This is a genomic window from Streptomyces sp. NPDC058246, assembly GCF_042881985.1.
In the GTDB taxonomy this organism is placed as follows: Bacteria; Actinomycetota; Actinomycetes; order Streptomycetales; family Streptomycetaceae; genus Streptomyces.
Genome location: NZ_JBHVWZ010000019.1, coordinates 1 through 56,695, shown reverse-complemented (window position 1 = coordinate 56,695; position 56,695 = coordinate 1). Strand labels below are relative to the sequence as shown.

General features: G+C 71.5%; 50 protein-coding genes, 1 pseudogene and 1 riboswitch (1 of these 52 cut by a window edge). Of the genes and pseudogenes, 8 read left to right on the top strand and 43 right to left on the bottom strand.

Features of this window, described 5'->3' with window-relative positions:
- From ribH to ACFVXA_RS25660, 5 genes are all read right to left on the bottom strand, one after another.
- Nucleotides 1-429, bottom strand: partial view of a 6,7-dimethyl-8-ribityllumazine synthase gene (gene ribH / locus ACFVXA_RS25680; protein ID WP_362025837.1) — the 5' portion only. 57 nt of this gene lie to the left of the window's left edge; only the first 429 of its 486 coding nucleotides appear in the window; its start codon is at nt 427-429; the stop codon falls past the left edge of the window.
- 20 nt (nt 430-449) lie between these two features.
- Nucleotides 450-1,739, bottom strand: a complete 1,290-nt coding sequence (locus ACFVXA_RS25675; RefSeq protein ID WP_390026845.1) for a bifunctional 3,4-dihydroxy-2-butanone-4-phosphate synthase/GTP cyclohydrolase II — start codon at nt 1,737-1,739, stop codon at nt 450-452.
- The gene (locus tag ACFVXA_RS25670; protein WP_383741586.1) at nt 1,736-2,374 is read right to left on the bottom strand and encodes a nicotinamide riboside transporter PnuC; all 639 of its coding nucleotides are present in this window, start codon (nt 2,372-2,374) and stop codon (nt 1,736-1,738) included. The genes ACFVXA_RS25675 and ACFVXA_RS25670 overlap by 4 nt, the downstream gene beginning before the upstream one ends.
- A complete protein-coding gene (locus ACFVXA_RS25665) occupies nt 2,371-3,006 on the bottom strand; it encodes a riboflavin synthase (protein WP_383741584.1) in 636 nt (211 codons plus the stop codon). Before ACFVXA_RS25665 ends, ACFVXA_RS25670 begins: the two co-directional genes overlap by 4 nt.
- A 152-nt stretch (nt 3,007-3,158) precedes the next feature.
- Nucleotides 3,159-3,289, bottom strand: a riboswitch (FMN riboswitch).
- 479 nt (nt 3,290-3,768) lie between these two features.
- Complete coding sequence (locus tag ACFVXA_RS25660) at nt 3,769-4,956, bottom strand: ROK family transcriptional regulator (RefSeq protein WP_390026843.1); 1,188 nt, start codon at nt 4,954-4,956, stop codon at nt 3,769-3,771.
- Between the two features lie 135 nt (nt 4,957-5,091).
- On the opposite strand from ACFVXA_RS25660, the gene ACFVXA_RS25655 reads away from it, so the two are divergent.
- Nucleotides 5,092-6,303, top strand: a complete 1,212-nt coding sequence (locus ACFVXA_RS25655; protein ID WP_362025824.1) for an MFS transporter — start codon at nt 5,092-5,094, stop codon at nt 6,301-6,303.
- On the opposite strand, the pseudogene ACFVXA_RS25650 reads toward ACFVXA_RS25655, so the two are convergent.
- Nucleotides 6,263-6,726, bottom strand: a pseudogene (locus tag ACFVXA_RS25650) (acyl-CoA thioesterase). The gene ACFVXA_RS25655 and the pseudogene ACFVXA_RS25650 sit on opposite strands and share 41 nt — an antisense overlap.
- A 120-nt stretch (nt 6,727-6,846) precedes the next feature.
- Nucleotides 6,847-8,112, bottom strand: a complete 1,266-nt coding sequence (locus ACFVXA_RS25645; protein ID WP_390026841.1) for an alginate lyase family protein — start codon at nt 8,110-8,112, stop codon at nt 6,847-6,849.
- A 121-nt stretch (nt 8,113-8,233) separates the two neighbouring features.
- On the opposite strand from ACFVXA_RS25645, the gene ACFVXA_RS25640 reads away from it, so the two are divergent.
- Complete coding sequence (locus ACFVXA_RS25640; RefSeq protein WP_362025815.1) at nt 8,234-9,625, top strand: solute carrier family 23 protein; 1,392 nt, start codon at nt 8,234-8,236, stop codon at nt 9,623-9,625.
- On the opposite strand, the gene ACFVXA_RS25635 is transcribed toward ACFVXA_RS25640, so the two are convergent.
- On the bottom strand, nt 9,607-10,716 hold the full coding sequence (locus ACFVXA_RS25635; RefSeq protein ID WP_390026886.1) for a glycoside hydrolase family 6 protein: 1,110 nt from the start codon (nt 10,714-10,716) through the stop codon (nt 9,607-9,609). The two genes, ACFVXA_RS25640 and ACFVXA_RS25635, sit on opposite strands and share 19 nt — an antisense overlap.
- 170 nt (nt 10,717-10,886) lie before the next feature.
- Here ACFVXA_RS25635 and ACFVXA_RS25630 point away from each other — a divergent pair, with 170 nt between their 5' ends.
- Both ACFVXA_RS25630 and ACFVXA_RS25625 read left to right on the top strand, forming a co-directional pair.
- Nucleotides 10,887-11,561 (top strand): DUF5995 family protein, encoded by a 675-nt coding sequence (locus tag ACFVXA_RS25630; RefSeq protein WP_383910098.1) that lies wholly within the window; start codon nt 10,887-10,889, stop codon nt 11,559-11,561.
- Nucleotides 11,562-11,771: 210 nt separating this feature from the next.
- Nucleotides 11,772-12,701 (top strand): LLM class F420-dependent oxidoreductase, encoded by a 930-nt coding sequence (locus ACFVXA_RS25625; protein WP_390026838.1) that lies wholly within the window; start codon nt 11,772-11,774, stop codon nt 12,699-12,701.
- Nucleotides 12,702-12,726: 25 nt separating this feature from the next.
- Here the strand turns inward: ACFVXA_RS25625 and ACFVXA_RS25620 are convergent, their stop codons facing one another.
- On the bottom strand, nt 12,727-14,421 hold the full coding sequence (locus ACFVXA_RS25620) for an NAD(P)/FAD-dependent oxidoreductase (RefSeq protein WP_362025806.1): 1,695 nt from the start codon (nt 14,419-14,421) through the stop codon (nt 12,727-12,729).
- Between the two features lie 60 nt (nt 14,422-14,481).
- A complete protein-coding gene (locus ACFVXA_RS25615; RefSeq protein ID WP_383741566.1) occupies nt 14,482-15,270 on the bottom strand; it encodes a carbon-nitrogen hydrolase family protein in 789 nt (262 codons plus the stop codon).
- Between the two features lie 296 nt (nt 15,271-15,566).
- Between ACFVXA_RS25615 and ACFVXA_RS25610 the strand changes: the two genes are divergently transcribed.
- Nucleotides 15,567-16,118, top strand: a complete 552-nt coding sequence (locus tag ACFVXA_RS25610; protein ID WP_362025800.1) for a Repetin — start codon at nt 15,567-15,569, stop codon at nt 16,116-16,118.
- A gap of 153 nt (nt 16,119-16,271) precedes the next feature.
- On the opposite strand, the gene ACFVXA_RS25605 is transcribed toward ACFVXA_RS25610, so the two are convergent.
- From ACFVXA_RS25605 to ACFVXA_RS25570, 8 genes are all read right to left on the bottom strand, one after another.
- Complete coding sequence (locus tag ACFVXA_RS25605) at nt 16,272-16,655, bottom strand: DUF742 domain-containing protein (protein ID WP_383910086.1); 384 nt, start codon at nt 16,653-16,655, stop codon at nt 16,272-16,274.
- Between the two features lie 7 nt (nt 16,656-16,662).
- Nucleotides 16,663-17,175, bottom strand: a complete 513-nt coding sequence (locus tag ACFVXA_RS25600) for a roadblock/LC7 domain-containing protein (RefSeq protein WP_390026835.1) — start codon at nt 17,173-17,175, stop codon at nt 16,663-16,665.
- The gene (locus ACFVXA_RS25595) at nt 17,165-19,516 is read right to left on the bottom strand and encodes a nitrate- and nitrite sensing domain-containing protein (RefSeq protein WP_390026833.1); all 2,352 of its coding nucleotides are present in this window, start codon (nt 19,514-19,516) and stop codon (nt 17,165-17,167) included. The genes ACFVXA_RS25600 and ACFVXA_RS25595 overlap by 11 nt, the downstream gene beginning before the upstream one ends.
- Before the next feature lie 180 nt (nt 19,517-19,696).
- A complete protein-coding gene (locus tag ACFVXA_RS25590; protein ID WP_384020524.1) occupies nt 19,697-21,184 on the bottom strand; it encodes an HAD-IA family hydrolase in 1,488 nt (495 codons plus the stop codon).
- A 399-nt stretch (nt 21,185-21,583) separates the two neighbouring features.
- Nucleotides 21,584-22,660: an ABC transporter ATP-binding protein gene (locus ACFVXA_RS25585; protein ID WP_383741553.1), complete on the bottom strand. Its 1,077-nt coding sequence runs from the start codon at nt 22,658-22,660 to the stop codon at nt 21,584-21,586.
- A gap of 4 nt (nt 22,661-22,664) precedes the next feature.
- Nucleotides 22,665-23,477: an ABC transporter permease gene (locus tag ACFVXA_RS25580; RefSeq protein WP_383741550.1), complete on the bottom strand. Its 813-nt coding sequence runs from the start codon at nt 23,475-23,477 to the stop codon at nt 22,665-22,667.
- Nucleotides 23,465-24,373, bottom strand: a complete 909-nt coding sequence (locus tag ACFVXA_RS25575) for an ABC transporter permease subunit (protein WP_362025777.1) — start codon at nt 24,371-24,373, stop codon at nt 23,465-23,467. The genes ACFVXA_RS25580 and ACFVXA_RS25575 overlap by 13 nt, the downstream gene beginning before the upstream one ends.
- Complete coding sequence (locus tag ACFVXA_RS25570; RefSeq protein ID WP_362025774.1) at nt 24,370-25,527, bottom strand: extracellular solute-binding protein; 1,158 nt, start codon at nt 25,525-25,527, stop codon at nt 24,370-24,372. Before ACFVXA_RS25570 ends, ACFVXA_RS25575 begins: the two co-directional genes overlap by 4 nt.
- A 211-nt stretch (nt 25,528-25,738) precedes the next feature.
- Here ACFVXA_RS25570 and ACFVXA_RS25565 point away from each other — a divergent pair, with 211 nt between their 5' ends.
- Nucleotides 25,739-26,479 (top strand): GntR family transcriptional regulator, encoded by a 741-nt coding sequence (locus tag ACFVXA_RS25565; RefSeq protein WP_389746918.1) that lies wholly within the window; start codon nt 25,739-25,741, stop codon nt 26,477-26,479.
- Between the two features lie 105 nt (nt 26,480-26,584).
- On the opposite strand, the gene ACFVXA_RS25560 is transcribed toward ACFVXA_RS25565, so the two are convergent.
- From ACFVXA_RS25560 to fmt, 11 genes are all read right to left on the bottom strand, one after another.
- Nucleotides 26,585-27,037, bottom strand: coding sequence for an Lrp/AsnC family transcriptional regulator (locus ACFVXA_RS25560; protein WP_015661832.1), 453 nt, complete (start codon nt 27,035-27,037; stop codon nt 26,585-26,587).
- A gap of 10 nt (nt 27,038-27,047) precedes the next feature.
- Complete coding sequence (locus ACFVXA_RS25555) at nt 27,048-28,556, bottom strand: amino acid permease (protein ID WP_384020519.1); 1,509 nt, start codon at nt 28,554-28,556, stop codon at nt 27,048-27,050.
- Between the two features lie 592 nt (nt 28,557-29,148).
- The gene (locus ACFVXA_RS25550; RefSeq protein WP_390026831.1) at nt 29,149-29,310 is read right to left on the bottom strand and encodes a hypothetical protein; all 162 of its coding nucleotides are present in this window, start codon (nt 29,308-29,310) and stop codon (nt 29,149-29,151) included.
- 78 nt (nt 29,311-29,388) lie between these two features.
- Complete coding sequence (locus ACFVXA_RS25545; protein WP_362026041.1) at nt 29,389-30,831, bottom strand: GuaB1 family IMP dehydrogenase-related protein; 1,443 nt, start codon at nt 30,829-30,831, stop codon at nt 29,389-29,391.
- A gap of 107 nt (nt 30,832-30,938) precedes the next feature.
- Nucleotides 30,939-31,316: a barstar family protein gene (locus tag ACFVXA_RS25540; RefSeq protein ID WP_362025764.1), complete on the bottom strand. Its 378-nt coding sequence runs from the start codon at nt 31,314-31,316 to the stop codon at nt 30,939-30,941.
- Nucleotides 31,313-31,729 carry a ribonuclease domain-containing protein gene (locus ACFVXA_RS25535; protein ID WP_384020516.1) on the bottom strand — a complete coding sequence of 139 codons (417 nt, stop codon included), beginning with the start codon at nt 31,727-31,729 and terminating at the stop codon, nt 31,313-31,315. Before ACFVXA_RS25535 ends, ACFVXA_RS25540 begins: the two co-directional genes overlap by 4 nt.
- Before the next feature lie 85 nt (nt 31,730-31,814).
- On the bottom strand, nt 31,815-32,858 hold the full coding sequence (locus ACFVXA_RS25530; protein ID WP_362025758.1) for a sugar-binding domain-containing protein: 1,044 nt from the start codon (nt 32,856-32,858) through the stop codon (nt 31,815-31,817).
- 78 nt (nt 32,859-32,936) lie between these two features.
- A complete protein-coding gene (rpe, locus tag ACFVXA_RS25525; RefSeq protein WP_384020513.1) occupies nt 32,937-33,623 on the bottom strand; it encodes a ribulose-phosphate 3-epimerase in 687 nt (228 codons plus the stop codon).
- A gap of 236 nt (nt 33,624-33,859) precedes the next feature.
- Nucleotides 33,860-34,285 carry a DUF3592 domain-containing protein gene (locus ACFVXA_RS25520; RefSeq protein ID WP_383741539.1) on the bottom strand — a complete coding sequence of 142 codons (426 nt, stop codon included), beginning with the start codon at nt 34,283-34,285 and terminating at the stop codon, nt 33,860-33,862.
- Nucleotides 34,286-34,526: 241 nt separating this feature from the next.
- The gene (locus ACFVXA_RS25515; protein WP_390026829.1) at nt 34,527-35,960 is read right to left on the bottom strand and encodes an RsmB/NOP family class I SAM-dependent RNA methyltransferase; all 1,434 of its coding nucleotides are present in this window, start codon (nt 35,958-35,960) and stop codon (nt 34,527-34,529) included.
- Between the two features lie 994 nt (nt 35,961-36,954).
- A complete protein-coding gene (gene fmt / locus ACFVXA_RS25510; RefSeq protein ID WP_362033837.1) occupies nt 36,955-37,887 on the bottom strand; it encodes a methionyl-tRNA formyltransferase in 933 nt (310 codons plus the stop codon).
- A gap of 292 nt (nt 37,888-38,179) precedes the next feature.
- Here fmt and ACFVXA_RS25505 point away from each other — a divergent pair, with 292 nt between their 5' ends.
- On the top strand, nt 38,180-38,821 hold the full coding sequence (locus ACFVXA_RS25505; RefSeq protein WP_383741535.1) for a hypothetical protein: 642 nt from the start codon (nt 38,180-38,182) through the stop codon (nt 38,819-38,821).
- Nucleotides 38,822-38,988: 167 nt separating this feature from the next.
- Here the strand turns inward: ACFVXA_RS25505 and ACFVXA_RS25500 are convergent, their stop codons facing one another.
- From ACFVXA_RS25500 to pyrR, 14 genes are all read right to left on the bottom strand, one after another.
- Nucleotides 38,989-41,136, bottom strand: a complete 2,148-nt coding sequence (locus ACFVXA_RS25500; RefSeq protein WP_390026884.1) for a primosomal protein N' — start codon at nt 41,134-41,136, stop codon at nt 38,989-38,991.
- Nucleotides 41,137-41,571: 435 nt separating this feature from the next.
- A complete protein-coding gene (metK, locus tag ACFVXA_RS25495) occupies nt 41,572-42,780 on the bottom strand; it encodes a methionine adenosyltransferase (protein WP_362033834.1) in 1,209 nt (402 codons plus the stop codon).
- 239 nt (nt 42,781-43,019) lie between these two features.
- Nucleotides 43,020-44,222 (bottom strand): bifunctional phosphopantothenoylcysteine decarboxylase/phosphopantothenate--cysteine ligase CoaBC, encoded by a 1,203-nt coding sequence (gene coaBC / locus ACFVXA_RS25490; RefSeq protein ID WP_362033832.1) that lies wholly within the window; start codon nt 44,220-44,222, stop codon nt 43,020-43,022.
- Between the two features lie 103 nt (nt 44,223-44,325).
- Nucleotides 44,326-44,598 carry a DNA-directed RNA polymerase subunit omega gene (gene rpoZ, locus ACFVXA_RS25485; protein WP_003982715.1) on the bottom strand — a complete coding sequence of 91 codons (273 nt, stop codon included), beginning with the start codon at nt 44,596-44,598 and terminating at the stop codon, nt 44,326-44,328.
- Between the two features lie 37 nt (nt 44,599-44,635).
- Entirely contained in the window at nt 44,636-45,193 is a 558-nt protein-coding gene (gmk, locus tag ACFVXA_RS25480; RefSeq protein WP_383741523.1) for a guanylate kinase, read from the bottom strand.
- A gap of 37 nt (nt 45,194-45,230) precedes the next feature.
- Nucleotides 45,231-45,554 (bottom strand): integration host factor, encoded by a 324-nt coding sequence (locus ACFVXA_RS25475; protein ID WP_016638838.1) that lies wholly within the window; start codon nt 45,552-45,554, stop codon nt 45,231-45,233.
- 308 nt (nt 45,555-45,862) lie between these two features.
- Nucleotides 45,863-46,708 (bottom strand): orotidine-5'-phosphate decarboxylase, encoded by an 846-nt coding sequence (pyrF, locus tag ACFVXA_RS25470; protein ID WP_390026826.1) that lies wholly within the window; start codon nt 46,706-46,708, stop codon nt 45,863-45,865.
- Nucleotides 46,705-47,811, bottom strand: coding sequence for a quinone-dependent dihydroorotate dehydrogenase (locus tag ACFVXA_RS25465; protein ID WP_362033822.1), 1,107 nt, complete (start codon nt 47,809-47,811; stop codon nt 46,705-46,707). Before ACFVXA_RS25465 ends, pyrF begins: the two co-directional genes overlap by 4 nt.
- Nucleotides 47,812-47,886: 75 nt before the next feature.
- Nucleotides 47,887-51,195 (bottom strand): carbamoyl-phosphate synthase large subunit, encoded by a 3,309-nt coding sequence (gene carB / locus ACFVXA_RS25460; RefSeq protein WP_362033819.1) that lies wholly within the window; start codon nt 51,193-51,195, stop codon nt 47,887-47,889.
- Nucleotides 51,188-52,345: a glutamine-hydrolyzing carbamoyl-phosphate synthase small subunit gene (gene carA / locus ACFVXA_RS25455; RefSeq protein ID WP_362033816.1), complete on the bottom strand. Its 1,158-nt coding sequence runs from the start codon at nt 52,343-52,345 to the stop codon at nt 51,188-51,190. Before carA ends, carB begins: the two co-directional genes overlap by 8 nt.
- Nucleotides 52,342-52,908 carry a hypothetical protein gene (locus tag ACFVXA_RS25450; RefSeq protein ID WP_362033839.1) on the bottom strand — a complete coding sequence of 189 codons (567 nt, stop codon included), beginning with the start codon at nt 52,906-52,908 and terminating at the stop codon, nt 52,342-52,344. Before ACFVXA_RS25450 ends, carA begins: the two co-directional genes overlap by 4 nt.
- A 14-nt stretch (nt 52,909-52,922) precedes the next feature.
- The gene (locus ACFVXA_RS25445; RefSeq protein ID WP_362033813.1) at nt 52,923-54,209 is read right to left on the bottom strand and encodes a dihydroorotase; all 1,287 of its coding nucleotides are present in this window, start codon (nt 54,207-54,209) and stop codon (nt 52,923-52,925) included.
- Between the two features lie 4 nt (nt 54,210-54,213).
- Entirely contained in the window at nt 54,214-55,191 is a 978-nt protein-coding gene (locus ACFVXA_RS25440) for an aspartate carbamoyltransferase catalytic subunit (protein WP_362033810.1), read from the bottom strand.
- A gap of 99 nt (nt 55,192-55,290) precedes the next feature.
- The gene (pyrR, locus tag ACFVXA_RS25435) at nt 55,291-55,881 is read right to left on the bottom strand and encodes a bifunctional pyr operon transcriptional regulator/uracil phosphoribosyltransferase PyrR (protein WP_390026823.1); all 591 of its coding nucleotides are present in this window, start codon (nt 55,879-55,881) and stop codon (nt 55,291-55,293) included.
- Nucleotides 55,882-56,134: 253 nt separating this feature from the next.
- Here pyrR and bldD point away from each other — a divergent pair, with 253 nt between their 5' ends.
- Nucleotides 56,135-56,635 (top strand): transcriptional regulator BldD, encoded by a 501-nt coding sequence (gene bldD, locus ACFVXA_RS25430; protein WP_067366005.1) that lies wholly within the window; start codon nt 56,135-56,137, stop codon nt 56,633-56,635.
- The last annotated feature ends 60 nt before the right edge of the window (nt 56,636-56,695 follow it).

The following is a 56,695-nucleotide window of genomic DNA, read 5'->3' as shown; positions in this document are numbered from 1 at the left end:
CACCGCCTCGTGTCCCTTGTCCTCGTTGGAGCCCTCGATGCCGGCCCGGTCCAGGGCCTGTTCCTCGGTGTCGCAGGTGAGCACGCCGAAGCCGACGGGTACGCCGGTGTCGATGGAGACCTGGGTCAGGCCCTGTGTGACGCCCTGGCACACGTACTCGAAGTGCGGGGTCCCGCCGCGGATGACGACGCCGAGGGCGACGATCGCGTCGTAGCCGCGGCCCGCGAGGACCTTGGCGACGACCGGCAGCTCGAAGCTGCCGGGGACCCGGAGCAGGGTCGGCTCGTCGATTCCCAGCTCGTGCAACGCGCGCAGCGCGCCGTCGACGAGGCCGTCCATCACCTTTTCGTGCCACTGTGCCGCGATGACCGCGACGCGCAGGTCGCCGCAGTTGCGTACGGACAGTTCAGGTGCACCCTTGCCGCTCACGTCTCTCCTAAGTGACTTGCTTACTGGTTGCCGCAGGCCGACACGGTGGCCGTGTCCAGCCAGGGCAGGTCGTGCCCCATCCGGTCCCGCTTGGTGCGCAGGTAGCGGAGGTTGTGCTCGCCCGCCTGTACGGGCATCGGCTCCCGCTCGGTGACCTTGAGGCCGTGCCGGACGAGTGCGTCGGTCTTGTCGGGGTTGTTGGTCATCAGGCGCAGGCTGTGGACGCCGAGGTCCTCCAGGATCTGCGCGCTCGCGCCGTAGTCACGGGCATCGGCGGGCAGGCCGAGCTCCAGGTTGGCGTCGAGGGTGTCCCGGCCGCGCTCCTGGAGCTCGTACGCCCGGAGCTTGGACAGCAGGCCGATGCCACGGCCCTCGTGCCCGCGCAGGTAGACCACGATGCCCCGCCCCTCAGCCTGGATGCGCTCCATGGCCGTCTGGAGCTGGGGGCCGCAGTCGCAGCGCAGCGAGCCGAAGACGTCGCCGGTCAGGCACTCGGAGTGGACGCGGACCAGGACGTCCTCGCCGGCGCCGATCTCGCCGTGCACGAGGGCGACGTGCTCGACCCCGTCAACGGTGGAGCGGTAGCCGTACGCCGTGAACTCGCCGAAGGCGGTGGGCAGGTGGACCTCGGCCTCGCGGCGGACCGTCGGCTCGGCGGTGCGGCGGTAGGCGATCAGGTCCTCGATGGAGATGATCGTCAGGCCGTGCTTGCGGGCGAAGGGGATCAGCTCGGGCAGGCGGAGCATCCGGCCGTCCTCGCCCGCGATCTCCACGATCGCGCCCGCGGGGCGCAGGCCCGCGAGGCGGGCGAGGTCGACGGCGGCCTCGGTGTGGCCGTTGCGGACCAGGACGCCGCCGGGCCTGGCACGCAGCGGGAAGATGTGGCCGGGCCGCACGAAGTCGTCCGCCTGGGCGGCGCCGTCGGCGAGCAGCTGGAGCGTGGTGGCACGGTCGGATGCCGAGATGCCGGTGGTCACACCGTGAACGGCGGAGGCGTCCACGGACACGGTGAACGCGGTCTTCATCGACTCGGTGTTGTCGTCGACCATCTGCGGGAGCCGGAGCCGGTCCAGCTCCTCGCCCTCCATGGGCGCGCAGATCAGGCCGCGGCACTCGCTCATCATGAACGCGACAATCTCGGGGGTCGCCTTCTCGGCGGCGATGACGAGGTCGCCCTCGTTCTCCCGGTCCTCGTCGTCGACGACCACGACCGGGCGGCCGGCCGCGATGTCGGCGATGGCCTTCTCGACGGGGTCGAGCGCGAAGTCCTCGATGTTGTCGGTGCTGTACCAGACGGGGGCGGCGGTCATGCCGGTGCTCCTTCCAGGACGGGCTGCCCGGCCTCGCGGGAGCGCAGCCACCAGTCGCGCATGCCCCACAGGACGAGCGCGCCGTACAGGACGTAGACGAAACCGGAGAAGGCGAAGCCGGCTGCGAAGTTGAGCGGCACGCCCACCAGGTCGACGAGCAGCCAGGCGAACCAGAACTCGACCATGCCGCGCGCCTGGGCGTACATGGCGACGACCGTGCCGACGAAGATGTACGCGTCCGGCCAGGGGTCCCAGGACAGGGACGGGTAGGCGAGGAAGAGACCGGCGACCGCGACGGTGCCGAGGGCGGCGGCCCCGGCCAGCGCGGCGCGCTCGCGCCAGGTGGCGAACCGCACCGCGATGGAGCCGTCCTGGCCCTTCCCGCGGTTCCACTGCCACCAGCCGTACACCGCGACGACCATCACGACGACCTGCTTGCCGGCGCTGCCGGAGAGGTGGGCGGTGGCGAAGGCGGCGAAGAGGATGACGCCGGAGAGGAACTGGACGGGCCAGCTCCATATGGAGCGCCGCCAGCCGAAGGCCAGGCCGATCAGACCGATCACGTTGCCGATCATGTCGGACCACTTGATGTGCTGGCCGAGCAGCGTGAAGGCCTCGGAGTTCAGCCAGTTCACTGCGCGCTCCCCAGGGTGTCCGGCAGCGCGACCGGCTGCTCGCCCCGCGCGCCGAGCAGCCGCTCGACGTACTTGGCGATGACGTCGACCTCGAGGTTGACCGGGTCGCCGGCCTGCTTGAGGCCGAGCGTGGTCAGCGCGAGGGTGGTCGGGATGAGGCTGACGGTGAAGTAGTCGGAGCCCGCCTCGACCACGGTCAGGCTGATGCCGTCGACGGTGATGGAGCCCTTCTCGACCACGTAGCGGGAGAGGTCCGCGGGGAGCGAGATCTTCACGATCTCCCAGTTCTCGGACGGCTCGCGCCCGATGACCGTGCCCGTGCCGTCGACATGTCCCTGCACGATGTGCCCGCCGAGGCGCTCGCCCACGGCCATCGGCCGTTCCAGGTTGACGCGGGAGCCCACGGCCAGCGCGCCGAGGCTGGAGCGGTCCAAGGTCTCCGCCATGACGTCGGCGGTGAATTCGTCGCCCTCGTGGTCGACCACGGTGAGACAGACGCCGTTGACGGCGATGGAGTCGCCGTGCTGCGCGCCCTGTGTGACGACGGGGCCACGCAGGCGGAAACGCGAGGCGTCGTCGAGGTTCTCGACGGCGGTGACCTCACCCAGCTCTTCGACGATTCCGGTGAACACTTCCCGGGTCCTCCTGCCTCATAGGGCACGGACTCCGGGGCCTGTCGATGACGACAGCATGAGCGGACGACGACACCGGGAGCGACGCCGAGAGGGACTCGTCCCGTCAGGACAAGCCACAACAAACGGCAGCGCGCACGAATGCCCGCCCGCCGCGCACTGCCTCCCATCCGGACTTTAACCGTCGGTCCAGGAATTTCACCTGGTCAACCGGCCGCTGGAAGCGACCGGGTCGCGGACTGTAACCGCCGGTTCGGAATTTCACCGACCCCGGAGTGCGCTGCTTCTGGTACAGGGCCAGTGTGCCACGCCTGATCGACAGCCATGCGGGCGAATGTCTGTGGGGTGGCTCACAGACCATCGGGGTGGACTTCTCCGGCAGTGCCCGGTTGCCCAACTCCCGCCTCGCCAGGAGCCCTTACTGTTGGTCCATACCTATTGACGCTATGGTCTAGTCCTCTTAGGGTCGGCGATCACCGCCTCACTTCGTTGAGCCCGCCCCCAGAGCGGCTCCATGAATCCGCCCCCAGAGCGACTCATCGAGTCCGCCCCCAGATCGGCCCGGCGGCGGTGACGGAGGGCCCTTGCCCCGCCGCCGGGTCCCACCACGGCTTCCGCGAGCGGCAGCCCCAGGGACGATGGCGGTCCCCCTGCTCGAGCGAAGCCGAGAGCTTGGGGAGGGCAGGGGCGGCGGGGGCCGAGCGGGCCGAGGGGTCCGTGGGGGCCGAGGGGGCGAAACCTTCGGGGCCGCACCCCACGGGGCTACCGCGACGGCGGTGCGAAGAGTTCGTCCTGCGCCCCGTCCCGCGCCGTCAGCAGTGCGCCGCGCAGTACCGCGCCCCCGCCCAGGGTGCTCGCGCGCACCTCGGTCGGCAGGGGCGACATCCGGACGAGCCGTTCCGCGACCCGCGCGGCGAGTACGTCGCCGCCCGCCCGACCGACTTCGCCGCCCAGGACGACACAGCCGGGGTCGAGCACCGCGATGACGGACGCGGCGCCGATCGCCAGGCGGTCGGCGAGGGCGTCGAGGAAGCGGACCGAGCCGGGGTCGTCGGGGGCCGCTGCCGCCGATCTGACCAGCGCCGCGGCATGCGGTTCGTGCGGGACGGGCTCCGACACGACGCCGTACCGCCCCGCGAGCCCGGCGACAGCCGCCGCCCCCGCCAGCGAGTGGAACCCGCCCTCGCAGTCCGTCGCCGAGGGGAGGGTGGAGGTGCCCGGCACGGGCAGGAAGCCGATCTCGCCGGTGCCGCCGGAGGCCCCGCGCCGGAGCCGCCCGTCGAGGACCACGGCGGCGCCGGTCCCGTGCCCCAGCCACAGCAGCACGAACGTGTCGCGGTCGCGCGCGGCGCCGTCGCGCTGTTCGGCCAGGGCGGCGAGGTTCGTCTCGTTCTCGACCAGCACACGGGCGGGCAGACGTTCCTGGAGGGCGGCGACCAGCCGGCGGTGCCACTCGGGCAGGCCCGAGGAGTCGCGGAGTTCGCCGGTGGCCGGGTCGATGAGGCCGGGGGCCCCGATGCCGACGGTGTGCAGTCGCTCCGCCCCCGCCTCCTTGGCCGTCCGTTCCACCAGGGTGACCGCCTGCTCGACGGCGGACCCCGTCCCGGTGTCGTCCGCGATGGGCACCGACGCCCGCGCGAGCTCCGCGCCGAGCAGGTCGGCGACGACGACGGAGACGCTCTCGGTGCGCACGTCGAGGGCGGCCAGCTGGGCCCGGTCGGCGACGATCCCGTACAACCGCGCGTTCGGGCCGCGCCGCTGCTCCCCCGACTCCCCCACCACCGCGATCAGACCGGCGGCCGTGAGGCGTTCGACGAGGTCGGCGACCGTGGGCCGGGACAGGCCGGTGAGCTGCTTCAACTGCCCGGCCGTCAACGGGCCTTCCTGCTGGAGCAGGCGCAGGGCGAGCCGGTCGTTGATGGCCCGGGCGGTGCTCGGTGATGCGGGCATGCCGGGATCCTCCCAGATCAGCAGGGGCGATCGGCCCTCGGTGTCCCGGCCTCAATTCCGCTATTTATCAGGCAGGGTTCCTGATAGTTTACGGCGGCAGTACGGGCAGGGACGTCCGGGAGGGGAAACGGCACCATGGGTGAAGTGGTCTACGACATGCGCGGATTGAGGCGCGCACGGTACGCCGTGGCCGCCGTGTTCGCGGTGCACGGCGCGGTCACCGGGTCCTTCGCGACCCGCGTGCCCTGGATCCAGGACCACGCGTCGGTGGGGGCGGGGCAGCTCGGTATCGCGCTCGCGTTCCCGGCGATCGGCGCGTCCGTCGCGATGCCGCTCGCGGGCCGGATCAGCCACACCTTCGGCGCCCGCACGGCGCTGCGCGGTCTGATGTCGCTGTGGACCCTGGCCCTGATCCTGCCGTCGCTGGCGCCCAACCTGTACACGCTGTGCCTGGCGCTCTTCACCTACGGCGCCACGGCGGGCATGGCGGACGTGGCGATGAACGCCCTGGGTGTGGAGGTGGAGAACCGCCTCGACAAGTCGATCATGTCGGGGCTGCACGGCATGTGGAGCGCGGGCGCGCTGATCGGCTCGGCGGCCGGCACCCTCGCCGCGCATCTGGGCTCGGACGCCCGCCTGCACCACGCGCTGGCGGCGGCGGTGCTGACCGTCCTCGGTCTGGTCGCCTGCCAGTGGGTGCTGGACATCAGGCCGACCGAGGACGAGGAGCCGCCGCCGCGCTTCACCCTGCCGCCACGGTCGGCGCTGCTCATCGGCGCGGTCGGGTTCTGCGCGGTGTTCGCGGAGGGCGCGAGCCTGGACTGGTCCGCGGTCTATCTGCGCGACCGGCTGACCGCGTCGGCGGGTCTCGCGGCGGCGTGCACGACGGGCTTCACGCTCACCATGGCCCTCGCGCGGATCGCGGGCGACCGGATCGTGGACCGCTTCGGCGCCGTACGCACCGTACGCGTCGGCGGCTTCTGCGCGGCGCTCGGCGGACTGCTCGTGGTGGTGGCCGGGAACGCGGCGACGGCCATGGGCGGGTTCGCGCTGATGGGGCTCGGCATCGCGGTCGTCGTGCCGCTCTGCTTCGCCGCCGCCGGCCGCAGCGGCCCCAACCCGAGTCAGGCGATCGCGGGCGTCGCCACCATCACGTACACCTCGGGTCTGGTCGCGCCGGGCGCGATCGGCACACTGGCCCAGGCGACGAGTCTGATGGTGTCGTTCGGCCTTGTCACGGTCCTGGCGTGCGGGCTGGTCGCGTTCGCCGGCGTGCTGCGCGCGGGTGACCGCAACCGGCCGAAGGTCAGCCCCGCGAACGCAGCAGTTCCCGACCCAAGGCCCTGAACCCCTCGCTCCACGGCGTGGGGCGCAGTGTCCCGGCGTCGAGCCGGACCAGCACCCGGGTGCCGTGCGCGTACGTCACGAGGCCATCGGCCGAGCAGAAGCGGAAGCCGTACGTCAGTCCGGTGTTCCCGAGCCGCTCCAGCCAGAGGTGGACGGCGTACGCGCCCGGGCGGTCGACCGGAGCCTCGTAGCTGATCCGCAGCTCCTTCACGGCGTTGCAGAAGTCGCCGGCCGCCTCCCAGTCGCCCTCGAAGCCGCCGAAGCCGCGCTCGTTCCACAGTGCGGTCCAGGCGCGCTCGACCATCACGGGGTAGCGGGCGTTGTGCAGCAGCCCGAGGGCGTCCAGGTCGTCGAAATGGACGGTGACGGGGATGAGCTGCCGTAGGTGGGGACGGGGGCGGCGGGTGGCGCTTCGGCGGTCACGGGCGGGGCTCCTGAGGTGCCGGAGGGGACGGTGGGGTCATCCCATCCTAAGCGGTCGCTCAGGAGCCCCTGTCTGTGCGGGCCCGCGGGCCTGGCGCTTCCCCGCGTCTCCGGGGCAGGTCAGCCGGCGATCGAGTCCAGCTGCTCGGCGGCGGGCCGCAGGACCCACAGGTCACCGCCCGGCGGCGTTTCGAGCTTCGGCACCGCCGCCTGCGCCGCCTTGTCCCCCGCGTCGGCCGCCGCGTGCACGACGTCGCTCGCCGCGAACCGGTGGAACTCCAGCTCCGGGTGGTTCCACGGCTCGGCGCCCGTCGCCGCGGGCAGCAGATAGTCGACCGCCTTGAACAGGCTCTGCCCGTCCGGCCCCTGGTACGACCAGAGGTTCACGCCGACGTGCCGGCCGATGGCCGCGAGGCGGGTGTACGCGACGAGGTCGAAGGTCGAGTAGTGCCAGCTGCGGGTGCGGGCCAGCTCCTGGGGCTGGCTGCCGTCGGCGGCGATCTGCGGGTCGATGCGCAGGGACCGGGCGTTCAGCACGGTCCGCCGGGCGAGGTCCTGGTCGCCGGTCGCGTACGCCAGGGCGGCGAGCTGCATGTCGTAGAAGGTGCCGTGGTTGTTCTTGGCGGCCCCCTCCTCCTTGCCGAAGTCGCTGTTCACCAGCCAGTCGCGGAAGTCGGTGTTCCAGGCGCGCATCGCGGTGCGGTCGCTCTTGGACCAGCCGGGGGCGCCCGTATCGAGGATCGCGATGGCGTCCAGGACGCTGGTGTAGGACTGCGAGAAGTCGATGATGCCGATGGCACGGCCGTCGTACTTGCAGGGGATGAACTGCCCGTGGTCCAGATTCGGGTTCATCCGGGTGTCCGGGGCGAGGAACCAGGCGCGCAGGACGGAGGCGGCCTTCTGCGCGTACTGCTTCTTGCCGGTGTAGTACCAGGCGAGCGAGAGGTCGTAGGTCGAGTCGAAGACCTTCTCGACGTCCTGACGGTCGGTGCCGGTGTCCACCTCGGGATTGCGCTGGCCGTCGCGCTGGACGTAGGGGCAGCCCCATGGGTTGTCGGCGGTCCTGGGCTGTGAGGGCCACCAGTACGGGGCCTGGCTGAGGTAGTCGTGGACGTCGCCGCCGGGGGCCGGCTTCGGCTTGTCGACGACCGTCCAGGGGCCCTGGTCCAGCCAGTTGTCGGCGCGGGCCGTCACGTTCGCGACCGCCCTGGCGAGTTGGGGATCGCCGCGATCGAGGCGGAGCTTGGTCTGCTGCATCCGGACGCCGTCGAGGACCGCGGTTCTGGGGACTTTCGGCGCGGCATGAGCGGCGGCGGAGGGAACGACGGCGGCCGCGAGGGCGACCACGGCCGCCAGGAGCACGCCCAGACGGGGTCGTGCACTCATAGAGCACTCCGATCAGGAATATGAACGCAGTTCATGAGTAGGACCGTGTGAGCGTAGGGCGGCTGGTTACCCCTGACAATGGTCCGGACAGATTCACGTACAGAGAAAGTGAAGTCGCACCATGGACCTCGGCGTGCGCTGGAAACTGCACGGCGACGGGCACACGCCCGCCCCCGGAGCGGTCGTCCGCCCCGATGAACGCCTCTCCTGGCCCCGCACCATCGGGCTCGGGGCGCAGCACGTGGTGGCCATGTTCGGGGCGTCCTTCGTCGCGCCCGTCCTCATGGGCCTCGACCCCAACCTCGCGATCATGATGTCCGGCGTCGCGACGGTCATCTTCCTGCTCGCGACGCGCGGCCGGGTGCCCAGCTACCTGGGCTGCTCGCTCTCCTTCGTGGGCGTCGCGGCCGTGATCCGGGCGCAGGGCGGCACCAGCGCGACCGTGACCGGCGCGGTCTTCGTGGTCGGCGTCGCGCTGTTCCTGGTGGGGCTCGCCGTGCAGCGGTTCGGGGCGCGAATCATCCACGCCGCGATGCCGCCGATCGTGACCGGCGCGGTCGTCATGCTGATCGGCTTCAATCTCGCCCCGGTGACCGCGTCCACATACTGGCCGCAGGACCAGTGGACGGCGCTGCTGGTGATGGCGTTCACCGGTCTGGCCCTGGTCTGCCTGCGCGGTTTCTGGTCACGGATCGCGATCTTCCTGGGGCTGGTCTTCGGGTACGGGATCTCCTGGGCCGCCGACCGGATCTTCGGCAAGATCCACTCGGTGGACGCGAGCGGCAAGCTCACCGACCACTGGCGGCTGGATCTCTCCGGCGTCGGCAAGGCCGACTGGGTCGGTCTGCCGTCCTTCCACGGGCCGTCCTTCCAGTGGTCGGCGATCCTCGTCGCGCTGCCGGTCGTGATCGCGCTGGTCGCCGAGAACGCCGGGCACGTCAAGGCCGTCGGCGAGATGACCGGCGATCCGCTGGACGACAAGCTGGGCACCGCGATCTCGGCGGACGGCGTCGCCTCGATGCTGTCCACGGCGGTCGGCGGCCCGCCCAACACGACGTACTCCGAGAACATCGGCGTGATGGCCGCGACCCGCGTCTACTCGACCGCCGCCTACTGGGCCGCCGCCGGTTTCGCGCTGCTCTTCGGCCTCTGTCCCAAGTTCGGCGCGATCGTCGCCGCGATCCCGGGCGGCGTGCTCGGCGGCATCACCGTCATCCTCTACGGGATGATCGGCCTGCTCGGCGCCCAGATCTGGCTCAACGCCCGGGTCGACCTGCGCAACCCGCTGAACCTGGTACCGGCCGCCGCGGGCATCATCATCGGCGTCGGCGGTGTCACGCTGAAGTTCACGGACACGTTCTCGCTGAACGGCATCGCCCTCGGCACCCTCGTCGTGATCATCGGATACCACGCGCTGCGGGCGATGGCCCCCGCCCACCTCAAGACGCAGCAGCCGCTGCTCGACGAGGGCACCTCCTCGTACGACGAGGACTCTCAGCGCGCCAGCTCATAGGCGTACTCGGGCGAGAAGGTCCCCGGTGTGCCCTTGCAGCCGTCCGACTCGCCCGGCAGCTTCACCCACAGATAGGCGTCGATCCCGGCCTCTCCGGTGCTCAGGGTCGGCGCCTGTCCGATCTTCCGGCCCGCCGGATCGCACCACTCGCCGTCGGCCGGGGCGCCGTTGCCGTTCCGGCTGGTGTCGATGACGGCGCCCAGGCTCGCGGGGCCGCGGAGCGCGGACAGCACCCGCCGGGCGTAGCCGATCTCGTCGCTCGTACGGTGGAAATTGGACACGTTGGTGAAGATGCCGTCGGAGGAGGCGGGTGAGGCGGCGCCCGCCTGGTCGAGCAGCGAGGCCTGTTTGGCCACCGGGTTCCAGTCGGAGTGGCCGGCGTCGTAGTAGACCCGCGCCCTGGGGTTCGCGGCCTTGAGAACGCGGCCCGCCCGGGCCAGGGAGGCGAAGCGATCGGCCTGTTGGCCCTCGGTGAGACAGTCGGACTGGGCGATCGCGTCGGGCTCCAGGATGACGATGACCTCACCGGCGCCGAGCCCCGCCGCGAAGCGGTCGATCCAGCCGTCGTACGCGGCGAGGCCGGGCGCCCCGCCGTCCGAGGCGCCGCCGCAGTCGCGCTGCGGAATGGCGTACGGCACGACGACCGGGACCCGGCCCTCGGCGGCGGCGGCCGAGGTCACCGCCCTGACCCGTGCGGTGATGGTGGACGGCGTGAAGTCCCCGAACCAGACGGCGGCCGGGCGGTCGGCTATCCGGGACTCGATGACCTCACGCCGAAAGTCGCCGGGATGGGCCTGGACCCAGTCGAGGACCTGGGAGTCGGGGTGGCGGTACAGGGCGGGGGCGGCCACGGCCTCCGGCTTCCTCCTTCCGCTCACGGAGGGCTTCGGACGCGACTTCGAGGAGGCGGACTGCGCGGCGGACGGCGGGGCGGAGGTCGCCGAGGACGTGGGCAGGGCCGGCAGCGGCTGGAGCGTCGGCGAGCGGGTCACCAGCGGTTTGGCGTCGTCGGCGGGGCGCCCGTCGTCGAGCGCGGACATCATCCCGGTCACCGTGCCGACGACGACCACGACCGATGCCGCCGCGAGCATGGCGCCGCGCCGGACCGCCCGCCTGCGGTCGGCCCTGCGCGCGGCCAGCCGCTGGGCACGTAAGCCTGACACGTACTGCCCCCACTCCCGCCACGCTGGCGTTCCCCCGTTCTGGGGAAGCGTCCGGCCCGGCGGCCCTCCGGCCAGCCTAGGACTGGGACCCTGCCCCCATGGCGCAGTTGGCACAGATCCTCACACCCGTGGACACGGTCGTCTCCCGTATGCGCACCCTGGACGCGACCCTGCCCGAACGGGACGGTGTCGCGGTCTTCAACCGTGTCTACCTCGCCGTCACCGAGGAGGTCGACCGGTGCCTGGACGCCGGGGCGTTCCCGGACCCCGAGGCCGCGATCACGCTGGACGTGCGGTTCGCGGAGCGCTACCTGGCGGTGGCCGAGGAGGGGTGGGGGCCTGCCTGCTGGCGCCCTCTGCTGCAGTTCCGCCGCCATCCGGGTGTACGTCCGCTGCAGTTCGCGCTCGCGGGCATCAACGCGCACATCGGGCACGATCTGGCGCTGGCCGTCGTGGACAGTTGTCGTACGCTCCGCTGCGAACCGGCCGATCTGGAGGACGAGTTCGACCGCGTGGGCGACCTCCTCGTGTCGATGGAGGAGCGCATCCGCGAAGATCTGATGCCGGGTCCCGATGTGCTCCAGATCGCCGATCCGCTCACCCATCTGCTCGGTTCCTGGAGCCTGGAGCGGGCGCGCGACGCGACCTGGTCGGCGGCGCGGGCCCTGTGGGCTCTGCGCGGACTCCCCGACCTGGCGGAGGAGTTCGCGCACCGCCTCGACGCGGCGGTGGGCTTCGCCGGCCGGATGCTGCTCACGCCGTTGCCGGACTGATCCGGTCACGCCTCGCGGTCCCACAGGAGATCCGGCCACACCTCGCGGTCGTCGACGGATCCGGTCACGCCTCGCGGTCCCACAGGAGTTCCGGCCACACCTCGCGGTCGTCGACGGATCCGGCCACGCCTCGCGGTCGTCGACGGAACTCCTGTGGGATCGCTGTACGTTGATCGATGAGCACACCCGGATGCGAAGGAGCAAACAGGTATGGCGACACGCCTCGGCCTCGGCCTCCCCCAGATGAAGCAGTACGACCTCGGACGGGACGTGCCCGACGTGGCCCGCGCGGCCGAGCGGACCGGGTACGAAAGCCTGTGGGTCTTCGAGCGCGCCCTGTTCCCGGACCCCGCGACGCAGGGTCTGTACGGCATCGAGGGACTGCCCTGGCCCGAGTCGTACCGCGGGGTCGCCGAGCCTCTCGTGACCCTGACCCTCGCGGCGGCGGCCACCGAGCGGGCCCGGCTCGGCAGCAGCGTGCTGATCGCCCCGCTGCATGTGCCCTTCCAGCTCGCCAAGACCCTCGCCACGCTCGACGCGGCTAGCGGCGGCCGCGTCGTCGCGGGCCTGGGCACCGGCTGGTCGTTCGACGAGTTCGCGGCGGCGGCGGTGCGGCCCTTCGAGGAGCGCGGCCAGGTCCTGGACGAGGTGATCGAGGTGTGCCGAGCGGTCTGGGGCCCCGACCCGGTGGTGTACGACGGCAGGCTCACCAAGATCGCGTCGGCCGCGGTCGGCCCCAAGCCCGCCCGGCCGATCCCGATCCTGCTGGCGGCGAGCACCCCGAAGGCCCGGCGGCGGCTCGTCGACAAGGCCGACGGCTGGCTGCCGGTGGGCCTGGGCGCCGAACAACTGGCGGCGCAGTGGCGCGAGTTGCAGGACTTCGCGGCGGAGCGCGGTCGCACGGATCCGCTCCAGACGGTGCTGCGGACCAACGCGCAGTACTCGCCGAAGGCCTACGACGGCGCGGACCGCCGCCCGTTCCAGGGCGACGTCACCCAGATCGTGGAGGACCTCGCGGCCCACGCCGAGGTCGGCCTCGACGAGATCCTCCTCGACCTGCAGAGCTCCGTGCGGGACGCGGAGGAGCTCAAGGACGTGGCCGCCGAGGTGTACACGGCGGCGCGGGCGGCCGGGGTCTGAACCCCGAGGGAGACCCGACCCGGCCTCAGTCCTCGGGCAGCTCCACCGGCGCGATCTCGTCGTAGACGTCGCCGGGCCCGGGGTTGGTCGGGTCGGTCTCCCCGCCCAGCTGGTGCATGACGCCCCAGACCGCGTTCAGCGCGGTCTGCACGGCGCCCTCGGCCCACCCGGCCGTCCAGGAGATGTCGTCGCCCGCGAGGAAGATGGCCCGCTTGTCCTCGGGCAGCGCGTCCTGCATGAAGTGGGTGAACAGGCGCCGCTGGTAGCGGTAGTGACCCGGCAGGTTGGCCTTGAACGCGCCCATGAAGTAGGGCTCGTTCTCCCAGGACACGGTCACCGGGTTGCCGATGATGTGCTTCCTGATGTCGACCTTCGGGTAGATCTCGCCGAGCGACTTCAGCATGACCTCCATCCGCTCGTTCGCGGACAGTGGCAGCCACTTCAGGCTGTCGTCGCACCAGGTGTAGGAGAGGCAGATGACGGCGGGCTTGTCCGGTCCGTCGTCCAGGAGATAGGTGCCGCGGGTCATCCGGTCGGTGAGCGTCATCGACATGACGTCACGGCCCGTCTCCTCGTCCTTGTCCAGCCAGAAAGGCCGGTCGACGGGAACGAAGAGCTTGGAGCTCTCCATGTAGTGGGTCCGCTCGATGGCGGTCCAGTGGTCGATCGGGAAGAGCGAGTCGTCGCAGGCGATCTTCGAGAGCAGCATCCAGGACTGGGCGGTGAAGATGGCCGCCTTGAAGGTACGGATGTCGCCGTTCGCGTCGGTGACCGTGATCTGGTTGCCGGCGGTGCGGTGCAGCCGGGTCACGGCCGGGCGCGGGGCACCGTCGTGCAGCTTCGCGAGCGAGGTGCCGTACGCCCAGTGCACGATCTTCTCCGGCTCGCGCTCCCACAGGCGCAGCGGGAGCTGCTGGGAGCCGCCGACGATGCCGCGGTGGTGGTCGTCGGCCTCGGTGTAGACGACGCGCAGGATCTCCAGGATGGAGTTCGGGAAGTCGGTGTCCCAGCCGCCGGTGCCGAAGCCGACCTGGCCGAAGATCTCGCGGTGCCGGAAGGACTTGAAGGACTCCGAGTCGCAGAGGAAGCCGTAGAAGGTCTGGTTGTCGAGCTTCTCGACGAGCTTCGCCCAGATCTCGCGGATGCGCGGGACATCGCGCTCGCGCATGGCCTGGTTCATGTCCGAGAAGTCGGCGCCCTCTTCGAGGCAGGCGTTCCACGCGTTCATCACGTCGCGGTAGACCTGCGGCAGGTCGTCGACGGTGGTCGCGTAGTGCGACTCGCCCTTGAGGTCGACGACCGTCGAGGGCGTCGACTCGGCGAGCGGGTTCGGGAACGGCCGGGTCTCCAGTCCCACCAGGTCGATGTAGTGCTGGAGGGCGGTGGAGGAGGGCGGGAAGCGCATGGCGCCCATCTCGGCGGTGAGGGACGGGTCGCACCCCTCGAAGCCCACGGTCCGCAGGCGGCCACCGATCTCGTCGGCCTCGTAGACGACGGGCTTGAGGCCCATCTTCATCAGCTCGTAGGCGGCCACGATGCCGGACAGGCCGCCGCCGATGACCGCGACCTCGGTGCCGTGCTCGGTCGCGGGTATCTGGCCGAGGCCCGCGGGGTGCGCGAGGAAGTCGTCGTACGCGTAGGGGAAGTCCGGCCCGAACATGGTGATCGGCGGCTGCTGCACGTCGGCGTGCTGGACGGCGTTGGGCACCGTGGACGTCATGGGGTACGGACTCCTTGCGCGGAAAGACTGCGGAAAGACAGGGGGAGGTCTGAGAGGGGTTCAGATGAGGGACCCGTAGAGGCCGGGGCGGCGGTCCTTCAGATACGGGTTCGCCTCGCGCGAGGCCGCGAGGAAGGCGGGGTCGGCGTCGGCGAGGACCAGGTCCTCACCGCGGCCCGCACGGGCCCGCGCGACCCCGTCGGGTCCGGCCAGCGTGGAGAGCCCGACGAACTCGAACTCCCCTTCCTGACCGACCCGGTTGACGTACGCGACGTACATCTGGTTCTCGAAGGCGCGCACCGGGACGACGGACTCGGCGACGAACTGGAACGGGTGCATCTGCGCGGTCGGCACGACGAGGAGGTCGGTGCCGGCGACGGCGTGCGCGCGGACGTTCTCCGGGAACTCGACGTCGTAGCAGATCATGAGGCCGACCCGCAGTCCGCCGAGCTCGGCCTGGACGACCGGCTGCTCGCCGGGGGTGAAGTGGTCGCGCTCGAAGCAGCCGAAGAGGTGGGTCTTGCGGTAGTTCGCAAGGCGCGTGCCGTCGGCGTCGATCAGCTGGGCCGAGTTGTAGACCTGCTCGCCCGCGCGCTCGGGGTAGCCGTAGGCGACGGCGACACCGTGCCGGGCGGCGATCTCGGCGATCGCGTCGGCGGAGTCACCGTCGGCCGGCTCGGCGAGCCGGGCGATGTCGTCGCCGATCGCGTACCCGGTCAGGAACATCTCCGGCGCCACGAGCAGCCCGGCACCCGCGGCGGCGGCACGGCCCGCGGCCTCGTCGAGCACCTTCAGGTTCTCGACGACCGAGCCGGGGCGGCCGGAGCTCTGGAGCAGGGCTGTGCGCATGCGTGTTCCTCACCGGTACGGAGGGGTTTGAGGGGCCAGTTAGACGGTACGGGCGACGGGCTCGGCCGGACAAGAAGAACCCGTTGCGTGCCACTGAACGAATCGTTGCGTGCCCCCGGGTCCCGGCGGCGATTCGTTGCGCACCCTCAGACGTAGCCCCGGTCCCCCTTGAGGCGCAGGTCACAGGCGTGGTCCCCGCCGGACGGCGGAGGGCGGTGACGCCCCCGGCACGATGTGCCCGCGGGGCGCCGGCGGAACAGTGGTGACTGTCCGTTTCACCTGGAGAAAGGGCCCTCATGAGCCGCCTCAACCGTCGTACGAAGGTCCTCGCGCTCGGCGCCGCCGTGCTGCTCTGTGCCGGGGCGGCCGGATCCGCCGCCGCGTACGGCACCGGGCAACAGGAGAGGCGGGAGGCCGCCGCGCTCACCGGCACCGCCAAGCTGTACCGATCCGCCGGGGACGACATCACCTTCTCCTTCGACGCCCACCTGGCGGCGCGGGACAACGACGACCCGCAGAAGGCGACCGGCACCTTCGAGTGGAGCCACTACGCCCATGGCGACGGGGCCTGGGCGAAGGCCACGGTCGACTGCCTGGTCACCGGTGGCAGGGTCGCCGTCGTGTCCGGCGTGGTCACCGACTCCGACCTGCCGGGCGCGAAGGGCAAAAGGGTCGGGATCACGGTCCACGACCTCGGGCACCACGACCGGCTGGGCTACAGCTGGGCCTCGACGGGCAACCCCGTCGAGACCAAGGACCTGCCCAAGTGCGTGAGCTCGGCCCCCTTCGAGAAGGTGAAACAGGGCACGGGCGACTTCACGGTGCTGCCCTGGCAGCCCGCCTTCTAGTGCGCGCGGCCTGATGTGCGCGGCTCGGGGGCGGGCGCGGCTCGGGGGCGGGCGGCCGGTGCGCAAGGCTCGGATGCGGGCGGCTCGGGTGCGCGCGGCTCGGAGTCGCACGGCCGGTGCGCGTGGCCGGTGCGCGGCTCGGGTGCCGCGTCCTCACAGCTCGCGCAGGCGCTCCACGATCTCGCGCAGCAGCTCCGGGTCGGCCGCCGGTCCGCCCGGCGCCGTCCGCCGTGGAGTGTCGATGCGCACCAGACCGGCCTCGGCCAGGTCGCCGAGCAGCACCCGGACGACGGTCAGGGGCAGGTCGGCGTCCGCGGCGAGCTCCACGACCGGCCGGGGTCCGCGACGCACCGAGTCGAGCAGGGCAGCCCGGGCGTGATCCACGCCCGGGCGCCGCTCACGGTCCGTCTCCAGGGCCGTGACCTGCGACATCAGATCGATCGTGTGCCGGTCCGAGGGGCGGGTCCGGCCCCCTGTCACGGTGTAGGGCCGCACCATCGACCCGGTCTCGTCCTCGTACCAGTGGTCGTCGGGCACGGGCGGATCAGGGGCCCGCGGGGTCGGCGGCCGACCGTACGGCCGCGGCCATGTGGCGGCCGACGCGGCGGACGAGCAGGGCCATCTCGTGGGCGAGCTGTCCGACGTCTGTCTGCACCTCGCTCAGGACGGCCAGCCGACTGCCGTGGCCTGCCGGGGTGATGAAGAGATAGCCGTCGTCGAGCATCACCATGGTCTGGCGCACCTTGCCCGCGTCGAAGCGCTCACCGGCCGAACGGGCGAGGCTGTGGAAGCCGGAGCAGACGGCCGCGAGGTGCTCGATGTCCGCTCTCCGCATGCCGTCCGAGCAGCTCAGCGCAAGCCCGTCGGCGGTGAGGAGCACGGCCTGGCAGACGTGGTCGGTTCTGGCCACGAGGTCGTCGAGCAGCCAGCCGAGCTCCGTGCCGGGCGGTTCGTCGGTGGTGCCCGGCGGTTCGGCAGTGGCGCCGGACGGTTCGGCGGTGGTGCCCGGCGTCTCGGAGTCCTGGGCGGGGTGCTCGCGGTCCTGGTCAGGGCGCATCGTCGGCGTCCCTCCCTTCCTCGGTATCGGTTCTCTGCGCGGCGCCGGCTTCCGCGGACAGGCCCCTACGACCCCTGTCGAGGCCGCGCTGAAAGGCGGCGAAGACCGCGCCGACCTCCTCGGGGGTGAGCTCGCGCTCCGGTGTCTCATCGGCGGCCGGGCTCTCGGTGCGCAGTTCGGGGGTGAGGGAGGCCTGGCGGACGCGGGTGGGCAGGGCGGGCGAACCCGAAGCCGGGCCGCCTTCCGGCGTGGGGTTCGCGCCCCGCTCCTGCTCCGGCTCCTGTTCCCGGCCCCGTTCCCGGTCCTGTTCCCGCTCCAGCTCCCTCTGGTCCGTCCGCCTCTCCTGGAGGACCGCTGTCCCCCTCCGGGAGGGCCGCGCACGCCGGTCGGTGTCCGCCACGGCTTCCGCCGTCGGCTCCGGCCGCTCGGGCTCCACCGGCGCGAGGACCGCCTCCGGCAGCAGCACCACCGCCGTCGTACCGCCGTACGGCGACCCGCACAGCGTGACCTCGATGCCGTGCCGTGCGGCGAGCCGCCCCACCACGTACAGCCCCAGCCGGTCGTGCCGGGTGGGGTCGAAGTCGTCCGGACTGGTGAGGGTGCGGTGTGCTTCCTCGATCTGCTCGGGCCCGAGCCCGAGCCCCCGGTCGTCGATCTCCAGGACGAACCCGCCCCCGGCCCGCCCGGTGCGCAGGGTGACCTGGGTGTGCGGCGGCGAGAACACGGTGGCGTTCTCGACGAGTTCGGCGATCAGATGGGCGACGTCGGCGACGGCGTCCGCCGCGACGCCCACCTGAGGCAGCGGCGGGATCTCGACGCGCGCGTACTCCTCGATCTCGCTCACCGCGGAGGACACCACGTCGGCGAGGGGCACGGGCCGTCGCCATCGGCGGCCGGGCGCCGCGCCGGAGAGGATGATCAGGCTCTCCGCGTGGCGCCGCATACGGGTGGTGAGGTGGTCGATCCGGAACAGGTCGTCCAGGACGTCCGGGTCGCTGGTGCGCCGCTCCAGCGTGTCGACGAGCTTGAGCTGGCGGTGCACGAGGGCCTGGTTGCGGCGGGCGATGTTGAGGAGGACGGCGAACAGCCCGCGACGCAGGGTGGCCTGTCGGACGGCGGCCTCGACGGCCGCGAGGCGGGCGGCGTTGAAGGACCTGCCGACCTGGCCGATCTCGTCGGCGCCCGCCTCCCCGTCGGCCAGGGGTGGTGCCTCGGTGACGGCGTCCACCTCCTCGCCCGCGCTCAACCGTCGCATGACGTCCGGTAGTTGGCGGCTGCTCAGCAGGTCGGCGGCGTCCCGCAGCGTCTCCAGACGGCGCGAGATACGCCGGGCACCGCGCACGGCGAACCACAGGGACAGCGCCACGGCGGCGAGTCCGAGCACTCCGACGATCGCGGCCTTGGCCAACTCCCGGTAGGCGAACGTCCGCCCGCGCTCGGCGGAGTTGACGGCCGCCCGTGTGCACAGCCGCATGTAGCGCTGGACGGCCCGGTCGGTGGTGGTGCGCCAGGAGCGGGCCGCGACGGCCTCGCCCGCACGCTGCGCGCCGGCCCGCAGCAGAGCGTCCTCGCCCCGGGTCAGCTCCCGGTAGGTGTCGCCGCGTTGGAACTCCTCGAAGAGTGCGCGCGAGTCGGCGGGGAGGTCGGGCACATACGTCCGCTCGAAGATCCGGCGGTCCTCGATCGTCGCGGTGAGTGTGTCGTACTGGCGGTCGGTGAGCGATCCGGCGGCCCGCGCCCCGGCGACGAGGGCGTCCTCGCGCGACACGAACTCCCGCACCCGCACCAGCTCGATGACGACCTGGGCCTCGCGCGCCAGCTGTCCGGCCTGGAGCGCGGTGAGCGCGGACTGGACGTCGAAGCCCGGTTCCACGAGGGCGCTGTACTCGCCGACGGCCCGGTCCCAGGAGATGTGGCGGGACAGCACGCGCTCCCGCAGCCCCTCAAGGCCGTCGACGGAGTGGACCATGGCGTCGAGCACCTGCCGCTGCCGATCGGAGAGCCGGCCGCGGTCCCCGTCCCGGACGGCGTCCCGCAGGGCGGTCACGGCGCGGTCGGTGCGGCGCTGCTGCTCCATCAGGTCGAGGGCGGCCGCCGTACCGTGGTCCGCCCCCAAGTAGGCTGCCGCGAGCCGCCGTTCGATCTGGATCTGGCCGACCGCCGTGTCGACCGGTGTGCCGAAGTCGTCGTACACCCCTTGGACCCGGACCAGCGCGCGCAGTTCACCGGTGACGGACACCATGGCGAAGCTCCACAGCGCCATGAGGGCGATCACCGGAGCGAGGGCGAGCGCCACGATGCGCGTACGGATCGTGGCGGGACGGCCGAAGGGCCAGCGCATGGGTCTCCCCAGGACGGCAGGACGGTCGGGTGGCCGGGTGACGTGTGGTTACCCATCGGCGTTACTCGCTGGTAGCGAGCGCGGATCAACCTACGGGATGGCACACCCGGACCGCAATGACTTCCTGTACTGACTCTCGGTTCAATATGTGGGAGAGCCCCCCTCCGCGGACGTGCCCGGTCAGTCGGCGTGGGGCACGGTGAAGGTGGTGACGACCGCGGCGTGGTCCGAGGGCCAGTCGTTGCCGGCGACATCGGGCCAGGGGCGCGGGGTGCCGCTGACGAATGTGCGGGACTCGGCCACACGGAGGCCCCGGTGCAGGACGAAGTCGATCCGGTCCTGGGGCTCGGGCCGCCCGCTGCCGTCCTCGTGCTCCGCGTGGACCGGCGACCAGGTGTGCCCTGGATCGCGTACGGGGTCGGGGTGGGCCTCCCGGTAGGAGTCGCGCAGCCCCGCGTCCTCGGCGGCCTTGGTCACGGGCCACTCGACGTCGGGCCGGTCCAGGTGCGAGGGAGCGTTGAAGTCCCCGACGAGCACGACGGGAGTGGCTTCGGCGGCGGACTCGGCGATCCGCCGGAGGATCTCCCGCATCTGTTCCAGCCGTACGGCCTCGTGGGCGATCAGCTCGTCCGCCGGGAGCCGGTCGAAGGCGGCCTCGTACGGGCCGTACGGCGTGTAGTCGAGGTGGGCGCTCCAGACGTCCACCTCCTGGCCGCTGTCGAGCCGGATCCGTACGCCGGTCCCCCCGTAGAAGCCGACGTCCGGGTCGCCGAACCGGGCGGTGATCGGGTAGCGGCTGATGACGCCGAGGTTCTCGCCCGCCCGGTGGTGGTGCCAGCCGAGCGCTTCGGCGAGCTCCTGTGCCGAGGTCCCGTATGTCTCCTGGAGGCCGACCACGTCCGCGCCCGTCTCCGCGATGACCTTGAGCTGCTTCTCCCGGTGGTCGTCGACCTTGGTGCCGCCGTACCAGAGGTTCCAGCTCATCACCCGCAGCCGGCGGGGCGCGACCATGGCCCGCAGCCGGGCCGTGGTCACCTCCTCCAGGCTGGCGAGGACGGTACGGCCGGCCGCGGGGGCGATCGGCGCGAGGGAGGGCACCGCGAGGACGGCGCAGCCCGCCGCCTCGGCGGAGCTGACACCGGTCTGGGTGTCCTCGACGGCGACGCACGCGGCGGGCTCCACGCCGAGCGCGCGACTGGCGGCGAGGTAGGGGTCGGGGGCGGGCTTGGTGCGGGCGGTGTCGTCGGCGGTGACGGAGACGGCGAAGTGCTCGGCGCCGAGGGCCTCCAGGACGGTGTCGGCGACCGCGCGCGGCGATGCGGTGACGAGGGCGGTGGGGACGCCCTCGCGTGCCAGCTCCTGGAGGAGTCGCAGCGCTCCCGGGCGAGGCACGACGCCGGTGCGGACGCGTGCCGCGAACTCCCGGTGCAGCTCGGCGGCGATCTCCTCGGCCGGGCCGCCCGCGATCCCGCTCAGCCATGCGGCGGTGTACTCGACGGGCCGCCCGAGCACCTCCGGCTGGTCGGCCCCGGTCAGCCGGCGCCCGAGCCCGTCGGCCACCTGCTCCACCGCCTCCCACCACAGCCGCTCGGTGTCCACGAGGGTGCCGTCCATGTCGAACAGGACGGCCTGGAGGGAGAGTTGGCGGGTGGGGGTGCGGTGGGTCACGGCACTCTCTTTCGTCAGTGGGGGTGTGTCCGGTGCGCGCTCGCCGGCAGGGGCCGGTGCGCACGCTCGGCTGGGGGCAAGCGCACGCGCTCGACCGCGGGGCCGGTGCGCACGCCCGGCTGAGGGCAGCGCACGCGCTCGACGGCGCGGGTCGGCACGCACGCTTGGCGGAGGTCGACGCGCACGCTCGGCAGAGGTCGGCTCGCACGCTCGGCACAGGGCAGCGCACGCGCTCGACCGCCCGGGCCGGCCCATGTGCCCGACAGCAGGAGCCGGCCACGGCGTCGACGGCGGGGGCCCGTTCACGCGCTCGACGGCGGGTCAGCGCAGGCGCCCGACGGCAAGGGCCGGCTCACGCGCCCGACGGCGAAGGTCAGCTCACGCGCCCGACGGCGAGGGTCAGCTCACGCGCTCGGCAACCAGCACCGGCCGCTCCGGCAGGCTCACCGTCACGGCGGCACCCGATCCGAGCGTCGCGGCCTCGTGTGTGGGCAGGTCGGCCTTGACCTCGGTGCCGTCGGGGAGCCGTACGGTGACCCGGGTCGCCGCCCCGAGGAACGCGGTGGCCACGACGCGCGCGTCACCGGCGTCGTCCGAACGCACCCGCACCGCCTCGGGCCGTACGAGCACATCCACCTCCCTCACGGCGGGCGCGTCGCCGTCCACCGGCAGCCGCTGACCGAGCACCTCGACCACATCGGAGTCCAGTTGTCCTGGAATCCGGCTCATCGTGCCGACGAACTCGGCGACGAAGGCGGTGGCGGGCCGCCCGTACAACTCGGCGGGAGCGGCGCACTGTTCGAGCCGTCCGGCCCGCATGACCGCGACCCGGTCCGCCATGGACAGCGCCTCCTCCTGATCGTGCGTCACGAACAGGGTGGTGATGCCGAGTTCCTGCTGGAGGCGGCGGATCTCCTCGCGGAGGGTGAGCCGCACCTTGGCGTCGAGCGCGGAGAGCGGTTCGTCGAGGAGCAGTACGCGCGGCCGCAGGGCGAGGGCGCGAGCGAGCGCGATGCGCTGCTGCTGGCCGCCGGAGAGCTGGTGCGGGAAGCGCTCGCCCTTGTCTGCCAGTCCCACGAGGTCGAGCAACTCGGCGGCCCGGGAGCGCCGTTCGGCCGTCCGCACCTTGCGCATCCGCAGTCCGAAGGCGACGTTGTCGAGGGCGCTGAGGTGCGGGAAGAGGCTGTAGGACTGGAAGACCATCCCGGCGTCGCGGCGGTGCGCCGGGACGCGCGTGACGTCCTCGCCGTCGACCAGCACCTCGCCGGAGTCGGGGTGTTCGAACCCGGCGAGCATGCGCAGCGCGGTGGTCTTGCCGCAGCCGGACGGGCCGAGCAGGGCCAGCAGTTCGCCGGGCCGGACGGTCAGGTCCAGCCCGTCGAGGGCGACGGTCGGGCCGAACTCCCGGCGCAGTCCCCGGAATTCAACGGTGGCGGCCTTGGCGTCAGTGGCCTTCTCGAGCGTGGTGACGGTCATGTGTTCATCCCCGGGGAGCGGTACGGGAGCGCCCGCCGAGCCCGGCGAGCGAGAGGAGCAGTGCCCAGGTGACGAGCAGGCTGAGCACGGAGACGGCGACGGAGAGCTGGGCCTGCGAGCCGCCGACGCTGTAGATCCACACGGCGAACGGCTGGAAGCCCAGCAGCTGGGCGACGGTGAACTCGCCGAGGACCAGGGCGAGTGTGAGGAAGGAGGCGTTGAGCAGCGCGCCGCGCAGATTGGGCAGGACGACCCGGACCAGCGCCTGCGGCCAGCCCGCGCCGCAGCTGCGGGCGGCCTCGACGAGGGTGCGTACGTCGACGGCGCGCAGCCCCGCGTCCAGCGCCCGGTACACGAACGGCAGCGCCATCACGACGTAGGCGAGGACGAGCACGAACGGGAAGTCGGGGTTCTGGATGGCCACGAACGTCTGGAACAGGGGGGTGCGCGAGAGGTGTTCGGGGCCCCACTTCAGCACGGTGGCGATTCCGGCGACGAACGCGATCGGCGGGACGACCAGGGGCAGCGAGCAGACCACCTCGACCACCGGCCGCAGTTTGGGCGCGCTCAGCCGCAGGGCGACCATCGCGGGCACCATCAGCAGCAGCACCACGGCGATGGTGGCGGCGGCGAGTTCCAGCGAGAGCAGCAGGCTGGAGACGAAGCCGTCGGTGGAGACGATCTGGCTGTACGCATCGAACGTGACGCCCTGGCCGGGCACGTCGACCGTGAAGATCACGGACGCGGCGAGCGGGACCAGGAAGTACAGCGCGGCGCAGCCGAGGACGACCCAGCGCCACAGGTTCAGGCGAGCCATCGCGCACTCCGTCGTTGCAGGGGCAGGTACACGGCCATGACCAGGCCCGCGATGAGGACCATGTCGAGGCTGAGGGCGAGCGCCACGTTCTCCTGGCCGACCAGCACGTTGCCGGAGATGGCGTCGGCGATCTGCAGGGTGACCAGCGGGACCGCGCTGCCCACCATGGCCGCCGCGGTGGCGTACGCGGCGAAGGAGCTGCCGAAGAGCAGCACGAGCCCGCCGAGCAGCGAGGGCGCGAGGACGGGGAGGGCGACGTGCCGCCAGTACTGGACCCCGGTGGCGCCGTTGTTCTGCGCGGCCTCGCGCCACTGGGAGCGCAGGCCCTCCAGGGCGGGCGTGATGGTGAGGACCATCAGCGGGATCAGGAAGTACAGGTAGACGATGACCAGACCCCAGAAGCTGTAGAGGTTCCAGCCGGCGTCCTTCAGTCCCAGGTGCTGGGTGAGGACACCGGAGTTTCCGAGGGTGGCGACGAAGGCGAACGCCAGGGGGACGCCACCGAAGTTGGCGAGGACGCCGGACGCGGTGAGCACGGCCTCGCGCAGCGCGCGGAAGCGGGAGGTCACCACCACCTGGGCGAGCGGCAGTCCGAGGACGGTCGCGATGCCGGCGGAGACGGCGGAGAGCTTGACGCTGCCGATCAGGGCGGTGAGGTACGCGCCCTTCAGCGAGCCGGTCAGATTGGCCGTGGTGTACGAAGTGGCGCCGGTCGCCGGGTCCTTGACGGTGAAGGCGCCGTTCAGCATGGCGAGGGCGGGGATCCCGAAGGCGACGGCCACGAAGGCGAGCAGCGGGACGACGGCGAGCCAGCCGGGGGCGCGGCGGCGCCGCCGCTGCGGTGAAGCAGCGGCGGGCGCCACGTCGGCCGGGGCCTCGGTGAGGACGCTGGTCATCCGGAGACGGCCTTGCCCCAGCCCTGGGCGAGGACGCCCTTGGCCTTGCTCTGCTGGGCCTCGGTCGGGAAGCTCGGCGTGCCCGAGACCGCGGGGAGCTTGGCGGCGGCGGTCTTGTCGAGCGTGCCGGCCTTCTCCATCGCGGTCATCAGGGCCGGGCGGGCGTACCCCTTGAGCCAGAGGTTCTGGCCCTCGGCGCTGTAGAGGTACTCCTGCCACAGGCGGGCCGCCGCCGGGTGCGGGGCGTCCTTGTTGATGGCCTGGGAGTAGTACTGGGAGAACTGACCGTCGGCCGGGACGGTGACCTTCCAGTCGACGCCCTTGGACTTGAACTCGTCGGCGTAACCGGCGTTCAGGTAGTCCCAGTCGATGCTGATCGGCGTCTCGCCCTTCTCGACGGTGGCCGGGGTCGACTCGACGGGCGTGTAGTTGCCGTTCTTCTTCAGCTTGGCGAAGAAGTCGAGGCCGGGCTGGATGTCGTCGAAGGAACCGCCGCTCGCGAGGGAGGCCGCGTAGACGCCGCCGAAGGCCGAACCGGACTTGGTGGGGTTGCCGTTGAGCGCGACCTGGCCCTTGTACTCCGGCTTGAGCAGGTCCTTGAAGGTCGTCGGACACTCCTTGACCTTCTTGGCGTCGCAGCCGATGGAGATGTAGCCGCCGTAGTCGTTGAACCAGCGGCCCTGCGGGTCCTTCTGCCCCTCCGGGATGTCGCCGAATCCGGCCACCTTGTACGGCGCGAGCAGCCCCTGCTGGGCGGCGCTCAGCGCGAAGGAGCTGCCGAGGTCGAGGACGTCCGGAGTGCGGGACTGGCCCTTCCGCGACGTCACGGCGTTGATCTCGTCCTGGCTGGAGCCGTCCGGGTTCTCGACGTCGACCTTGATGCCGTACTTCTTGGTGAAGCCGTCGATCAGGGCGCCGTAGTTGGCCCAGTCGCGGGGCAGCGCGATGGCGTGCAGCGTGCCTTCCTTCTTGGCGGCCTTGGCCAGGGCGTCGAGGCCGCCGAAGTCCGCGGCCGAGGTCGCGGTGGCCGCGCTCTTGCCGTTGGCGGTGGTCGCCTTGTCGTCGGGGGCGGCGCCACAGGCGCTGAGGGCGAGCGCGGCGGCGACGGCGAGGCCGCCGGTGAGGACGGCGGTCCTCGGCAGGAACACGGTCACGGTCTCTCCAGGAGTACGCACGAGGGTGTGGCGGGACGGAGAACTTGTCTGAACAAGTTGGCCCCAGTAGGCCCGCCGATGGTGTCGTATTCGTAAACATTGGCGAAACCGTGACCCGCGATTCCCTGCACAATTCCGGCTCGCGCCGATCGCCGTCGGCTCTCGATTAGGCTGGTCACGCTGTGCACAGTGGTCGAATCAGAGGGGAAGCATGCCGGCGCGACACGAGGAGATCGCCGACGAGCTGCGGCGGGCGATCGACCGCGAGGAGTACACGGTCGGCAGTCTGCTGCCCGCGGAGACGGATCTCGCGGCGCACTACGGCGTCTCGCGCGGCACCGTCCGCCAGGCCGTCGCCGCTTTGACCACGGAGGGGCTGATCGGCTCGCGCCAGGGCGCGCGCCGGGTGATCCTGGCCAGCCGCCGCAGTCAGAGCTTCGCCGAACTGCGCAGCTTCGCCCAGTGGGCCCGCGCGATGGGCCGCGAGGCGACGGGTCACGTGGTGGAACAGGAGTACCGTCCGGCGACGGCGGAGGACACCGTACGACTCCAACTGCGCGAAAGAACCCCGGTGTTGCACGTCCTGCGCGTCCGCGGCCTGGACGGCGAGCCGGTCCTGCTGGAGCGGACCGTGTACGCGGACTGGATCTCCCCCGCCGTCGAGGCCATCGAGCCGGAGTGCCCCTCGGTCACCCAGCGGCTCTTCGAGGACACCGGCCTGGTCTTCGCGTACGGCGAGCACGTCATCGACGCGGTGGCGGCGGGCGCCCAGGACGCCGACCTGCTGGAGGTCCGCCGCACCAGCCCGCTGCTCCGGGTCCGGCGGGTCACCACCACCCGTGAGGGCCGCCCGGTGGAGTGGTCGGACGACCGCTACCGCTCGGACGCCGTGAGCTTCAGCGTGCACAACTCGATCGGGAACAACGCGCTGTCCCGCAAGACGGCGGAGTGAGCGGGAGCGCCCCAAGGGGCGCGAGGCTGTGCCGCCGAGCGGCTCCGCGGTACGGTCGCGACCAGCCACATACAGTCGGCGGCCGCGAAGGAATCCCAGAGCCGCCTACGTGGGCGACCCGGACGAAAACCTCCGCAGGAGCGGCGAGAGGACGAGCACCGACTTCGTCCGTTCCACGAACGGCTCCCCCGCGATCCGCTCGAGCACCCGCTCGAAGTGCCGCATGTCCGAGGCGAATACCTGTACGACCGCATCCGCCTCCCCGGTGACGGTGGAGGCGGCCACGACCTCCTGATACCGCTCGAGACCCCGCTGGATCGTCTCCGGCGAGGTGTTGCGACGGCAGTAGATCTCGACGAACCCCTCGGTCTCCCATCCGAGCGCCGCCGGGTCCACCCGCACGGTGAATCCGGTGATGGCGCCGGTCGCCCGCAACCGGTCCACCCGGCGCTTCACGGCCGGCGCGGACAGGCCGACCAGTTGGCCGATGTCGGCGTAGGAACGGCGGGCGTCCTCGGCGAGGGCGTGCACGATGCGTTCGTCGAGATCGTTCAGCACTGCGGATGGTTCACTTTTCTGCGCGGGGTCCTGCGAGGGGTTCTCCGGATGTCTCTGCCGTCGCGGTCGCCATACGGGACCGGCGATAGCCGTAACTGAAGTAGAACACGAGCCCGACGGCCATCCAGACCCCGAAGACCACCCAGGTGACGGCGGAGAGGCTGCCCATCATCCACACGCACAGGGCGAAGCCGATCGCGGGCAGCACCGGCGACAGCGGGACCCGGAAAGTGCGCCGCATCTCCGGGCGCGTCCGGCGCAACACCACGACGGCGACATTGACCAGCGCGAAGGCGAAGAGCGTACCGATGCTGGTGGCGTCGGCGAGCTGGCCGAGCGGGATCGCGGCGGCGAGCACACCGCAGAACAGCGAGACGATCACCGTGTTGGCGCGGGGGGAGCCGCTCTTCGGATCGACCCGCGCGAAGACCTTGGGCACCAGGCCGTCACGGGACATCGCGAAGAGGATGCGCGTCTGGCCGTACAGCACGGTCAGGACGACACTCGCGATGGCGATGACGGCGCAGGCGGCCAGCAGCGTGCCCCAGAAGGTCTGACCGGTGACGTCCTTCATGATCGCGGCGAGCGCGGCCTCCGAGTCGTTGAACCGCTGCCAGGGCTTCGCGCCCACGGCGACGGCCGCGACCACGACGTACAGCGCCGTCACGATGACCAGCGAGAGCATGATCGCGCGCGGCAGGTCCCGCTGCGCGTTCTTGGCCTCCTCACCGGCGGTGGAGGCGGCGTCGAAGCCGATGTAGGAGAAGAAGAGCGTGGCACCGGCGGCGCTGACGCCCGCCATGCCGAGCGGCATGAAGTGCTCGTAGTTGCCGGAGCGGAAGCCCTGGATGCCGATCGCGCAGAACAGCACCAGCGCGGCGATCTTCACACACACCATGATCGTGTTGGCGCGTGCGGACTCCTTCGCGCCACCGAGCAGGAAGGCCATGGCGAGCAGCACGACGATCAGTGCGGGCAGGTTGAAGATGCCGCCGTCGCCGGGCGGCGCGGAGAGCGCGTCCGGGATGGTGACGCCGATGGTCCCGTCGAGCAGCTCGTTGAGGTACTCGCCCCAGCCGACCGCGACGGCGGCGACCGAGACGCCGTACTCCAGGACCAGACACCAGCCGCAGATCCAGGCGATCAGCTCGCCGAGCGTTGCGTACGCATACGAGTACGAGGAGCCGGAGACCGGGATGGTGCCCGCCAGCTCGGCGTACGAGAGGGCGGAGAAGAGCGCCGTGAGACCGGCGATCACGAAGGACAGGGTGACCGCGGGCCCGGCCTTGGGAACGGCCTCGCCGAGGACGACGAAGATGCCGGTGCCGAGCGTGGCACCGATGCTGATCATGGTCAGCTGCCAGAGGCCGAGGGAGCGCCGCAGGGTGCCTCCCTCGCCCTGGCCACCCTCGGCGACCAGGCGTTCCACAGGCTTGCGGCGCATGAGACGCGCGCCGACCCCAGGGGACGGTGGGGCGGATGTGGTGCGGGACTGCGGGGGTGCGCCTTGGTCGAGCACGCGCTGGCTCCTTCATCGCTGCCGGGTTCGGGACGGCGGGAACCGGCGGCACCCCTGCGAGCAGGAACCCACCGAGCGGGGTCCCCGCCACGCCTATGTACAGCGCTTGACCCTATGAGCCCGGCCTTCACGGGCGTAATGCAGCAACCTTGCGCATATCCGCAAGATCGTTGCGTTCATCGCAGCTCGGCGCATGTTCGTTGCGCGGAGCCTTTCGATGGTTGCGCGAGGCTCCTTTCAGGGCCCTTTTCCCGCGTGGCGTGGGCGGTGGAAGCATCCCTTCCGAGAGGCCTCGTGCCACCCCGCTCCGGGGGCGGAGGTGCGTGACCGGGATGCCGGGCGGGGCGCACGGCGCGTACGGGCCGCCGCGCTCCTACGGGGTGCGTCATGGCGGCCGCACGACGGCACGACGGCGCTTGAACTCCCCAGCGCCGCAGCGCGAGTTGAGGGCCACCCTGGACGGTGCCACGCGAACGCGGCACCCGGCGGACCCACCCATACCGTTCAACTGCCGCCATACGTAGCCGACTTGACCGCAGCACCGCCGCCTTCGGCGCCAACCGACCGGCACGGAGCCCGCGTTACGGTGGGTTCAGCCCTCGTCGGGTTCCCCCGCGATCCCCCGCGCCTCGGCGCGGCCCCTCGTCGAACCCCATCCGCCCCGCCGCCCGTACGCCGCCTTGCGGACGACCGCGTCGGGCCGGGTGACGTCAAGAAGGCTGACTCGCCCGGCCGAGCCCAGCGAGCGCCGCACGCACGTACGGCCCCTTTTCCCGGCGGCGGGAACAGGGGCCGTACGTCAGGAGGGGGCCGTAGGAGCCGGGAGAGCGCGTCAGCTCCAGCTGGCGTGCAGCGGCTTGCCCTCGGCGTAGCCGGCCGCGCTCTGGATGCCGACGATCGCGTTCTCGGCGAACTCCGCCAGGGAGTTGGCGCCCGCGTAGGTGCAGGACGAACGGACGCCCGCGATGATCGAGTCGATCAGGTCCTCGACGCCCGGACGGGTCGGGTCGAGGAACATGCGCGAGGTGGAGATGCCCTCCTCGAACAGCGCCTTGCGGGCGCGGTCGTACGCCGACTCCTCGCTGGTGCGGTTGCGCACCGCGCGCGCGGACGCCATGCCGAAGGACTCCTTGTAGAGCCGCCCGTTCGCGTCCTGCTGGAGGTCGCCCGGGGACTCGTAGGTACCGGCGAACCAGGAGCCGATCATGACGTTGGACGCACCCGCGGCCAGCGCCATGGCGACGTCGCGCGGGTGACGGACACCGCCGTCGGCCCACACGTGCTTGCCGTACTTCTTCGCCTCGGCGGCACACTCCATGACGGCAGAGAACTGCGGCCGGCCGACGCCGGTCATCATCCGGGTGGTGCACATGGCGCCGGGGCCGACGCCGACCTTGATGATGTCCGCGCCCGCCTCGATGAGGTCCTTCACACCCTCGGCGGCGACGATGTTGCCCGCGACGATCGGCACCTGAGGGTCGAGCGCCCGCACGGTCCTGACCGCGCTGATCATCGACTCCTGGTGACCGTGCGCCGTGTCGATGACGAGCGTGTCGACGCCCGCGTCGAGGAGCTGCTTGGCCTTGCCCGCGACGTCGCCGTTGATGCCCACGGCGGCGGCGATGCGCAGCTTGCCGTCCGCGTCGGTGGCGGGGGTGTAGAGCGTGGCGCGCAGGGCGCCCTTGCGGGTCAGGATGCCGGCGAGCTTGCCGTTCGCGTCCACCGCGGGGGCGTAGCGGCGGTTGGCGTGGTCGAGCTTGTTGAACGCGTCGCGCGGGTCGATGTCCGCGTCGAGCAGCAGCAGGTCCCGGGACATGACCTCGGACAGCTGTGTGAAGCGGTCCACGCCGGTCAGGTCGGTGTCGGTGACCACGCCGACCGGGCGGCCGTCCTCGTCCACGACGACGCCCGCGTTGTGGGCGCGCTTGTTCAGCAGCGCCAGCGCGTCGGCGACGGTCTGGTGGGGGGCCAGGACGATCGGGGTGTCGAGCACCAGGTGGCGTCCCTTGACCCAGGAGATGACCTCGGTGATGACCTCGATCGGGATGTCCTGCGGGATGACCACGAGGCCACCGCGGCGGGCGACGGTCTCGGCCATCCTGCGGCCCGCGATGGCGGTCATGTTGGCGACGACGAGCGGGATGGTGGTGCCCGTGCCGTCCGGAGAGCTGAGGTCCACGCCCTGACGCGAGCCCACCGCGGAGCGGCTGGGCACCATGAAGACGTCGTCGTACGTCAGGTCGTACGGGGGCTGGATGTCGTTGAGGAAACGCACGTGCTGCACATCCCAGTCGTTCAGAGGTGGCCCCCGGACAGGTCTGCCAGGGGGAAGAGCACGTACTTCATTGTCCCATGTCGGCCGGTATGCGGTGCCCGGACAGATCATCCAGGCTGGTCGGAGGGCAGTTGGTCGGATCCTCCAAGGGAAAGGACCACGGACAGGGTCGCGTCGTGCTCCTGGTAGTGCCCGGCGGCCGCCGCCAGCACCTCCTGGGCGATCTCCCACTCGTCGGGCCGTCCCAGGGCGTAGGGCCGCCAGCCGGTCACCACGAGCAGTCTGCCCGGAGTCGCGGGCCCGAAGTCCGGGTCCCCCAGGACGTCCGCGAGCGCGTCCCAGTTCCGGCCGAACCAGTCGGGCAGGTCGAGGGCGCGGGCACAGCGCTCCATGAAGCCGCGCTTGTCCCTGACCCCGGTGAGATCGAGTTCGGTGACCTGCCATCCCGCCGCGCGACAGACGTCCGCGAAGGGCCCGTGAGTCATCTCAGCACCGCCCTGAACGACTTGTAGTGATCATCGCTGTAGTAGATCTCGCCACCCTGCCCGGTGACAATGCGCCGGGCCCCGCGATCGCGCTCGCCGGGTGTTTTGACCGTGTACTCGTGGTAATAGCCGCGCGGTTGCCGCGGCAGCAGCCGCTCGAAGTTCCCGAAGACGACGCCGTCCCTGGCGTACGGGAAGGGGCCGCCCTTGTCGATGAGGGCGAGGGTGGCACGGGCCTCGGCGGGGAGCCGGGACGCGGGGACGGTACGCATGGCGCCGGCCCAGGACGGGGCCGAGACGGCCGGCGACGCGGCCGACGACGTACTGGTGTCCGTGGCCGAGCAGCCCGTCAGCAGCACTCCGAGGCACAGGAAAAGCCCCACGAACACCCGGGGGACGGACCGCGGCAGCATGACGTCGATGCTGACACGACCGCCCCCTGAAGGCGCGTCGTACGAAGGAAGCGCGCCGTAAGAAGAAGCGCTCCCCATGAAGCCCTCAGGGCCCGTCCGGGTCCGCCCGGTTGAGGGCCGGGCGGGGTGTCGGTCCCGCCGTCATCAGATAGTCCGCGGCCGAGGTGTCGGTCACCAGGCTGGTGACGAGCCCGGAGCGCAGCACCGCGTCGATGGCGGCCGCCTTCCGCTGTCCGCCCGCGATGGCGACGACCTCGGGGATCCGCCGCAGCCGGTCGGCCTCGACGGTGATGCAGCGCTCGCCGAGGTCACGGCCGACCCGGCGGCCCTCGGTGTCGAAGAGGTGCGCCGACATCTCGGCGGCGACGCCGAGCGAGGCGTAGTGGGCGCGCTCCTCGTCGCTGAGCATGTCGTGCACCGTGGAGATGCCCGGCTCCCAGGAGCCGATGGAGACACAGGCGACCGTCACCTTGTCGAAGTACTCGAAGGCGCGGGCGATCCCGGTCTGGTTGCGCAGCGCGGCCGCGGTGGCCGCGTCGGGCAGCAGCATCGGCGCGTAGATGGGGTGGGCGTCCCCGCCCGACACCTGGGCGGCGCGCCGCACCGCCTCGACCGAGCCGCGCTCGGCGGTCCCGGCGTCGTACACGCCCGTCAGCTGCACCACCGTGCAGGGCGGCAGCCGGTCGAGGGCGGCCGCCATGTGGATGGTGGAGCGGCCCCAGGCGAGGCCGAGGACATCGCCCTCGTTGACGAGCTCGCCGAGCAGGTCGGCGGCCACTTCTCCGAGGTTCTCGGGGTCGGGCGACTCCTCGGCATCGGCCGGGGACTCCACCACGACGGCGTGCCTGAGGCCGTAGCGGGCGCGCAGCGCGTCGGAGCGCTCCGCGTCCAGCTCGGCCGGCACCCGGATCTCGATGCGTACGAGATCCCGTTCGAGGGCGGTTTCCAGGACCCGGGCCACCTTGAAGCGGCTGACGCCGAACTCCTCCGCGATCTGGATCTTGGACTTGCCCTCGAGGTAGAAGCGGCGGGCCATGGCCGCCGCCTGCACCAGCTCAGCGGGTCCCATCCGCATGGCTGACCGGCCCGCCGACATACCCGACACGGCGATCTCCTCACTGCTGTTCACACTCTGGATTCGCCGTTCATCCTTGCAGATCCGGCGCACTTGATCCGCCCTGATGGGCGGCGTTCACGTTCCCTTGGCTCAGTGGTCGCACGCCCATGCCGCCTGGGCCGTCGCCCCCTGAGCCTGGGTGCGCAATGCACGTACCGCCTGGGCCGGGTCCGAGGCCCCGTACACCGCCGAACCCGCGACGAAGACGTCGGCTCCCGCCTCCGCGCAGCGCTCGATGGTGGAGGCCGACACTCCGCCGTCGACCTGGAGCCACAGTTCGAGGCCGTGCTTGCTGATCAGCTCACGGGTGCGGCGGATCTTGGGGAGCATGATGTCGAGAAACGCCTGGCCGCCGAAGCCGGGCTCGACCGTCATGATCAGCAGCATGTCGAGTTCGGGGAGCAGGTCCTCGTACGGCTCGATGGGGGTCGCGGGCTTGAGCGCCATGGAGGCGCGGGCGCCCTGGGACCGGATCTCGCGGGCGAGCCGCACCGGTGCCGCGGCCGCCTCGACGTGGAAGGTGACGGAACCGGCACCCGCTTCCACGTACTGGGGAGCCCACCGATCGGGGTCCTCGATCATCAGATGGCAGTCCAGCGGCGTGTCCGTCGCGCGGGCCAGCGACTCTACGACCGGCACACCGAGCGTGAGGTTCGGGACGAAATGGTTGTCCATGACATCGACATGGAGCCAGTCGGCCCCTTCCACCGCCTTTGCCTCCTCGGCAAGACGGGCGAAGTCGGCGGACAGGATGCTGGGGTTGATCTGCACGGCCATGCCCCAAGACTGCCATGCCTCGGGCCGGTTGCTCGCCTCGGTCCAGACCTGGGCCGTTCCGCGGATGCCGCGCACCGCCCCGACACGCCATACCGGGCCACCGACCGGCTCCGGAGACGGCTACGAGGGCGGCCATGACGGACGGGAATCTGCGCCCCGGGGCCAGGGCGCTACAGCAGGCTCGCGCGGTCAAATCTGCGCCCTGGGGACCAGGGCGTTACAGCAGGCTCGCGCGGTCACAGAGTGAGCAGTCGGACGAGCAACACGACCGACGTGCCCGCTGTGAGCACCGACCCCACCACGGTGAACACCAGGTCAACCGCCGCTCCGTCCCAGCCCTGGATCGCAAACCGGCGGGGATCTTCCGGGTCGTATCGGACCATGACGAAGGTCCCCACGCCGAACTCGCCTCCGACGGACCCGCGGCCGAACCTGGACGAGTACTCGCAGTCACGGCCGTCCCGGGTCGTCCAGGCTGCGACCGGGTGGTAAAACGTGGTGCCTTCGTTGTCCCGCCTGACAGCGTGGCGGACGATCCGCCCCTCAGCGGTGACACCTGTGCGACGGAGCGCGCCGGCGCGACGGAGTCCGTACACGCCGAAGCTGAGGAAGACCACGCCGATCGTCAGCGGGATGAGCGAGAAGAGCCATTCACGTTCCATGTGGTGTGCGACGCGTGCGTGGGGGTGTCGGTTGCGAGTGGGGCGGCTGTGCCAGCCTGCCTGCCAGAAAGCTCTTTATCGAGCCGCTCGGTTCCGGTTCGCACCGCCGGCCGGCAGCCACGGCCGACCAGCGTCATGAGCGAGCCGCTGAACGGCCCCATCGACAGGGGGCGTGGTCAGACGCCGGCCGATCGCCATGTGAATCGGCCACACGTTGTGAGCACCCACCCGACCGGAGAGGTCACGCGGTGCGCCGGATCAACGCCAGGTACATCGCGTCCGTCCCGTGGAGATGCGGCCACAGCTGTACGTCGGGGCCGTCGCCCAGGGCCGGTACGCCCGGCAGGAGCGGGCGGGCGTCGAGCAGCTCGGCGGAGCCGCCGTCGTAGTGCTTGAGGACGTCGTCGACGACCGCGCGGGTCTCGGCGAGGTGCGGAGAGCAGGTCGCGTACCCGACGACGCCGCCGACGCGCACCGAGTCGAGCGCCGTGCGCAGCAGCCCGCGCTGGAGCGGCGCGAAGCCGTCCAGGTCGTCGGGGCGGCGCCGCCAGCGGGCCTCGGGACGGCGCCGCAGTGCGCCCAGACCCGTGCAGGGCACGTCCATGAGCACGCGGTCGAAGGTGCCGGGACGCCAGGGGGGACGGGTTCCGTCGGCGGCGATGACCTGGTAGGGCCCGGGGTTCCCGGCGAGCGCCTTCGCGACGAGCCCCGCCCGGTGCGGCTGCTTCTCGGAGGCGAGCAGCACGGCACCGCGTTCGGCGGCCAGCCCGGCCAGCATGGCTGCCTTGCCGCCGGGCCCGGCACAGCCGTCCAGCCAGGCCCTGTCGGGCCCGTCGAGCGGCGCGTTCGCCAGGGCGAGCGCGACCAGCTGGCTGCCCTCGTCCTGAACGCCCGCACGCCCCTCCCGTACGGCGTCGATGGCGCCCGGCTCACCGCCCTCGGTGAGCCGCACGGCATAAGGCGACCAGCGCCCCGGCAGCGCGGACTCGTCACCGAGCACGTCGAGGAGCTCATCGGCGGTGGAGCGGCCTGGCCGGGCCACCAGGGTCACCTCGGGCCGCTCGTTGTCGGCTTCGAGCAGATCCTCGATCCCGGCACGGCCGCCGCCCAGCGAGTCCCACAGCGCGGAGACGACCCAGCGCGGGTGCGAGTGCACGACGGCGAGATGGTCCTCGGGGTCCTCGTCGTAGGGCGGCGCGACCTGCTCAAGCCATCCGTCGAGATCCTGCTGCGCGACCTTGCGCAGCACGGCGTTGACGAACTTGGCCCGCCCGTCGCCGAGCACGACACGCGCGAGCTCGACGGTGGCGGAGACGGCGGCATGCGTGGGGATCCGCGTCCCGAGCAGCTGATGCGCACCCAGGCTGAGCACATCCAGCACGGGCGGATCGACTTCCCGGAGCGGCCGGTCGACACAGGCCGCGATGACGGCGTCGTACGTCCCCTGCCGGCGCAGCGTCCCGTAGACCAGCTCGGTCGCCAGCGCCGCGTCCCGCCCGTCGAAGTCGCCCTTCTCCCGCGCCTTGCGCAACAGCGGCGGCAGAACGAGGTTCGCGTACGCGTCCCGCTCGTCCACGGCCCGCAACGCCTCGAAGGCCAGCATGCGGACCGGGTCCTTCTGAGGACGTCGATAGGGCTTGCCGGGCTTACCCGCCCGACGAGACTGCTCACTCACGAAAAAGGTGCTCCGGATTCTGGATGATGCGACCCGTCAAGCGTACGACCGGACGGACCTACGGGGCGCCGCGGGCCGGGCTGACCAGCGGGGCGCGGCGGGGGCATCGCAGGACGGGCCGACCAGCGGGCGCGGCGAGGGCGTCGCAGGACGGGCCGACCAGCGCAGCACGGCGAGGGCGTCGCCGGCTGGGCCGACCAGCGCAGCACGGCGAGGGCACCGCAGGACGGGCCGACCAGCGCAGCACGGCGAGGGCACCGCAGGACGGGCCGACCAGCGGGGCGCGGCGAGGGCGTCGCAGGACGGGCTGACCAGCGCAGCGCGGCGGGGCCATCGCGGACCGGGTCGGTCCACGGGCGCCCGGGTTTCGCGGACCGGAGCCATCCACCGACGCCCGGGCTTCCCGGACGGGCCGGGTCGGGTCGGCCCGTCGGCACCGGCGGCCTCGCGGGTCGGATCGGTGCGCGACTCGCGGGTGGCTTCGCGGGCGGGTGGGTCGGCGACTCGCGGGCGGCTTCGCGGGCCGGGTCGGTCCGCGACTCGTGAGCTGCGCGGGTTCGCGAGGGGGCTGGGGTGCCGGGGTGCCGGGGGGCCGGGGGGCCGGGGGGGGCCGGGGTGCCGGGGGGCAGTCGGCCCGTGGGCCGACTGCACCCGCCGTCCGCTGGGCACGGCTGACCTCTCGGCCGCGGCTCAGACAGCCACACAGGCCTCGACGGCCCTCTGGGCGTGAGCGACGGCCTTGCACACCATCCCGGCCCCCCTGGGCCTGGGCGACGGCCTTGCACACCATCCCGGCCCCCTGGGCCTGGGCAGCGACCCCGCACCACGTCCCGGCGCGCTGAGTGGGCGCGGGCCTCGCGGGCACGGCGCCCCGTTGGGCGGGCGCCCGCTCCCGAGCGGCAGCGTCGGTCAGGTGCCGAGGCGCTCTCCGGCGCGGGCCTCGCGGGCACGGCGCCCCGTTGGGCGGGCGCCCGCTCCCGAGCGGCTGCGTCGGTCAGGTGCCGAGGTGCTCTCCGGAGGGGATCCGGACGCCACGGGCCCAGTCGGCGGCGCGCATCGGCTTCTTGCCCTGGGCCTGGACCCAGAGCAGTTCGACGGCGTACGAACCGGTCCCGACGTACACGTTGTTCTTGCCGACGGACAGCTCGCCCGGGGTGAGGTCCGTGCGGTCGGGCACGGACGCGACCTGGATGAGCTTGAGCCGCTCGCCGCGGAAGACGGTCCACACACCGGGGGCGGGTGTGCAGCCCCGCACGACGCGATCGACGCGCAGCGCCGGGGCGGCCCAGTCGATGTGGGCGTCCTCGACGGTGATCTTCGGCGCCAGGCTGATGCCCTCGGCAGGCTGCGGCACCGCCTTGAGAGTGCCGTCCTCGATCCCGTCCATCGTCGCGGCGAGCAGCCCGGACCCGGCGAAGGCGAGCCGGGTGAGCAGGTCCCCGCTGGTGTCGGTGGGCCGGATCTCCTCCGTGACGGTCCCGTACACCGGCCCCGAGTCGAGCCCCTCCTCGATGAGGAAGGTGGACGCACCGGTGATCTCGTCGCCTGCCATGATCGCGTGCTGCACGGGCGCGGCGCCGCGCCAGGCGGGCAGCAGCGAGAAGTGCAGATTGACCCAGCCGTGGACGGGGATGTCGAGGGCGACCCGGGGCAGCAGCGCGCCGTAGGCGACGACAGGACAGCAGTCCGGCGCGATCTCCCGGAGCCGCGCCAGGAACTGCTCGTCCCGCGGCTTCACCGGCTTCAGCACCTCGATCCCGGCCTCCTCCGCCCGCTCGGCGACCGGACTCGCGACAAGCCGACGCCCCCGCCCAGCCGGCGCGTCGGGTCGCGTGACGACGGCGGCCACCTCGTGCCGCCCGGAGGCGATCAGGGCGTCCAGAGCGGGAACGGCGACCTCGGGGGTACCTGCGAAGACGAGCTTCATGGGTGGCGGTTGGCCTCTCGGACGGGAGTTCATGGGGCAGCACACCAGTCTATGAGCCCGGCGGCGGCCCACGGCGATGAACCCCCACCGCCCGGGTGCGTCCCACGGCACGGCACCCCGTCGACGCCCCCGATGCAGGGGCGTACGTCGAGGTGCGCGCCCCGTGCATATGCCCTTACGCCCCCGCAGCGTGACCACTCACCCCCGAAGCGCGTTGGTCAAGAGAGAGTTGACCACAACGGGCCGCGATCGCGGCCCGATCCTTTTCAACGCCGGTTCGAGAGGCTTGTTCATGGCCGACCACGCAACCCACGACGCCCAGGCTCGGGCCAGCCTGCACTTGCTGGTGCGGGACATCGAGCGGGTCCGCCGGCAGGTGGACGCACTGCGCACGCTCACCGCCCAACTGGGCAACGTCTACCGCCCGCGCCGCTCCGGTCCCTCCACGGGCTTCGTCGTCTACGGACGCGCCCCCGCCCCGACCGTCCGCCTCGCCCAGGAGCTGCGGGACAGCGTCGAGACCCTGGTGACGGCCGCCGTGGACTTCGACCGCTCACTCGGTTTCTCGTGGGACGCGGTGGGTTCGGCCCTCGGGGTCACCAAGCAGGCGGTGCACCGACGTTACGGCGCCCGCCGCGCCGCCGCCCAGGCCGCCGCCGAGGCCGAGCGCGCCACGGAGACGTCGGGCCCCCGCACGGTGGCCGTCAACACCGGCATCCCCGCCACCATCCCGACTGTCCCCGCGGCCCGCTCGATGCCGACACAGCCGACGGCGGGCAGCCCCACCCTCCGGGAGGCGGGCAATCCCAGTCTCCGGGAGACGGGCAACCCCAGCCTGCGAGAGGCGGGCAGCCGCGCCCTGGGCGATGCGAACAGCCCGGCGCTGCGCGACGATCCCAGGCCCACGGCGTTCCCGGGCCCGCGCAACGGCTGATCCCCTCCCCCACTCCTCCCCACCTCTCTCTACCTCTTCCCCGTCCCTTTCCCGTCTGCCTCCCGGCGCCGACAGGCCCGGGAGGCAGATTCACCTCACGCCGCTGCCCCCGAAGGGCCCCGAGTCCCGCAAATCCCCAGACTCCCCGAGGCGCCACCAAAACCCCCTCAGCCGATGTCCGGCGGATCGATCCGAATCCGTACGGGCTCGGTCCCCCCACGCGCCATGCGCGCCGCCTGCGCGGTCTTCAGCGCGGCCGCCAGCGCGGCACCGCTCCCGGGCGGCACCCGGACGAGCGCGCGCTCCCAGTGCTCTCCGGGGGGCGGCCCCCCGACCCGCCGCGGCCGCCCCGCCTCGGTGACGGGCAGCGGCACCGGCCCCAACACCTCGGCGTCACGGGGCAGTTCGACAGCGGCGAGGAACGCGGCCAGCGCCTCCGGCGCACCGGAGACGGCCGCCATCCGCGAGACGGGCGGAAACCCCAGCTCGGCCCGCTCGGCGAGTTCACGCACCGCGTGCCCGACGGGATCCCACCGTACGAGCGCCTGCACAGGCCGCAGGGTCGGCTCGGCGACGACCACCACCGTGCCTCCGTCCCCCTGGGGACGTACCAGCGCCGCCGCCGCCATCCACCGACGCAACGCGTCCTCGCCGGCGCGCAGATCGGGCCGCCCGAGCATGGCCCAGCCGTCGAGCAGCAGCGCGGCGGCGTACCCGCCTTCGGCGACCGGTTCGGCTCCCGGCGTACTGACGACGAGGGCGGGCGCCGCGGAGACCGTGTCGAGCACCTGTTCGCGTCCGGAGGTGCGCACCGGCACGGCCGGGAACGCCCGCCCCAACTCCTCGGCGGTGCGCCGGGCGCCCACGATCTGGGCCCGCAGCCGGAGCCCTCCGCATTCCGGGCAGTGCCAGGCCGCCTCGTCCCGCCCGCACCACGTACACCGCAGCGCCCCCGCGTGCTGCGCCTCCAACGGCCCGGCGCAGTGCCGACACCGCGCGGGCGCCCGGCATTGGGCACACGCCATCCGCGGCACGTACCCCCGCCGGGGGACCTGCACGAGCACGGGGCCGTGCCGGAGCCCCTCCCTGACGACCTGCCAGGCCAGCGTGGGCAGCCGCGCGGCCCGAGCGGCCTCGTCCCGGGCTAGATCGCTGTCCCCCACGGTCCGCACGAGCGGCGCGGTCGCCCGCACCTGCTCCCGCTCCGCGACCAGCGGCAGCGCCCAGCCACTCTCGACGAGCTGCGCGGCCTCGACCGTGCAGCCCCAACTCCCCAGCAGAAAGGCGCACTTGTCATGGGCGGCCCGCAGCAGCAGTACTTCCCGGGCATGCGGCTGGGGCGCGTGCGGTTCGCTGTGGCTGCCGTCCCCGTCGTCCCAGATGACGACGAGCCCCAGATCCCGGACGGGCGCGAACATCGCGGCGCGGGTCCCCACGACGGCCCGCACGGACCCACGCCGGACCGCCAGCCACTCCCGATACCGCTTCTCGGGCCCGGCCTCGGCGGTGAGCACCGCATGCCGCCCCTCCCCCAGCACCGAGGTCAGCGCGGCGTCGACCCGGGACACGGCCCTGCCGTCCGGTACGACGACGAGCGCGCCGCGCCCCGAGGCGAGCGTCGCGCCCACGGCTCGGGCGATCTCCTCGGCCCAGCCGGGCCCCGGCAGCGCGTTCCACACGGCGCGCGGCGCCCCGCCCGCCGCGAGGGATTCGAGAAAGGCGGCCCCGCGCCCGTACCGCGTCCAGGACCCGGGCTCGGGCGCTCCGGGAGCCGGCAGCGGGGCGGCCGAGGGCTTCCCCTCGGCCCGCGCGTTCCGCGGCGGCACGGCCAGCTGCAGCACATCCGCGAGGCTCCCCGCATACCGATCGGCGACGGCCCGCGCGAGCCCCAGCAGCTCGGGTCCGAGCACGGGCTCGGGAGACACCACCTGGGCCAGCGCGGCGAGCGGCCCTGCGTAGTCCGACTCGGGGAGCCGCTCGACGAGGAACCCGTCGATCAGGCCACCGCCCTCGCGTCGCCCGCCCCGCACCCGATGCCGCCCGGCCCCGAACCGGACCCGGACCCGCACCCCGGGCTGAGCGTCGGCGTCGAGCTCTTCCGGCACGGCGTAGTCGAAGTACCGATCGAGATGCAGCACGCCCTTGTCGACGAGCACGCGTGCGACGGGCAGCTCCTGGGCGAGCGCGGCCCCCCGCCAGGTCCGCGGCTTCGCCTTGGGCTCCCTGGCCTTCCGCACGCCCTCCCGGATCAACGCAAGCTGCTCGGGCGGCGCACCCTCCCCGCCACCCTCACCCCGCCCATCCGCGCTGCTCACAGCAATATTCCTACCAGACCCCACCGACAGCGCCGCGCGCCCGAGATCAAGCCGCCCACGGATCGCCAAGGCCCTGTGCGCGCAGCTGCCACGCGGCGGCAGCGGCAGCGGCAGCGGCAGCGGCAGCGGCAGCGGCAGCGGCAGCGGCAGCGGCAGCGGCAGCGGCAGCGGCAGCGGCAGCGGCAGCGGCCCATGATCCAGTTTCACCGCGTGCCCTGGGCTCACTCCACCGAAGCAGGCGGAGCCATGGCGCCGGGCGGGGGGCTCCACTGCGGGCGGGGGCTCCACTGCGGGCGGGGGACTCCACTGCGTGCGGGACCACACCACCGGGCTCCACGACACCCGCCACGGGTCGCTGAGATCCGTGGCGAACCCTGAAACACCGAGGCCCGGCGCCCCCCAAGGGGCACCGGGCCTCGCAGCACAACGGGAGAACTACAGACCGACGGCCTTGCGCAGCTGCTCCACCCGGTCCGTCCGCTCCCACGTGAAGTCCGGCAGGGCGCGGCCGAAGTGGCCGTACGCGGCGGTCTGGGAGTAGATCGGGCGCAGCAGGTCGAGGTCGCGGATGATGGCCGCCGGGCGGAGGTCGAAGACCTCGGCGATGGCGGTCTCGATCTTCTCCGCGTCGACCTTCGCGGTGCCGAAGGTCTCGACGAAGAGTCCGACGGGCTCGGCCTTGCCGATCGCGTAGGCGACCTGGACCTCGCAGCGGGAGGCGAGACCCGCGGCGACGACGTTCTTGGCGACCCAGCGCATCGCGTACGCGGCCGAGCGGTCGACCTTGGACGGGTCCTTGCCGGAGAAGGCGCCGCCGCCGTGGCGGGCCATGCCGCCGTACGTGTCGATGATGATCTTGCGGCCGGTCAGGCCGGCGTCGCCCATCGGGCCGCCGATCTCGAAGCGGCCGGTCGGGTTCACCAGGAGGCGGTAGCCCTCGGTGTCCAGCTTGATGCCGTCGTCGAGGAGGGCCTTGAGCTCCGGCTCGACCACGAACTCGCGGATGTCGGGCGCCAGGAGCGAGTCCAGGTCGATGTCCGACGCGTGCTGCGAGGAGACGACGACCGTGTCCAGGCGGACCGCCTTGTCACCGTCGTACTCGATGGTGACCTGGGTCTTTCCGTCGGGACGGAGGTAGGGGATCGTGCCGTTCTTGCGCACCTCGGAGAGGCGGCGGGAGAGGCGGTGCGCGAGGTGGATCGGGAGCGGCATCAGCTCCGGGGTCTCGTCCGTCGCGTAACCGAACATCAGGCCCTGGTCGCCCGCGCCCTGCCGGTCCAGCTCGTCGTCGTCGCCCTCGACCCGGTTCTCGTACGCCGTGTCGACGCCCTGCGCGATGTCCGGCGACTGCGAGCCGATGGACACGGAGACGCCACAGGACGCGCCGTCGAAGCCCTTCTTCGACGAGTCGTAGCCGATCTCCAGGATCTTGTCTCGCACGAGCTGGGCGATCGGCGCGTACGCCTTGGTCGTGACCTCGCCGGCCACATGCACCAGGCCGGTCGTGATGAGCGTCTCCACGGCGACCCGGGACGTCGGGTCCTCCCGCAGAAGCGCGTCGAGAATGGTGTCGCTGATCTGGTCAGCGATCTTGTCGGGGTGACCCTCGGTCACGGACTCCGAGGTGAACAGGCGACGGGACACAACGCTCCCTGTGGTTGCAGCGGCTGCTGGCTGATCATGGGCGGACGGGCGAGAGCTGCGCTCGGCGTCGTCCGAGAACAGTTTATCGGTCGCGCTCGCCGACAGGCCCCTCTGTCTCGCTTCTCGGAAGCGCTGTGACCTGCGGCACGGGCATTCTGTGCCATGACGATCCGGGTCCGCCAGGGCCGCCACGCCCGTTTTCACTCGCTTTGCTGCGTCTGTTGAGGCGAATGAGACATTCACCCCAGTCGGCGCGTCACCAGATCCCACACGGTATCGGCCAGCGCCTCCTTCGGTCCGTACGGCACCGGGATCTCACTTCCGTCGGCTCCGAGCACGACGGCCTCGTTCTCCTCGGAACCGAAGGTCTTGCGCTCCCCCACCTCGTTCACGACGAGGAGGTCGCAGCCCTTGCGCTCCAGCTTCGTACGACCGTTGGCGAGTACGTCGTCCGTCTCGGCGGCGAAGCCGACCACGATCTGGTCGGGGCGTGCGCGGTCTGCCGAGATCTCCGCGAGGATGTCCGGGTTGCGCACCAGAACGACCGGCTCCGGTTCCTGGCCGTCCTTCTTCTTGATCTTTCCGGCGGCGTAGGCCGCGGGACGGAAGTCCGCCACCGCCGCCGCCATCACCACGGCGTCGGCGTCCGAGGCCGCCTTCAGCACCGCCTCGCGCAGCTGCACGGCGGTCCCGACCTGGACGACGTCCACCCCGGCCGGATCCGGCAAGCCGGTGTTCGCGGCGATCAGGGTCACCCGGGCGCCCCGCGCGGCGGCGGTGCGCGCGAGGGCGTAGCCCTGCTTGCCGGAGGAGCGGTTGCCGAGGAAGCGGACCGGGTCGAGAGGCTCGCGCGTGCCGCCCGCGCTGACGACGACATGCCGGCCGGCGAGATCCGGCTCGGCCACGCCCCGCGCGAGCACCCGGCGACAGACCTCGAAGATCTCTCCGGGCTCGGGCAGCCGCCCCTTGCCGGTGTCGACGCCCGTCAGGCGCCCCACCGCGGGCTCGATGACGACGGCTCCCCTGCGGCGCAGCGTCGCCACGTTCTCCTGGGTGGCCGGGTGCTCCCACATCTCGGTGTGCATGGCGGGCGCGAAGACGACCGGACAGCGGGCGGTGAGCAGGGTGTTCGTCAGGAGGTCGTCGGCGAGGCCGTGGGCGGCCTTGGCCAGCATGTCGGCCGTCGCGGGAGCCACGACGACCAGGTCGGCGTGCTGCCCGATCCGGACGTGCGGGACCTCGTGGACGTCCGACCAGACCTCCGTCGAGACGGGGTGGCCGGAGAGCGCGGACCAGGTCGCGGCGCCGACGAAGTGCAGCGCCGACTCGGTGGGGACGACTCGTACGTCATGACCGGACTCGGTCAGACGACGCAACAGCTCACAGGCCTTGTACGCGGCGATGCCACCGCTGACCCCCAGCACGACCTTCGGCTTGTCCACCGTCTCTCCCCGAGCTCGGAAAACGTACGACTCCAGTACGACTCCATGACACACCACAGGCCCGGCAGTCGCGCCGCCGGGCCTGGGATGAGCGAAGGAACGACTACTGCGCGGGGCCCTCGACGGCCTCGGACGTCAGCAGACCCGCGTTGATCTCACGCAGGGCGATGGAGAGCGGCTTCTCGTGGACGTGGGTGTCGACGAGCGGACCGACGTACTCGAGGAGGCCCTCGCCGAGCTGCGAGTAGTACGCGTTGATCTGACGGGCGCGCTTGGCCGCGTAGATCACGAGGCTGTACTTCGAGTCGGTGGCCTCGAGGAGCTCGTCGATCGGAGGGTTGATGATGCCCTCGGGAGCGGTGATGGAAGAGGACACGCTCTGCCTTCCGAAAGGTGGAAAATGACCAGAAAGATCAAACAACTTCCATCAAGGCTAGCAGCTCACGCGCTACATCCTCGACGGAGGTGTTGACCAGGGTGACATCGAACTCCGGCTCGGCCGCCAGCTCGATCTTGGCGGCCTCCAGACGGCGCTCGATGACCTCGGGCGGTTCGGTGCCCCGCCCGGTGAGCCTGCGCACCAGCTCCTCCCAGGAGGGAGGGGCCAGGAACACGAGCAGGGCCTCCGACATGGACTCGCGGACCTGTCGGGCGCCCTGGAGGTCGATCTCCAGGAGGACCGGCACACCCGCTTCCAAGTGCTCCAGGACGGCCGCGCGGGGCGTCCCGTAGCGATTGCCGGCGAATTCGGCCCACTCCAGGAGCTCGCCGTTGGCGATCAGCTTGTCCATCTCCTCGTCGGAGACGAAAAAGTAGTGGACCCCGTGCTTCTCCCCGGGGCGCGGCTTGCGGGTCGTCGCCGACACCGAGAGCCAGACCTCGGGGTGTTCCTTGCGCATATGAGCGACGACCGTGCTCTTGCCAACCCCTGAGGGGCCGGAGAGCACGGTCAGCCGCGGACGTTCACTCATGCAGCGATTATTCCAGCAATCCCGGTATGCCCAGGACTCAGGCTCCGGAGCCGCCGAACTCACGCTCCAGAGAAGCGATCTGGTTCGAGCCGAGGCCGCGCACGCGGCGGCTCTCGGAGATCCCGAGTCGCTCCATGATCTGCTTGGCGCGGACCTTGCCCACGCCCGGCAGGGACTCCAGCAGAGCGGAGACCTTCATCTTGCCGATGACGTCGTTCTCCTGGCCCTGCTTGATGACCTCGTGAAGGGAGGCGCCGGAGTGCTTGAGTCGATTCTTGACCTCGGCCCGCTCCCGGCGAGCCGCGGCGGCCTTTTCGAGCGCGGCTGCGCGCTGTTCAGGGGTAAGGGGCGGAAGAGCCACGCCTACGTCACCTCGGATGTCGAACTGTCGGATACGGACCGGTGAGGAACCTAGTCGCCCCACACCTGGGAGCTACGAGCAACACGCTTGCCCGTTCTCCCCCACTACCTAGAGGGCGTGGGAGGTGCCCCACTCGACGGAGACTAGCGGGCAAGTCCGCCAGAGTCAGCGAGAACAGCGGAAAAGTCCTGGTCAGCCTCCCTGGAGCCGGACATTTCCGACATACTGCCCCGGATTTGAGAATGTATTCAGACTCGAGCCGCTCCAAAGACACTCATCGGAGGACTGTCGAGCGGCTCTCGGAGGACTCAGACGGCCGCCAGGGCCGCCCTGATCTCCTCCGCGAAGCGCTCGGCGGACTCGCGCAGCGCGACCACGTCGGGACCGTGACGCAGAACACCCCGGCTCACGTTCGGGACGACATTGCGCACCGCCGGGCCGAAGACCCCCGCAAGGTCGGCCGCCGTCGCCCCCTGGGCGCCGATACCGGGCGCGAGGAGCGGCCCGTTGATGTCCAGGTCGTACGAGGAGAGATCGCCCAGCGTGGCCCCGACGACGGCGCCGAAGGAGCCGAGCGTTTTCTCCCCCGCGTTCTCGGCGGCCAGGTGCCCGAGCATGGTCGCTCCGACGTTCCGGCCGTCCGCCCGGACCGCGTGCTGCACCTCGCCGCCCTCCGGGTTGGAGGTGAGCGCGAGCACGAAGAGCCCGGCCCCGCTCTCGCGCGCCAGCTCCACCGCGGGCTTCAGCGATCCGTAGCCCAGATACGGCGACACGGTCAGCGCGTCCGAGAACAGCGGCGCGTCCTTGCGCAGGAAGGTCTCCGCGTACGCGGCCATGGTCGAGCCGATGTCGCCGCGCTTGGCGTCCATCACGACCAGCGCCCCGGCCGCCCGCGCCTCCTCGACGGACTTCTCCAGGACGGCGACCCCGCGCGACCCGAAGCGCTCGAAGAACGCGCTCTGCGGCTTGAGGACGGCGACCCGGTCGGCCAGCGCCTCGACGACGGTGCGGCTGAAGCGCTCCAGGCCCGCGATGTCGTCGCCGAGGCCCCAGTCCGCGAGCAGGGACGCGTGCGGGTCGATGCCCACGCACAGGGGGCCGCGCTCGTCCATGGCGCGGCGCAGTCGGGCGCCGAACGGTTCCAGAGCACTCATGCCGTCTTCCTCACGTCGGCGCCGACCGCGTCGGCGAGGGTGGCGTACGGGCTCGTACGCAGGCGTGCCGCGAGCCCCTTGTGGATGGCGCGGCCCCAGAACGGGCCCTCGTAGATGAAGGCGCTGTAGCCCTGGACCAGCGTGGCGCCGGCCAGGATGCGCTGCCAGGCGTCCTCGGCGTTCTCGATGCCGCCGACGCCCACCAGGGTGATCCGGTCGCCCACGCGCGCGTAGAGGCGGCGCAGCACCTCCAGGGAGCGTGCTTTCAGCGGCGCACCGGAGAGCCCGCCGGTCTCCTTGACGAGCGTGGGTCCGGACGTCAGACCGAGTCCCTCACGCGCGATGGTGGTGTTCGTGGCGATGATCCCGTCCAGGCCGAGTTCGACGGCGAGGTCGGCGACCGCGTCGATGTCCTCGTCGGCGAGGTCGGGAGCGATCTTGACGAGCAGCGGCACGCGCCGGTCGGTGACCGCGCGGTCGGCAGCCTCGCGTACCGCGGTCAGCAGCGGTCGCAGCGACTCGGTGGCCTGGAGGTTGCGCAGACCGGGGGTGTTCGGGGAGCTGACGTTGACCACGAGGTAGTCGGCGTGCGCGGCGAGGCGCTCGGTCGACTTCACGTAGTCGGCGGCGGCCTCGGCCTCCGGTACCACCTTGGTCTTGCCGATGTTGACGCCCACGACGGTCCGGAAGACCGGCGTACGGGCCGCCAGGCGCTCGCTGACGGCCGCGGAGCCCTCGTTGTTGAACCCCATGCGGTTGATCAGCGCGCGGTCCGGCACAAGGCGGAACAGGCGCTTCTTGGGGTTGCCGGGCTGCGGCTCCCCCGTGACCGTGCCGATCTCGATGTGGTCGAAGCCGAGCATCGACATGCCGTCGATGGCGACGGCGTTCTTGTCGAAGCCCGCGGCGAGTCCGAACGGGCCGTGCATCCGGAGCCCGAAGGCCTCGGTGCGCAGTTCCTTGTGGCGGGGCGCGAGCGCGGCGGCGACGAAGGTCCGCAGGACGGGGACGCGGGCGGCGAGCCGGATCCAGCGGAAGGCGAGGTGGTGCGCCTGCTCCGGGTCCATGCGCTTGAAGACGAGGTTGAAGAAAAGCTTGTACATGTCTCAGTGTCCTCTTGAAGCCTCATGAGCCTCATGAAGAGGGGGACACCGTTTCCGATGTCCCCCTCGGGGCTGCTAGTCGCGGGCCGCGGTCAGATGCTCCGCGTGTTCCTGGAGTGAACGCACGCCCACGTCACCGTGGTTGAGCGCGTCGATGCCCTGGACGGCGGCGGCGAGCGCCTGGACCGTCGTGAGGCACGGGACGGACCGGGCCACGGCCGCCGTACGGATGTCGTAACCGTCGAGGCGGCCACCGGTGCCGTACGGCGTGTTGACGATGAGGTCGACCTCGCCCTCGTGGATGAGCTGGACGATGGTCTTCTCGCCGTTCGGGCCCTCGCCCTCGCTCTGCTTGCGTACGACCGTGGCGTTGATGCCGTTGCGCTTGAGCACCTCGGCCGTGCCGGACGTGGCGAGCAACTCGAAGCCGTGCGCGACGAGCTCACGCGCCGGGAAGATCATCGAGCGCTTGTCGCGATTGGCGACGGAGATGAAGGCGCGGCCCTTCGTCGGCAGCGGGCCGTACGCGCCCGCCTGCGACTTGGCGTACGCCGTACCGAACACCGAGTCGATGCCCATGACTTCACCCGTGGAGCGCATCTCCGGGCCGAGCACCGTGTCGACGCCGCGCCCGTGGATGTCGCGGAAGCGCGACCACGGCATGACGGCCTCCTTGACGGAGATCGGCGCGTCGAGCGGCAGCGTGCCGCCGTCGCCGTTGGCCGGGAGCAGTCCCTCCGCCCGCAGTTCGGCGACGGTCGCGCCCAGCGAGATACGGGCGGCGGCCTTCGCCAGCGGCACCGCGGTCGCCTTCGAGGTGAAGGGGACCGTACGCGAGGCACGCGGGTTGGCTTCGAGGACGTACAGGATGTCGCCCGCCATCGCGAACTGGATGTTGATCAGTCCGCGCACCCCGACACCCTTGGCGATGGCCTCGGTGGAAGCCCGCAGGCGCTTGATGTCGAACCCGCCGAGAGTGATCGGCGGCAGTGCGCACGCCGAGTCGCCGGAGTGGATGCCGGCCTCCTCGATGTGCTCCATGACGCCGCCGAGGTAGAGCTCCTCACCGTCGTACAGGGCGTCGACGTCGATCTCGATCGCGTCGTCGAGGAACCGGTCGACCAGGACGGGCCGGGAGGGGCTGATCTCGGTCGACTCGGCGATGTACGAGGACAGCCGCGTCTCGTCGTACACGATCTCCATCCCGCGCCCGCCGAGCACGTACGACGGCCGGACGAGGACGGGGTAGCCGATCTCGTCCGCGATGGCCTTGGCCCCGGCGAAGGTCGTGGCGGTGCCGTGCTTGGGCGCCGGCAGTCCGGCGTCCGCCAGCACCTGCCCGAAGGCGCCGCGGTCCTCGGCGGCGTGGATCGCCTCGGGCGACGTGCCCACCACCGGAACGCCGTTGTCCTTGAGCGCCTGCGCCAGACCCAGTGGCGTCTGACCGCCGAGCTGCACGATCACGCCCGCGACCGGACCGGCCAGCGTCTCCGCGTGCACGATCTCCAGCACGTCCTCGAGCGTGAGCGGCTCGAAGTACAGGCGGTCGGAGGTGTCGTAGTCGGTCGAGACCGTCTCCGGGTTGCAGTTGACCATCACGGTCTCGTAGCCCGCGTCGCTCAGCGCGAAGGAGGCGTGGACGCAGGAGTAGTCGAACTCGATGCCCTGGCCGATGCGGTTCGGGCCGGAGCCCAGGATGATGACGGCCGGCTTCTCGCGCGGGGCGACCTCCGTCTCCTCGTCGTACGAGGAGTAGAAGTACGGCGTCCTGGCCGCGAACTCGGCGGCGCAGGTGTCGACCGTCTTGTACACCGGGCGCACGCCGAGCGCGTGCCGCACCTCGCGCACGACGTCCTCGCGCAGCCCGCGGATCCCGGCGATCTGAACGTCGGAGAAGCCGTGCCGCTTGGCCTCCGCCAGCAGCTCGGGGTCGAGCTTGTCCGCGGCGGCCAGCTCGTCCGCGATCTCCTTGATCAGGAAGAGCTGGTCGACGAACCACGGGTCGATCTTCGTCGACTCGAAGACCTCCTCGGGCGTGGCGCCCGCGCGGATGGCCTGCATGACGGAGTTGATGCGCCCGTCGGTCGGACGTGCGGCCTCTTCGAGCAGCAGCTTCTTGTCGCCGGGCTCGCCCACGAACGTGAACTGCGAGCCCTTCTTCTCCAGCGACCGCAGCGCCTTCTGCAGCGCCTCGGTGAAGTTGCGGCCGATCGCCATGGCCTCGCCGACCGACTTCATGGTGGTCGTCAGGGTCGAGTCCGCCGAGGGGAACTTCTCGAAGGCGAACCGCGGGGCCTTGACGACGACGTAGTCGAGCGTCGGCTCGAAGGAGGCCGGGGTCTTCTCCGTGATGTCGTTCGGGATCTCGTCGAGCGTGTAGCCGACGGCGAGCTTGGCCGCGATCTTGGCGATCGGGAAGCCGGTGGCCTTGGAGGCGAGCGCCGAGGACCGCGAGACGCGCGGGTTCATCTCGATGACGATGATGCGGCCGTCGACGGGGTTGACCGCGAACTGGATGTTGCAGCCGCCGGTGTCGACGCCGACCTCGCGGATGATCGCGATGCCGATGTCGCGCAGTCGCTGGTACTCACGGTCGGTCAGCGTCATCGCCGGGGCAACGGTGATGGAGTCCCCGGTGTGGACGCCCATGGGATCGAAGTTCTCGATGGAGCAGACGACCACGACGTTGTCGTTCTTGTCGCGCATCAGCTCCAGCTCGTACTCCTTCCAGCCGAGGATGGACTCCTCCAGGAGCACCTCGGTGGTCGGGGAGAGCGTGAGGCCCTGACCGGCGATCCGGCGCAGCTCCTCCTCGTCGTGGGCGAAGCCGGAGCCGGCGCCGCCCATGGTGAAGGAGGGGCGGACGACGACGGGGTAGCCGCCGAGCGTCTCGACGCCCGCGAGCACGTCGTCCATGGAGTGGCAGATCACGGACCGGGCGGACTCGCCGTGCCCGATCTTCGCGCGGACGGCCTCGACGACGCCCTTGAAGAGGTCGCGGTCCTCACCCTTGTTGATCGCCTCGACGTTGGCGCCGATCAGCTCGACGCCGTACTTCTCCAGCACACCCTGCTCGTGCATGGAGATCGCGGTGTTGAGGGCCGTCTGGCCGCCGAGCGTCGGCAGCAGGACGTCCGGGCGCTCCTTGGCGATGATCTTCTCGACGAACTCCGGGGTGATCGGCTCGACGTAGGTGGCGTCGGCGATCTCCGGGTCGGTCATGATCGTCGCCGGGTTGGAGTTGACGAGGATGACCCTGAGGCCCTCGGCGCGCAGGATGCGGCACGCCTGGGTGCCGGAGTAGTCGAACTCGGCGGCCTGACCGATGACGATCGGGCCGGAGCCGATGACCAGGACGGACTGGATATCGGTGCGCTTAGGCACGCTGGCCCTCCATCAGGGATACGAAGCGGTCGAACAGGTAGGCGGCGTCGTGCGGGCCCGCTGCCGCTTCGGGGTGGTACTGGACGCTGAAGGCCGGCTGGTCGAGCAGCTGGAGGCCCTCCACCACGTCGTCGTTCAGGCAGACGTGGGAGACCTCGGCGCGGCCGTAGGGGGTGTCGGACACCTTGTCGAGCGGGGCGTCGACGGCGAAGCCGTGGTTGTGCGCGGTGACCTCGACCTTGCCGGTCGTACGGTCCTGCACCGGCTGGTTGATACCGCGGTGGCCGTACTTGAGCTTGTACGTGCCGAAGCCGAGCGCGCGGCCCAGGATCTGGTTGCCGAAGCAGATGCCGAAGAGCGGCGTCCTGCGCGCCAGCACGTCCCGCATCACCGCGACCGGACCGTCGGCGGTCGCCGGGTCACCGGGACCGTTGGAGAAGAACACGCCGTCGGGATCGACCGCGTACACGTCCTCGGTCGTGGCCGTCGCGGGCAGCACGTGCACCTCGATGCCGCGCTCGGCCATCCGGTGCGGGGTCATGCCCTTGATGCCCAGGTCGACAGCGGCGACGGTGAAGCGCTTCGTGCCGATCGCGGGGACGACATACGTCTCCTTCGTGGCGACCTCGGCGGCCAGGTTCGCGCCCTTCATCTCGGGCGCCTGGCGGACCTCGGCGAGCATCGTGCCCTCGTCGGGCAGCGCGTTCCCGGAGAAGATGCCGACCCGCATGGCACCGCGCTCACGCAGGTGACGGGTGAGCGCGCGGGTGTCGATGCCGGAGATCCCGACGACACCCTGCGTGCGCAGCTCCTCGTCCAGCGAGCGCCGGGAGCGCCAGTTGGAGGGCACGCGCGCGGGGTCCCGTACGACATAGCCCGCGACCCAGATCCGCTGCGACTCGGGGTCCTCGTCGTTGACGCCGGTGTTGCCGACGTGCGGGGCGGTCATCACGACGACCTGGCGGTGGTACGACGGGTCGGTGAGGGTCTCCTGGTAGCCGGTCATGCCGGTGGAGAACACCGCTTCGCCGAAGGTCTCCCCCACGGCCCCGTAGGCACGGCCGTGGAAGATCCGGCCGTCCTCCAGGACGAGTACGGCGGGAGACGCCTTTTTCCTCTGCGAGGCGTTCCCCTGGGTGGAGGTCGTCATCGTGCGCCTTCCGTGTCGATGCTCTTGCTGATCATGCTGTTCAGGGTGTCGACCCACTCGTTGTGCTCGGCCGCGCGGTCCGAGCGGAAGCCGGAGTCGAGCAGCTTGTCGCCGTGTGCCCAGGTGACGACGAGGAGTCCGCCCTCGGTGAGGACCTTGCCGGCGATGCCCTTGTCGAGCCGGGCCTCGCGCAGCGCCTCGGCCGGGACGAAGAAGTCGGCCGCTCCCGGGCGTACGACATCCAGGCCCGCCTCCGTCAGGGTCAGCTCGACCCGGCTGCGGGTGCCCAGGCCGTGCGCCACGATGCGGTCGAGCCACTGCCCCGCGGTGGTGGAGCCGTGGTAGCGACCGCTCATCGTCAGTTTCGCCGGACCGGGCTCGGACGGCGCGGTGGGCAGCTGAGGCAGATCACCCTGGAGGGTGCCGCGCCACTTCCAGCCCTCGCGCATCAGCCAGTAGACGAGCGCGACGAAGAGGGCGAGGCCGACGAGCCAGCCGACCCGGGCGGCCCAGTCGGTCACTGCCGCCGACTTCTGTTCGGCCGCCAGGGATTCGGCGGCCATCGAGATGAGAGGTGTCACGCGAGCTTCCCGTCGACGAGGGTGGCCTTGCCCCGCAGCCAGGTGTGCGTGACCCGGCCCGGCAGCTCACGGCCCTCATAGGGGGTGTTGCGGCTGCGCGAGGCGAAGCCCGCGGGGTCCACGGCCCCACGGTATGCCGTGTCGACGAGCGTGAGGTTGGCGGGCTCACCTGCCGAGACGGGACGGCCGTGGCCCGCGGCCCGGCCGATCTGCGCGGGCTTGACGGACATGCGGTCGGCGACGCCGGCCCAGTCGAGCAGTCCGGTCTCGACCATCGTCTGCTGGACGACGGACAGCGCGGTCTCCAGGCCCACCATGCCCATGGCGGCGGCGGCCCACTCGCAGTCCTTGTCCTCGTGCGGGTGCGGCGCGTGGTCGGTTGCGACGATGTCGATCGTGCCGTCGGCGAGCGCCTCGCGCAGGGCCATCACGTCCCGCTCGGTGCGCAGCGGCGGGTTGACCTTGTAGACCGGGTTGTAGGTGCGCACCAGTTCGTCGGTGAGGAGCAGGTGGTGCGGGGTGACCTCGGCGGTGACGTCGATGCCGCGGGACTTGGCCCAGCGCACGATCTCGACGCTGCCGGCGGTCGACAGGTGGCAGATGTGCACGCGCGAGCCGACGTGCTCGGCGAGCAGGACGTCCCGGGCGATGATCGATTCCTCGGCCACCGCCGGCCAGCCACCGAGCCCCAGCTCCGCGGAGACGACACCCTCGTTCATCTGGGCGCCTTCGGTGAGCCGCGGCTCCTGCGCGTGCTGCGCGACGACGCCGCCGAAGGCCTTCACGTACTCCAGCGCGCGGCGCATGATCACCGCGTCGTCGACGCACTTGCCGTCGTCCGAGAAGACCGTGACGCCGGCCGCGGAGTCGTGCATCGCGCCCAGCTCGGCGAGCTTCTTGCCCTCCAGGCCGACGGTGACGGCGCCGATGGGCTGCACGTCGCAGTAGCCGTGCTCCTGGCCCAGCCGGTAGACCTGCTCGACGACACCGGCGGTGTCGGCGACGGGGAAGGTGTTGGCCATGGCGAACACGGCGGTATAGCCACCACCGGCCGCCGCCCGGGTGCCGGTCAGGACGGTCTCGGAGTCCTCGCGACCGGGCTCACGCAGATGCGTGTGCAGGTCGACGAGCCCCGGCAGCAGCACCTTGCCCTCGGCCTCGACGACCTCGGCGCCCTCGGCGCTGAGACCCACGCCCACCTCGGCGATGGTCCGACCGTCGATCAGGACGTCCTGCGGCTCGCCCCCGAGCACCTTCGCACCACGGATCAGGATCTTGCTCATGGACTTACTTCTCCTCGGTACGGGTGTGGGTGACGGCGGGCTCGTTGCCGCCAAGGAGCAGGTAGAGCACGGCCATCCGGATCGAGACGCCGTTGGCGACCTGCTCGACGACGGTGCAGCGCTCGGAGTCGGCGACCTCGGCGGTGATCTCCATGCCGCGGACCATCGGGCCGGGGTGCATCACGATGGCGTGCTCGGGCATTTTCGCCATGCGTTCGCCGTCGAGGCCGTAGCGGCGCGAGTACTCGCGCTCGGTCGGGAAGAACGCCGCGTTCATCCGCTCGCGCTGCACGCGCAGCATCATCACCGCGTCGGACTTCGAGAGCGTGCTGTCGAGGTCGTACGAGATCTCGCAGGGCCAGGTCTGCACGCCGACCGGCACCAGGGTGGGCGGGGCGACGAGGGTGACCTCGGCGCCGAGGGTGTGCAGCAGGTCGACGTTGGAGCGGGCGACGCGGCTGTGCAGGATGTCGCCGACGATCGTGATGCGCTTGCCGGACAGGTCCTGGCCGATCCCGGCGTCCCGGCCGACGAGGCGGCGGCGCATGGTGAAGGCGTCGAGCAGGGCCTGGGTGGGGTGCTGGTGAGTGCCGTCACCGGCGTTGATGACGGCGGCGTCGATCCAGCCGGAGGTGGCGAGCCGGTAGGGGGCACCGGAGGCGCCGTGCCGGATGACGACGGCGTCGACGCCCATGGCTTCCAGGGTCTGGGCGGTGTCCTTCAGGGACTCGCCCTTCGACACCGAGGAGCCCTTGGCGGTGAAGTTGATGACGTCGGCGGAGAGGCGCTTCTCTGCGGCCTCGAAGGAGATCCGGGTCCGGGTCGAGTCCTCGAAGAAGAGGTTGACGACGGTGCGGCCGCGCAAGGTCGGCAGCTTCTTGATCGGCCGGTCGGCGACCCGGGCCATCTCCTCGGCGGTGTCGAGGATCAGGACGGCGTCGTCGCGGGTGAGGTCGGCGGCCGAGATGAGATGACGCTGCATCTGTCAGGCTCCGTAAGGCAGTTCAGGTCGGGAGGATTCGGGCATACGGGCGCGTGGAGGAGCACTCGGGGGCGTACGACTGTGACGTACGCCGGAGGGCTACTGCTGTGCGTCCGGGGAGGTCCGCTTCGCACCGAGCAGCACGGTGTCGCGACCGTCCTCCTCGGCGAGCTGGACCTTGACCGTCTCCCGCAACGACGTGGGGAGGTTCTTGCCGACGTAGTCGGCGCGGATGGGCAGTTCGCGGTGGCCGCGGTCGACGAGGACCGCGAGCTGCACGGCGCGGGGACGCCCGATGTCGTTCAGGGCGTCGAGGGCGGCGCGGATGGTGCGGCCGGAGAAGAGCACGTCGTCGACGAGGACGACCAGGCGGCCGTCGATGCCGTCACCGGGAATCTCGGTGCGGGCCAGCGCACGCGGCGGGTGCATGCGCAGGTCGTCGCGGTACATGGTGATGTCGAGGGAGCCGACCGGGGTCTTGCGACCGGTGATCTCTTCGAGCTTGTCGGCCAGTCTGCGGCCCAGGAAGACGCCTCGGGTCGGAATGCCGAGAAGTACCACGTCGTCGGCGCCCTTGGCGCGCTCGACGATCTCGTGGGCGATGCGGGTCAGCACCCGCGCGATGTCGGGGGCTTCGAGAACGGCCCGGGCACCGGCTTCGTACTGCTGCTTGTCCTGCTCTGTGTCCATACGAAACGGACCTCCTTCTCCGCCTCACGGGACGGATCATTAAAGGACGTCGGAATTGCGCCATCCACGGTACCAGCCCGGCAACGCACCTGATCACCACCCTTCGAGCCACGTCGGGTGACTCCCACGGAAGGGCCGGCCGGGACCGTTCGGCTTGACGGGGAAGAGTAACGCTGCGTAACCTCACTGTGAGTCACAAGAGTCACCAGCCGCGCGGCGGAGCCGCACGTTGATACAGCGTCCGGGGAGCTATATGTCCAGCGAATACGCCAAGCAGCTCGGGGCCAAGCTCCGGGCCATCCGCACCCAGCAGGGCCTTTCCCTCCACGGCGTCGAGGAGAAGTCCCAGGGACGCTGGAAGGCGGTCGTGGTCGGTTCGTACGAGCGCGGCGACCGCGCCGTCACCGTGCAGCGCCTCGCGGAGCTGGCGGACTTCTACGGGGTTCCGGTGCAGGAGCTGCTTCCGGGCACCACGCCGGGCGGGGCCGCCGAGCCGCCGCCCAAGCTGGTTCTCGACCTTGAGCGCCTTGCCCATGTGCCGGCCGAGAAGGCGGGCCCCCTGCAGCGCTACGCGGCGACGATCCAGTCCCAGCGCGGCGACTACAACGGCAAGGTGCTGTCGATCCGCCAGGACGACCTGCGCACCCTCGCCGTCATCTACGACCAGTCGCCCTCGGTCCTCACCGAGCAGCTGATCAGCTGGGGCGTCCTGGACGCGGACGCGCGCCGCGCGGTCTCCCACGACGAGGGCTGACCCCTTCGGACAGCTGAGCAGAAACGTGCCGCCGGGGTGGCCGGAACCAGAGCGTTCCGG

Coding starts and splice junctions, on each gene's coding strand:
- ACFVXA_RS25675 (WP_390026845.1), bottom strand. CDS start 1,739: ATGACCGCCGCCCCCGTCTGGTACAGCACCGACAACATCGAGGACTTC.
- ACFVXA_RS25660 (WP_390026843.1), bottom strand. CDS start 4,956: ATGCCCGCATCACCGAGCACCGCCCGGGCCATCAACGACCGGCTCGCC.
- ACFVXA_RS25655 (WP_362025824.1), top strand. CDS start 5,092: ATGGGTGAAGTGGTCTACGACATGCGCGGATTGAGGCGCGCACGGTAC.
- ACFVXA_RS25645 (WP_390026841.1), bottom strand. CDS start 8,112: ATGAGTGCACGACCCCGTCTGGGCGTGCTCCTGGCGGCCGTGGTCGCC.
- ACFVXA_RS25640 (WP_362025815.1), top strand. CDS start 8,234: ATGGACCTCGGCGTGCGCTGGAAACTGCACGGCGACGGGCACACGCCC.
- ACFVXA_RS25635 (WP_390026886.1), bottom strand. CDS start 10,716: ATGCTCGCGGCGGCATCGGTCGTGGTCGTCGTCGGCACGGTGACCGGG.
- ACFVXA_RS25630 (WP_383910098.1), top strand. CDS start 10,887: ATGGCGCAGTTGGCACAGATCCTCACACCCGTGGACACGGTCGTCTCC.
- ACFVXA_RS25625 (WP_390026838.1), top strand. CDS start 11,772: ATGGCGACACGCCTCGGCCTCGGCCTCCCCCAGATGAAGCAGTACGAC.
- ACFVXA_RS25620 (WP_362025806.1), bottom strand. CDS start 14,421: ATGACGTCCACGGTGCCCAACGCCGTCCAGCACGCCGACGTGCAGCAG.
- ACFVXA_RS25615 (WP_383741566.1), bottom strand. CDS start 15,270: ATGCGCACAGCCCTGCTCCAGAGCTCCGGCCGCCCCGGCTCGGTCGTC.
- ACFVXA_RS25610 (WP_362025800.1), top strand. CDS start 15,567: ATGAGCCGCCTCAACCGTCGTACGAAGGTCCTCGCGCTCGGCGCCGCC.
- ACFVXA_RS25600 (WP_390026835.1), bottom strand. CDS start 17,175: ATGCGCCCTGACCAGGACCGCGAGCACCCCGCCCAGGACTCCGAGACG.
- ACFVXA_RS25595 (WP_390026833.1), bottom strand. CDS start 19,516: ATGCGCTGGCCCTTCGGCCGTCCCGCCACGATCCGTACGCGCATCGTG.
- ACFVXA_RS25585 (WP_383741553.1), bottom strand. CDS start 22,660: ATGACCGTCACCACGCTCGAGAAGGCCACTGACGCCAAGGCCGCCACC.
- ACFVXA_RS25580 (WP_383741550.1), bottom strand. CDS start 23,477: ATGGCTCGCCTGAACCTGTGGCGCTGGGTCGTCCTCGGCTGCGCCGCG.
- ACFVXA_RS25575 (WP_362025777.1), bottom strand. CDS start 24,373: ATGACCAGCGTCCTCACCGAGGCCCCGGCCGACGTGGCGCCCGCCGCT.
- ACFVXA_RS25565 (WP_389746918.1), top strand. CDS start 25,739: ATGCCGGCGCGACACGAGGAGATCGCCGACGAGCTGCGGCGGGCGATC.
- ACFVXA_RS25540 (WP_362025764.1), bottom strand. CDS start 31,316: ATGACTCACGGGCCCTTCGCGGACGTCTGTCGCGCGGCGGGATGGCAG.
- ACFVXA_RS25535 (WP_384020516.1), bottom strand. CDS start 31,729: ATGCTGCCGCGGTCCGTCCCCCGGGTGTTCGTGGGGCTTTTCCTGTGC.
- rpe (WP_384020513.1), bottom strand. CDS start 33,623: ATGGCCGTGCAGATCAACCCCAGCATCCTGTCCGCCGACTTCGCCCGT.
- ACFVXA_RS25520 (WP_383741539.1), bottom strand. CDS start 34,285: ATGGAACGTGAATGGCTCTTCTCGCTCATCCCGCTGACGATCGGCGTG.
- fmt (WP_362033837.1), bottom strand. CDS start 37,887: ATGAAGCTCGTCTTCGCAGGTACCCCCGAGGTCGCCGTTCCCGCTCTG.
- ACFVXA_RS25505 (WP_383741535.1), top strand. CDS start 38,180: ATGGCCGACCACGCAACCCACGACGCCCAGGCTCGGGCCAGCCTGCAC.
- gmk (WP_383741523.1), bottom strand. CDS start 45,193: ATGAGTGAACGTCCGCGGCTGACCGTGCTCTCCGGCCCCTCAGGGGTT.
- pyrF (WP_390026826.1), bottom strand. CDS start 46,708: ATGAGTGCTCTGGAACCGTTCGGCGCCCGACTGCGCCGCGCCATGGAC.
- ACFVXA_RS25465 (WP_362033822.1), bottom strand. CDS start 47,811: ATGTACAAGCTTTTCTTCAACCTCGTCTTCAAGCGCATGGACCCGGAG.
- carA (WP_362033816.1), bottom strand. CDS start 52,345: ATGACGACCTCCACCCAGGGGAACGCCTCGCAGAGGAAAAAGGCGTCT.
- ACFVXA_RS25450 (WP_362033839.1), bottom strand. CDS start 52,908: ATGGCCGCCGAATCCCTGGCGGCCGAACAGAAGTCGGCGGCAGTGACC.
- ACFVXA_RS25445 (WP_362033813.1), bottom strand. CDS start 54,209: ATGAGCAAGATCCTGATCCGTGGTGCGAAGGTGCTCGGGGGCGAGCCG.
- ACFVXA_RS25440 (WP_362033810.1), bottom strand. CDS start 55,191: ATGCAGCGTCATCTCATCTCGGCCGCCGACCTCACCCGCGACGACGCC.
- pyrR (WP_390026823.1), bottom strand. CDS start 55,881: ATGGACACAGAGCAGGACAAGCAGCAGTACGAAGCCGGTGCCCGGGCC.
- bldD (WP_067366005.1), top strand. CDS start 56,135: ATGTCCAGCGAATACGCCAAGCAGCTCGGGGCCAAGCTCCGGGCCATC.